This window comes from Paractinoplanes rhizophilus (genome assembly GCF_042664765.1).
Classification (GTDB): domain Bacteria; phylum Actinomycetota; class Actinomycetes; order Mycobacteriales; family Micromonosporaceae; genus Actinoplanes; species Actinoplanes rhizophilus.
In genome coordinates this window covers 1-49,582 of the sequence record NZ_JBHTBJ010000050.1, presented here as the reverse complement: position 1 = coordinate 49,582, position 49,582 = coordinate 1, and the positions used below count along the sequence as shown (strand labels likewise).

Here is a 49,582-nt window from a genome sequence, read left to right as displayed (position 1 = left end):
AGGCGAACACGATCGGCGTCGCGAAGAACAGCAGCATGATCGTGCCGTGCATGGTGAACAGCTGGTTGTACTGCTCCGGCGACAGGAACTGCATGCCCGGCCGGGCCAGCTCGGCCCGCATCAGCAGGGCCATCAGGCCGCCCAGCATGAAGAACACGAAGGCGGTGATCATGTACATGATCCCGATCTGCTTCGCGTCCGTCGTGCGCAGGATCCGGGCCAGTGCCGAACCCTTGACCTGCCGCCGGACCGGGTAGGGCCGGGTCACGATCGGCTTGGGCGCAACGGTCGTCACGAATAGCCTCCGTCGTCTCGTTCGTCCCGCTCAGCACGTCCCCAGGTGGAAAGGCGTACCTCGGTGGGCAGAATAGTCCCCCACCTGCCCCAGCCACGTCGGGGGTGTCTCCGACGTGATCGAGTCAGACGGGCGGCACGAGTGGACGGTAGTGCTCGGCGAAGATCCGCAGGCCGCGCCGGCGGAGCATCGGGTCGCGCAGGGCCGGCGGCACGTCGCGGGTGCGGTCACGCTCACGGGTACGGTCGCGGACCACGACGCACCGGGGACGACGACGGATCTCGTACGCCCGCAGCGCCGCCGCCACGTCCTCACCGGAACGTTTCAGTTCCTCGCCGAGCACGACCGCGTCCTCGAAAGACATCGCCGCACCCTGGGCCAATGTGGGCGCCGTGGCGTGCGCGGCGTCGCCGACCAGCAGCACCGGGCCGCGGGACCACCGCTCCAGCACCACCTCGTCGGTGCGGGCGACCGAGACGTTTTCCATGGCCGCGAGGATCGCCGGCACCGGACCACCGAACGAGCCGAAGACATTGCGCAGGTGGGCGCGCGGATCGGACGGGTTGGGCGAGTCGGGCGCGGTCTCGTCGATGTAGCAGTAGAGCCGCCGCCCGCCCATCGGCATGGCCGTGAAGGAGGACCGGCGGCCCAGCAGCGCCGTCCAGTCGCTGAGCGGCGGCCCGCCGCTGACCACCGAGCGGTAGACGATCTGCCCGGTCGGGACGGCGGGGCCACCGAGGCCGGCCTTGGCCCGGATCGTGGACCGGCGGCCGTCGGCGCCGATGACCAGGTCGTACTCGGCGACGCTGCCGTCACCGAACTCGACCTTGGCGGTGGAGTCGAAGATCTCGAGCTCGCGGACCGACGTGTCGTAGCGCACCTCGCCGCCGACGCTGGTCAGCAGCACCTGCTGGAGGTCGGCCCGGGACAGGGCGCGCGACTCGCCGACGCCGGCCCACAGGCCCGCGACATCCATCTCGAACAGCGCGCGGCCGCGGGCGTCGAGGAAGACCTGCCGGAAGATGAGGTCGCCGAGCGGGCGCAGCGGCGCGTCGAGGCCGAGATGGCGCAGCGCGCGGGAGGCGTTTCCCGGGAGGTAGATGCCGGCGGCGGGCAACATCGTGGCCGGAAGCTCCTCGACCACGTCCGGCCGGTGCCCGGCGAGCCGCAGCGCCCGGGCGGCGGACAATCCGGCAATTCCGGCGCCCACCACGAGGATGCGCAAGGTCATCGCGGCACTGCCTCCCGATGGTCGGACACGCGTCGGAGCCAGAACACTACCCCGAGCCACCGGGCGGGGAAACCCTCGATCATCCCGACGTCCGAATTGTTCAAGACAGCGCCGGGGCGCACCCGTAGCGTCGGCGGCATGGCACCGACACTCAACGGAATCGGCCTCGCGGTGGCCGACATGGCAACCTCCCTCACCTTCTATCGCCGGCTCGGCCTGGAGTTTCCGGCCGGGGCCGAGAACGAGCCGCACGCCGAGGCGGAACTGCCCGGCGGGATCCGGCTGATGCTGGACACGCACGCGTCGCTCGCCTCGTTCGATCCCACCCACACGCCGGGCGGACCGGTGAAGGACGGCGCGAGTCTCGCCTTTCTCTGCGCCGACGCGCCCGAGGTGGACAGTCAGCACGCCGACCTGGTCGCGGCCGGGCACCACAGCGTCAAGGAGCCGTGGGACGCGCCGTGGGGCCAGCGATACGCGATCCTCCGTGACCCGGACGGATATCAGGTCGAGCTGTTCGCCTGGCTCAAGAACTGATCAAGAGCCGCTCAAGAGCCGACCAGCGCACTGAGCGGAACCCCGGCCATGGCACGCACCTCCCGGGCGAGGTGCGCCTGGTCGGCGTAGCCGGCCGAGGCCGACACCGCGGCGAACGGCGACCCGCGCCGGGCCAGCGCCACCGCCCGCTGCATGCGGAAGATGCGCTCCAGCGTCTTGGGGCCGTACCCGAACGCGGCGTTGCTGCGCCGCTGCAGCTGGCGGGAGCTCAGCCCGCAGCGCGAGGCGATCACGGAGACCGGATCGCCGGCCCGGGCGGCGGCGGCCAGCGCCAGCATCGACCGGTCGGGAGTGACCCACCGCCGGGCGGCCTCGGCGGTGAGCGCGGCGAGCGGATCGTCGGCCGCGGACAGCCGCCGCACCACGGACCCCGGCCAGAGCGCGTCGAGCGGCACCTGCTGGTCGACCAGCTCGGACGCGGGCAGGCCCAGCACGCCCGGCCCGGTGCCCGACCCGAAGCGCAACGCGAACAGCCGGCTGCCCGGCGCCGGTCGCCCGATCTGGGCGGTGGTGTCGGGCCCGGCCACGAAGAGCCGGCCGTCGTGCCAGATGATGTCGAGGCAGCCGTCGGGAAGGATGCGTTTCGGCGGCGCGCCGGGCTCGGTCACGCTCCACCAGGCCACCACGTGGGGCAGCGATGACGCCCGTTCCGAGTACATAGGAACACCCTGGCACGGGGGTACGACAAGAATGGGGGGATGACCGACCGGCTCGGCGAGTACCGCCGCAAAAGGGACGCGAAGAAGACACCCGAGCCGATCCCGGGGAAACATCCGGATGAAACCGGAAAAAACCGGTTCGTCATTCAGCAGCATCACGCCCGCGCGCTGCACTGGGACGTGCGGCTCGAGCGCGACGGCGTGCTGGTGAGCTTCGCCGTCCCGCGTGGCCTGCCCCGCGACCGCGTCAAGAACCACCTGGCCAAGCACACCGAGGACCACCCGCTGGAGTACCTCGACTTCCACGGCGAGATCCCGGCCGGCGAGTACGGCGGCGGCCAGATGAAGATCTTCGACCGCGGCACGTACGAGACCCGCAAGTGGCGCGACGACGAGATCGAGGTCGTCTTCCACGGCGAGCGCGCGATCGGCCGGTACATCTTCTTCCAGACCGGCGGCGCCGACTGGATGGTCCGCCGGATGGACCCGCCCGAGCCCGGCTGGGAGCCCATGCCCGACGAGGTGCAGCCGATGCTGGCGACCAAGGGGACGGTCCCGGCCGGAGAGGACGCGCAATGGGCGTACGAGATGAATTGGGGTGGATTGCGGGCCGTCGCATTCGTCGACGGCGGGCGCGTGCGCCTGCGGGGCGAGGACGACATCACCGCGTGGTTTCCCGAGATCAGGGCGCTCGGACCGGCCCTCGCCCCGATCGAGGCCGTGCTGGACGGCGAGCTCGTGGCCTTCGAGGGACCGCGGCCGGAGACCCGGCTGGGCAAGAAACCCGGCAGCAAGCGGGCCAACGTCCACTACCTGGTGTACGACCTGCTGTGGCTGGAGGGGCACGGGACCACCGACAACATCGGGTACGCGCAGCGCCGCGAGCTGCTGGAGGGCCTGTCGATCGCCGGCGAGCACTGGCAGACGCCGCCGTATTTCCCGGGCACCGGAGAGATCGCGCTGGAGACGGCCCGTTCCCAGGGCCTCGGCGGGCTGGTGGCCAAGCGGCTCGACTCGCCCTACCTCCCGGGTCGTCGCAGCAAGCTCTGGCGGGAGATTCCGGCGAGCTGAGCGGACCCGCCGGATCTGCCGCAGCCGTCTAGAAGAGCACCACCGACCTGAGCACGCCGCCGGTGTGCATCTTGGCGAACGCCTCCTCGACCTGGTCCAGCGCGATCTCCTCGGAGACGAACGCGTCCAGGTCGAGGCGGCCCTGCTGGTACAGCGCGGTCAGCATCGGGAAGTCCCGGGTCGGCAGGCAGTCGCCGTACCAGCTGGATTTGAGCGCGCCCCCGCGCCCGAACACGTCGAGCAGCGGCAGCTCGATCGTCATCTCGGGCGTCGGAACGCCGACCAGCACCAGCGTTCCGGCAAGATCACGAGCATAAAAGCCTTGCTTGTACGTCTCGGGGCGGCCGACCGCCTCGATGACGACGTCCGCACCGAACCCACCAGTCAAGTCCTGAATTTTCGCGACAACGTCGTCGTTCCGGGCGTTCACCGTATGGGTGGCGCCGAAGCCCCGCGCCCACTCGAGCTTCTGCTCGTCGGTGTCGACCGCGATGATCGTCGTGGCGCCGGCCAGCGCGGCGCCGGCGATCGCGCCGTCGCCCACCCCGCCGCAGCCGATCACGGCCACCGAGTCACCGCGGGTCACGCCACCGGTGTTGATCGCCGCGCCGATCCCGGCCATCACGCCGCATCCGAGCAGCCCGACGGCGGCGGCGCGGGCGGACGGGTCGACCTTCGTGCACTGCCCCGACGCGACCAAAGTCTTCTCGACGAAGGCCCCGATGCCCAGCGCGGGCGACAAGACAGTGCCGTCGGCGAGGGTCATCTTCTGTGTCGCGTTGTGGGTGGCGAAGCAGTACCACGGCTTGCCCCGCAGGCAGGCCCGGCAGTTTCCGCACACCGCCCGCCAGTTGAGCACCACGAAATCCCCGGGCGCCACGTCGGTGACCCCGTCGCCGACCGACTCGACCACGCCCGCGGCCTCGTGGCCGAGCAGGAACGGGAAGTCGTCGTTGATGCCACCCTCGCGATAGTGCAGATCGGTGTGGCACACCCCGCACGCCTTGATCGCGACAACCGCCTCGCCCGGCCCCGGATCGGGGACGACGATCGTCGTCGTCTCCACCGGCGCGCCCTTGGCCCGGGCGATCACGCCCCGCACCTGCTGACCCATCCGCGCAGCTCCTCCGTGAGTCGGATCACACGGATGCCAGCCTATGCGGTCGGCCCGCCGAATCGCGCCAAGCCGGCAGCTACTGCTGGGGCCGGACCTCTACTGCTGGGGCCGGACCTCGACCGGGCTTTCCAGGAGGGCGTCGGCCAGCTTGACCATCTGCTTCACCTGGGCCGGCGTGAGCCGGTCGAAGATCAGTTGCTGGACCGCCTCGGCGTGGCCCGGGGCGGAGTCGACCACCTTGGCGAAGCCGGTGTCGGTGAGAACGGCGATCTGCACCCGCCCGTCGGCGGGGTCGCGCTCGCGCCGCACCCAGCCCTGCGCCTCGAGCCGGGCCACCACGTGCGACAGCCGGGAGAGGGAGGCGGAGACGAGCTTGGCGAGCCGGCTCATCGACAGCCGCCGGTCGGGGCGCTCGGAGAGGGTGAACAGCACGATGTAGCCCATGTGCGTGAGGCCGGAATCGCGCTGCAGCTGGGCCTCGAGGGCCGCCGGGACCCTGACCAGCACCTCGACGAAGCGGCGCCACGCCTGCTGCTGCTCGTCGGTCAGCCACCGGGGGTCGTCCATGGTGGAAGGTTAGTGCTTCGGCGGGCAAAGTATCTCATTGGGGCAACGGGACGATGACCAAACGGGCACGCCGATCGATGGGGTGGCGCGCCCCGAGTAGTGTGCCGCCCGGGGTTACGCCCCGCACGGCGCCGGGACCGGCTGGCTGGGGGGCCTCGGCCGGTCCCGGCGACGTGTCACGGCTTCGGCCGCTCCCGCAGGACGCGGTGCCGGCATGGGCGGAGGCGCCAATGCCGGCGGCGTGTCACGGCTTCGCCGCGGACGCCGGCGGCTCGTCCTTGCCGGCCTCCTCGAGCCGGTCGGCCTCTTCCTTCGTCTTGTGCACCGCGCCGTCCGCGTGCTCGGGCGGGCCGTACACGGTGTAGAGGACCAGCGGGTTGGGGCCGGCGTTGACGAAGTTGTGCTTGTGGCCGGCCGGCACGACGACCAGGTCGCCCGGGGAGACGTTGCGCTGCTGACCCGAGACCGTGGCCTTGCCGACGCCGCTGACGAACGTGAGGATCTGGTCCACCTCGTGGACCTCCTCGCCGATCTCGCCGCCCGGCGGGATCGTCATCACGACGAGCTGGGTGTGCTTGCCGGTCCAGAGGACCCGGCGGAAGTCGGGGTTCTTCTCCGCGACAGTGGCGATCGTGAAGTGCTCCATGCGCCGTCGAATACCCAGGTCAGGGATTGGGCAACCGTCCGGCCGGCAAGGGCGCGGGCTTGCCGATGAGATAGCCCTGCACGTAGTCGACGCCCAGCTCACGGAGCAACCGCAGGGTGGGCTCGTCCTGCACGAACTCGGCCACGGTGTGGATCCCGTACGCCTGGCAGACCTGCACCAGGGCCCGCACCAGCACCTGGTCCTGCGGGTTGTCGACCAGGTCGACCACGTACTCCCCGTCGATCTTGACCAGGTCGATCGGGAAGATCCGCAGGTAGCGGAACGACGCGTAACCCGACCCGAAGTCGTCGAGGGCCAGCTCGCAACCCAGGTCGCGCACCCGGTCGGCGAAGTGGCGGGCCTCGCTCAGGTTGCCGATCAGCGCGGTCTCGGTGATCTCGAAGGTGAGCTGGGCCGGGTTGACGTCATACCGGGCGATCAGCCGCTCCACCTCGGCGGTCAGCCGCGGGTCGCCGACCGATCGGCCGGAGAGGTTGATCTGCAGGCACCGGCCGGGCTCGTCGGCGGCGAGCTGCATGGCCCGCTCCACCACCCACAGGTCGATGTCGTAGACGGCGTCGAGCCGCTCGGCGGTGTCCAGCACCTGGCTCGGCGACTGCGGGCCCTCGGACTCGTCGAGCACCCGCAGCAGCAGCTCGTGCCGGGTGACGGCGTTGCTCTGCAGGTCGAGGATCGGCTGGGCGTACAGGGTGAACCGGTCGGTGCCGAGCGCGTCGGCGACCCGCGTGCGGTAGGAGCCGCGCCGGTCGCGGCGCGGCACCGGGTGCGCGACCACGGTGAGCGGGCGGTCGGCGTCGCGGGAGTCGCGCCAGGCGTGCTCGGCGTCGATCAGCACCTCGTGGCTGCCGGCCTCGGCGTCCGGCGTGAACCGCACGAGCCCGCCCCAGGCGTTCGCCCGCAGCCAGGTGTCGGGCAGCACGAAGGTCTGCGACCGCAGCGCGTCGACCAGCACCTCGGCCTCGCGCCGGGCCATCGGCCAGGAGGTGCCCGGCAGCAGCAGGCCGATCTCGCTGGGGCCGACCCGGCCGAGCAGCGCGCCCTCCTGCACCACGCCCTCGAGCACCCGGGCGGCCCGGTGCAGCAGATCGGCGCCCAGCTCGGGCCGCAGCCCGTCCTCCCCCCGCGAAGGACGCAGCCCGTCCTCCCCCCGCGAAGGACGCAGCCCGTCCTCGGCCCGCGCCGGCTGCACTCGGATGATCAGGATGGCGCCGCCGCCCCGGCGCTGGGCCCGGTCGATCTCGTCCACGAACCGGGCCCGGGTCAGCAGCCCGGTGGCCGGGTCGGGGTCCACCAGGGACGCCTGGACGGTCTCGCCGCGCCGGGCAAGCCGGGCCAGCTCGCGCCGCTCACGCTCGCGGGCCGAGACGTCGGTGACCGTGCCGCGGAGGCCCCGGACCGTGCCGTCCGGGCCGGTCATCGGCTCCAGCCGGCAGTCCACGTCGAACCATCCGCCGTCGGCGCGCATCAGCCGCACGGTGGTGCGCACCGGCACCCGGGACGTCCACGCCTGGGTGAGCGCGCCGAGCGCCTTCGCGTGGTCGTCGCGGTGCACGTATCGGGTGAGAACCTTGCGGCTCATCTCGTCCTGCGTGGGCTGCCGGCCGAGCATGGCGAGCAGGGCCGGCGACCACACGATGTGGTCACCCGAGGCGGTGTAGGAGAACCACGCGGTCCCGGCCCGGTCATCGGCGGGCGGGCGCGGCGAAGGCGGGACCGACCGCATCGCCATGCGTCGTTCACCTCCCCCCTCAGCCCGACCTATTACCACCCGTCACATGCCGCAGATAACAGGCCCCAGGTGCGTCAATGTTTGGCCAGGCCCTGGTACAAAGCCCTCAACTGCTGGTCTTAGCCCGATCAGAGGTGGGATTCAACCGATCGTATGACCGCTGCGCTGCGTAGTTCCGGCCCCGACCGGCGGCCGACACCATGACGGACAGTCACTGCTCGTACTGGCTACGGAACCATGTGCGACTCCTACCCCGCCGCGGCGGCGACCATGCACGCACAGCTTCATCAAGCTCGCGGCGCGTGACGAAGATCCGGAAACGCCGGATATGGTGGCGATTGGACCCGACCGCGGAGCGAGGACGAGGCATGGGGATCATCCGGGACATGCAGCGGGCGCACGCCACGCACGTGGCCGCCGACCAGCGGGCGAACACGGCGGCCGCGCAGCAGCGCGATCTGATCCGGCGCAACGCCGATCACGCGATCGCGGCCGCGCAGCAGGCGGCGTCCGACACCGAGCGGCAGCGCGAACGCCGCCGGCTGTATGTGGAGGCGCGCACCGCCGACGCGGCCGCGGCCAATGCCGAGGTGCGCGCGCGGCTCAGCGCCCTGGACGCGCTGCTGCTCTCCACCCTGGACGTCGACGATCACATCGACCTCGACCAGTTCAAGAAGCCGCTGACCGTGCCGCCGTTCGACCCGGGCCCGCTGGGCCGGCCGCTGTCCGAGCCGAGTTGGCAGAGCTACGTGCCGCCGCGGCCGCGCGGGGTGGGCAAGCTGCTCGGCGGCCCGCTGCACCAGCAGCAGACGACCAACGCCCGGCGCGCCTACGAGCAGGCGCGAGCCCGGTGGGTGGAGGCCGAGGAGGGGCGCAAACGGCAATTGCGGGCGCGCAAGCGGGCGTACGACGAAAGCAAGCGCAAGCACGAGGCCAAGCTGACGGCCTACAACGCGGAGGTGGACCGCTTCGCGGCGGCGGTGGCCGACGCCGACCCGTCCGCAGTGGTCGAATACTTCGCGATGGTGCTGGGCAACTCGGTCTACCCGGACGACTTCCCCCAGCACTTCCGCCTGGCGTACCTGCCGAAGCAGAGGCACCTGCTGATCGAGTACCACCTGCCCCCGATCGAGGTGGTGCCGGTCGTCAAGGAGTACCGCTACGACCGGCTCCGCGACGACCTGACCGCGATCCCCCGCGACGAGGGCGAGATCCGCCGCCGCTACGTGGACATCATCGCCCGGGTCACGCTGCGCACCATCCACGAGATCATCGAGGCGGACCGCGGCGGCCTCGTGCGGCAGGCGTCGTTCAACGGCATCGTCGACGCGATCGACCGGCGGACCGGCCGGTTCGTGCGCCCCTGCCTGGTGTCGGTGCGCACCGACCGGGACACCTTCGCCGCGATCAAGCTGCGCCGGGTCGACCCGGTCGCGTGCCTGCGGCACCTGGAGGGCGCGCTCTCGGCCGCGCCCGACGAGCTGACCGGCGTCACCCCGAAGATCGACTTCGAGCGGGACGCCGACCGCGATTTCACCGAGGAGTTCAACGTGCTCGCCGACATCGACGAGCGCCCCAACCTGGTCACGCTCACCGACGCGGCGTGGGAGAAGCAGCTGGCCGACCTGTTCGGCGTGATGGGCCTCGAGATGGGCCGGGCCGAGCGGGCGGGCGACGGCTCCCGCTGGCTGGCCACCGACCCGCGCCCGATCTTCGGCGGCCGGGTCGTGGTGCACGCGGGCCGCGGCGCCCCGGCCGGCGCGCCCGCCGTGCACGCCCTCGCGGGCGCGGTGGCGGCGGCGGGCGCGACCAAGGGCATCCTGATCGCGCTGGGCGGCATCGAGCCGGACGCGTACGAGGCGCTGGCCGGCCGGCCGCTCGAGCTGATCGACGGCCCGGCGCTGGTGACGCTGCTCGCCGGCCATTGTGGCGTCAAGGCGCGGATCGAGCTGACCCCGCAGCCGTAGGGCCCGGCTCAATCCACCACTGAGAACAGGCCGGGCACGAGCTTCGCCAGGACCGCGCGATCGCCCGGCCGGTCCGGCTCGTACTCGGTGATCCCGATCCCCGCGACCGGGAAGCGCGCGCTCAGCTCCCGCACGGCCGCGGTCAGCTGGGCCGGCGTGAGACCCTCCGGCTCGGGCGCACCCACCGACGCGAACGCCTCGGGATCGAGCACGTCCAGGTCGATGTGGAGATAGACGGCCCGCGCGCCGAGCCCCTCGACCACGGCGGCCAGCGACTCGATGGCGGCCGGCTCGACGTGCGCGATCCCGGCCTCGGCCGCGTATTCCTTCTCGGCCGGGTCGAACGCTCGCACGCCGGCCAGCACCACCTGGGACGGGCGAAGCGTCCGCGCCGGCGCCAGCTCGGGGTATCCGGTCCCGAGCAGGGTGCGCAGCACCATCCCGTGAAACGCGCCGGACGGCGACGACTCCGGCGTGTTGAGATCGCCGTGGGCGTCGAACCACACCACCACGAGCCCGTCGCCGTGCGCGGCCAGCGCCGCCTCGATCGGAGCGACCTCGACCCCGCAGTCCCCGCCCACGATCACCTCGGGCGCGTCGGCGAGGGCGGCGCGCGTCGCCGCGAGGTGCCTGGCCAGCACCGCCACCGACGGCGATTCGTCGGTGACGCCCACCCGGATCCGCTTGTCCGCCGGAACGAGCGAGGCGAGCGCGGCGGCCCCGGCGGTGAGGCGACGAGCGGTGGGCGAGCCCGATCCCTGCCACTGCCCGATCTCCAGCACCGTCCGCCGCGGCGCCGGCGTGATCTGCAGCTCCTCGATCCGCTGCCACACCGGCCACATCGCGACCTCGGGCTCCCGGGCGAAAATGCTTCCCCGGATTCGCACGAAGACGCAGTTGCCCACCCGCTCGAGCACGGCCTGCCGGCGCATGTCGCTTTCCCACTGCTCCGGCCCGTGGTAGGTGTCGCCGTCGCATTCGATCGCGAGCCGCCGCCCGTCCGGCGCGTTCAGCACGAAATCGATCCGGTAGGCGCCGATCCGGAACTGCGGGATCGGCCGGAACCCGCGCGCGGTCAGGCGCTTGAACACGTCCCGCTCGAAATCGCTTTCGCACAGCGCAAGATCGGCGGGGCTGTCCCGATCAACGGCATTGTTCGCGTACGTCAACAGCAGAGCCCTCGCGTCGTCGGCGAGAAGCGAGCCGGCCCGCACGGAATGGAAGATCCAGAGCTGGTCGCGGGCCCGGGACGCGGCCACGTTGACGCGCCGGTGATATTCGCGCTTGGTGAACGCCGCGACCCGGGGATCGTTGTCCGACACCACCATGGACACCAGCACGACATCGCGCTCGTCGCCCTGGAACGTGTACGCGTCGCCCACCCGCAGCCGCCGCGCCTGGATCTCGTCCTCGCCGATCTCGCCGCGCAACAACTGCAGCAGATAACCGGCCTGCCCGCTCGTGCTGAGCAGCGAGACCACGCCGAGCGTCTTGCCGTCGTACCGCGGATCCCGCACGATCGCGCCGACCTGCCGGACCAGCGCCTCGGCCTCGGCGATGTTGACGTCGCCGAAACCGGCCAGCGGCTGCCGGACGCCGTCGGGCAGGAACACGGTGCGCAACGGCGAGAGCGCCGGGCGGTCGGCCCGCAGCGGCATGATCTTGCCGTCGTAGTAGTGCCGGGACGAGAACTCGATGATCTGCGGCACGCAGCGGAAGTGCTCGGTGAGCAGGATCCGCTCGGGCGAGCGCCGCACCGCGTGGTCGTAGAGCGACGACTCCGGGTCGAAGTGCTCGGCCGAGGGCACGTCGCCGAGGTGGCTGTGGATCAGCCCAGCCACCGAGCCCACGAAGCCCAGCTGCGGCCCGATCTGCTGGTCGTCGCCGACCACCACGGCCCGCTCGGCGAGCGACAGCACCGGCAGCGCGAAGAGATCGGCCTGCGACGCCTCGTCCACGATCACCACGTCGAAGTGCGCGCCGCCGGCGAACTGCTCGATCGCCCGGTCGACCGACATGACCCAGACCGGCACCGCCTCGACCGCCGACTCCATGTGCCGCTGTGCGTGCGCCTGCCACGCCGCCGCCGAGCGTCCGGTGCCTTTGCCGATCTTGCGAAGGGCGGTGGTCCAGTCGGCCAGCGCGGCCTTGCGCCGGTCGTCGAGGCTGCGCGCGACCTCGAGCCAGGCGCTCGCCACCACCAGATCCGCGGTCCGGCGGCGGATCTTCTCGCGCGCGTTCTCGACCCGCTTGGCCAGCACCGCCGGGTCGACGCTGCCGATCACCTCGTCGAACCAGGTCTGCGCGCGGCGCCAGGCCCACGCGTCGAGGCAGGCGGTGCCGGAGACCGCGGGCACCTCCCCCGCCTCGATCATCGCGGCCCACTCCGGTGCCTCCTCGGCCAGGCGATTGCGCAGGTCGACGTACCTCTCGACGGCCGGACGCAGCGCTCGCAGACGACGGACCTCGGCCACCGCGGGGTCCCAGCCCTCGAGGGTGGACCAGGCCGCGCCGAGCGAGGGCCACGGCCGCAGCCGCTCGGCGATCTCGTGCTCCGCCGCCCGCAGCGCATCCCGCTCGGCCACCGCCGGGGCCTCGGCCAGCAGGGCCTCGACCTCGGCCAGGGCGGCCGGATCAAGATCAAGATCATGCTGGGGTACGAGCGCGGCGAGGCGCTCGGCGAGCGCCGGCCAATGGCGTACGTCCCAATCGAGAGACTGACCCGCGTCGGACAGCAACGTGCCCGCCCAGATCTCCGGATCGCCGGCCGGGGTCTCGATCGCCAGGCGATCGATCCACTCCTGCCAGTGACCGCCCAGCCGCCCCCGGGCCTGAACCCGGCGCACCCAGGCCACCACGACGTCGATGTCGTCGGTGGTGCGCAGCGGCTCGCCGTCGACCCGCACCTCGTCGGCCAGCTTGACCAGCCCGGCCTGCAGCAGCCGGCTCAGCCCGCGGCCGGAGGCGAACCGCTGATGGATCTCGGCGAGCTGGGCGAGCAGGCGTTTCGGCTCTTTCGCGTACGCCTCCGGCACGGTCACCCGATGGCCGGCCAGCTGCCGGGTCAGCGCGGCCAGCTCGGCCAGCAGCGCCTCGGTCGCCGCCACGTGATCGGCCCAGACGGCCCGCCAGTGCGGGTCGGCGAGCAGCCGGCCGAGCCGGTCGGTCCACGATCCTTCCCGGCGGCGCAACCAGGTCAGTGCGTCCCGCAGGTCCTTGCACACCGCGGCCAGGTCGGCACGGCGTACCGCATCGAGGTCAAGGCCTTGGGCCGCCAAGCGGGACACCTGCTCCTGGAGCTTGGACCGCTCGGTCCGGGTCTTAGCCGCCTCGGCGGCGTCCGGGAGATCGTCGGTGTCGGGGAGTCGGCGCAGCGCCGCGGCCCGGTCGCCGGGCGCGAGGCTGTGCGCGGACGCGAGCAGCGTGCCGAACTCCTCGGCGGTCAGCGGCGGCGCCGACGACACCGGATCCGGGATGCCGCTCTGCGCGGCGGCGCGTTCCCGCAGCCAGGCGCCCACCTCGACGGGCGTTTGCGGCACCCCGTCGATGGAATAGGTGACCGCCTCGCTCTCGGCGATCGCCCGCAGCCCGCCCAGGGCCGTCGCCAACTCGCGCTCGGCGTCCTCGAGCAGGCCGGTCAGCCGCTCCACCCGGCGGGCCTCGGCGTCCTGGTCGAGCGTGGCCGCCCGATCGGCGAGCTCGCGGGCGGCCAGCTGAAGCTGCACCAGCTGGTCGGTGGTGCGGCCCAGGACCGCGAGGCACAGCGCGCGGATCCCCTCGGGCAGGCCGTCCCGCAGCACCCGCAGCGGATCTTCCTTCTGCGCGACCACCAGGACCCGTTTGCCGTTCGCCATGAGGTGGCAGATCAGGTTGCGGATCGTGTGGGTCTTGCCGGTGCCCGGCGGCCCCTGAACGGCCACGTTGCGGTGCTGCGCGAGCCGACGCGCGATCGACTCCTGCGCCTCGTTGGTCGGCAACGGCATGAGCAGGCGATCGCCGACCCGCCGCCAGTCCTCGGGGCGGTCGTCGGGCATGCGCAGCTTCGACGGCTCGTGAGCGACGATCGCCGCCAGGGCGCCGACGCCGGCGGTGTCGCCGCTGAGCAGGCGGTCGCGCAGGTTTTCCAGGAAGCCGCGGAGAAGGCGCTGCTTGGGCCGGACAAAGAGCACGCCGACATCGGCGATGTGCGGCTGGACCGTCTCGATGGTGCCGTCGTTGATCACCCGGTCGTAGCCGAGGCGGGCCATCGCGCGCTCGAACAGCTCGCGGCGCTCGAGGTCGTTGCCCAGGTCCACCTCGAGGGTGCCGGCCGGGCCGGCCAGGGCGAGCAGCTGCGCGAGGTATCGCTCGTCCAGGCCGGTCAGGGCGTCGGTCTGGAGTCGGCTGGGCCCGGCCGGGGACACGGTGACCAGGGAACTGTCCGGCTCGTACTCGATCAGCACCGGCGTGGCGACCAGCGGATAGCGGACCCGCTCACCGTTGATGGTGGTGTGGAGCAGGCCGTGGCCCCAGACGAGCTCGGTGGTGGCGGCGGCCATGTCGATCTGGTGCATGAGGTCGAAGAGCCGGCGGTGCAGCACGCGGGTCTTCTCGGCCTCGGCGGTAGCGTGCGCCCAGGGCCGCCAGACCCGGTCGCGCCAGTCCTCGAATTCATCGCGCGGCGTTTGTGCCGCGGTTGGGTTTTCTCCACTCGGGGTGCCGGGCGCTTGCGCTGCGGCCTGCCCGTCCCGGGCCGGCGTTTGTGCTGCCGGCTCGTCTCGGCCCGCGGTGTCGGGGGTGGGCTCGGTGGCCGCGGTGATGTCGCCGCGCAGGCGGCGGCGCAGCGCGGCCGGGACGGCAACCGGCGGCGGCAGATCGGGCAGGCCGACCCGCAGCCACGAGGTGCCGTCGGCGGCCGGCCCGATCTGGCACGCCGGATGATCGGGCAGGGCGTCGAGCCGGTAGGCGTCGGCCGGGATGGCGCGCGCGGGCCGCTCCATCTGGGCGCGGACGGCGAGCAGATAGTCGGCGACCGCGACGGCCCGATCCCGGATCGTCGTGGGCGATTCCCGCTGCTCGGACATCCTCCCGATTCTAGGCCGCGCTGTCCTCCCCCGCCGTCGGCGCGACCGGGGGCGGTGCGCCCGGGCCGTAACCTGAAGGCCCACCCCGATAGCGTGTCGACGCTGATCTTGGACGAGAGCGGGCTGACGTTGACCGAGAACCCCGGCACCTCCGACGACGACCGCCGCCCACCGACCGGCGAGCACCCGGACCCGGCCGGCACACCCTCCGGCCCGTACGCCCAGCCGTCCGATCCGTGGGCCCAGCCCCCCGCCGACCCGCCGGCCCAGTCGCCGGCCGGGCCTTCCGCTCCACCGCCGGGCGATCCCTTTGCCCAGCCGCCCGCCTATCCCTTCGCCCAGCCGTCGCCCGGCCCGTCCACGCCGCCGCCCGCGGGCCCTGCCACTCAGCCGCCCGCCGCTGGTGGTGCTCCGCCGTCGCCGTTCGGGCCCTCGCAGCCGTTGCCTGGATATGGCGCACCGCCGCCCGCCGGGCCTCCCTCCTACGGACCGCCCTCCTACGGCTCACCTGCAGACGGACCGCCTACATACGGACCGCCCGGATACGGGCCGCCCGGATACGGGCCGCCCAGTCACGGTCCTCAGCCTGGATACGGCCCGCCCGGTTACCCCGGCCCGGCCTACGGTCAACCCGGCCCGTCCTACGGCGTCCCGGCCACGCTGCCGCCCGAGTACTACGCCGGCCCCGACGACGCCCTGGTCAGCCCCGACTTCGCCGGTTGGTGGGCGCGCAGCTTCCGGCTGCTCCGCCTGGCCTGGCGCCCGATCCTCCTCATCCAGCTGATCGCCGTGCTGCCCACCGCGGTGCTGCTGTCCTGGGTGAACATCGCCAGCGGCGACCAGATCCGCCGCGCCGGCACTTCCACCCTCACCCTGGACGAGCTCGTCGACCTGATCGTGCCGTTCCTGGCGTTCATCGTGGTCGTCGGCCTGCTCAGCGTCACCGTCAGCCTGGCCACCCAGCGCGTCCTCGTACAGACGGCGACCGCCCGCCCGGCCTCGATCGGCGCCGCCCTCCTGGACGGCCTGCGCCGCACGCCGGCGCTGATCGGCTGGGGCATCCTGGCCGGCCTGATGATCTTGGTCGGGCTGGTCTTCTGCATCCTGCCCGGGATCTATCTCCTGGCCGTCTTCTCGATCCTGCCCGTGGTGGTGCTGCTCGAGCGCGGCAACGCCATCGGCCGCGTGTTCCAGCTGTTCCACGCCAACTTCGGCGCCGCCCTGGGCCGGATCGCCGTGTTCCTCGGGCTGAACGTCGCCTTCTTCCTGGTCGAGAGCGTCTTCACGAACGCCCTGTTCCCCGGCGCGGCGTCCGGCGACATCTCCACCGCCGCCGCCATCGCCTCCGAGCTGTTCTCGGCCGTCTTCTCGGTGGCAAGCGCGGTGGTCCTGGCGCCGATGCTGCTCACCGCCTACGCCGACATGCGCGCCCGCCACGAGCCCTTCTCCACCGCCTACCTCGCCCCGGCAGAGTAGGGCAACCTCCTACGTCGCCCACCGAGCAGCTCGCACTCCCCGCTCTCCCGCTGAGCAGGCCCACGGTCAGGACGCCACCGCCAGAACGGCCCCGACTTCGCCCTCCGCGACGACGTGCCCGCCGACCGCGACTTCCCGCCGGGCTGCATCCCCCTCGGGCGCAATTTCGCTGCGGGCCGCGACTTCGCCGTTGGCCGTGACTTCGCCGCGGGCCGCGACTTCGCCGTGCGCCGCGGCCTCTTCATAGGCCGCGACTCTCCTATGAGCCGCGGCACGCGGACCCCGATGATCGGCGAGCCATTTCTCGATGTCGCCGATCGACCAGATCTTGCCCTGGGCCAGAGTGGCGACGGGTTCCGGAAAATCGGACCGGGCGGCGAGCTGATAGAGCCGCTGCCGGCTCACGCCGAGCAGGAGACGAACCTCATGGGCGCCCGCGAGGCGCATTGCCTTCCATTCCATGCACACGACAATAGGCATACGACTACCGCCGCACACGGTTCGCAACGTGCCAATCGCCGCGAGTCTCAGACGACGATCGCCCGCCCGACGCCGCGGCCGGTCACCCACGTATCACGCCGTCACTCCGTACGGCGCCCGAGCGCCCGCCACACCTCCGCGAGGTTCTGGAAGGTGCTTCCCTCGGGCAACCGGTCGAGATCGGCCAGGATGTCGTCAGGCGCCTGCAGATCCTCCGCGCTGCGCCGCAGAGCGTCCCGGTCGCCGGGCAGCGCGGACAGTCCGACATATCGTCCGAACCGGCTGAACCGCTCGGACTCGGCGACGTCGAGCGCCTCGGTCGTCACCGGCTGATCTTCTCCGGAGGGCTCGGCCGTGCGCCATTCCTCGGCGCGACCGCCCGGGTTGCCCCGGACCTCGCCGCGAACCTCGTCGGCCATCCGGTCGTCGACGCGGGCCCCGTGCTTGCTGCTACCTCGTTCCATCACCGTTGGCTTCCCCCGCAGCGTGTGATCAAACGCGCCGCCGCACGGACCGGGCCCGTCGCGCCGCGGCGAGCGGCGGGACGGGCCCGGGGTGAGCGGTGCGGGACGGCCGCGGTCAGGGCCGAGTTGCTGGCTCAAGAGACGATTGCTGAGGTCAGGGTTCAGGGGAACTGCATGCGGCGGGGGCGAGGGATCACCGGTGGTGGCAGTGGCAGGTCGTCGAGGTGGCTCCAGCTGAGGTGCCCGTTGTCGGTGGATTTGATCTCGCCGAGGCATGCCCGCAGCAGTCCCAGGTGCGCGTCCCCCGCGTACCCGGCGATGACGACCTCGGGCTTCGGCTCGATCTTGGCGATCGCCGCACAGATCTTGGCGACCTCGCGCTCGTCGACGGCGTCCAGCGGGAGCGGCGCCTCGGCCTGCGACCGCCGCCAGGGCGGTCCGAAGCGGCGCAGCAGCTCCCGGGCGAGCCGGCCGAACGAGCGCCCGACCTCGATGTCACGCATCGATGTCTGCGCGGATTGTCCGTAGCACCACGGCACGACCACGTGCCCGTTGATCACGACAAGCTGGTAGACGGACTTGGGAACACTGATGATCTCGGCGCCGGGGAGCGTGCCGAGGAAAAGCACGAGCTCCTCGTACGGAAGCGGCCATCGCGGATTCGCGAGCACTCGTTCCTGGGTCTGCGTCATAGCGGGGTGGGCGTTGACCTCACGGTCGATCGCGGTGCTCAACGCCTCCGGAACCCGGGTCCACAGTTCGCCGGCAACCTTGTCGCCGAACTGCTCGACCACCCACTCGCTCGGACCGACCAGAACGTCTGGGCGCATGCTTTACCACCACCGTCCGTGTCGCGGGCGTTACTGCTGGCTTAGAAGAGTTCCACTTCCGGTGATCGACTGGAAGGGTCCCGTTCCCACATCGCAGAAACGCTCATGAATGAAATGCCGCGAGATGATCAAAACTGAGCCACGACGACGGAGCAGCAGGTCGAGACGCTGCGAAACATGCAACTTGCACGGCGAACCGCACGTGCAAGTTGCATGTCAGCCTCGCTTTCCAACCCGCCCCCACAGTGAATCACTGCGATATTTCAACGCGGTGACCACCACGCAAACGTCAACACACCGTGACGGCATGCGCCCCCACCAGCACTTGCGAATCAATCGATACCGCGCACCGCCCGAGCGGAGATCCACATAGGCCGGACCGCACCGAACCAGTTCCGCATTCCCCGCGTGCCCACCATCAAGCCGGCACCAAGCCAACTGTCGGATACCCGTCACAACCGGTGCGACCCGGGTGCCCTCACGGCTTTTGCCACTTAGGCCGGTTTCCCCGCATCCCCCCGAACCCCCAAAAACCGCCGCGCTCACATCCCGCCAGACGCCAAGATCCCCATCCAAATGGTGAGAACCTCGCCCTACGACAAATGTCCCCGACGATCGACTCGGCGCACCTGCTCCGGAGTCAGCGTCACCATCGCGACCGTGGCCCCGTCGCGGTCCACGAACTCCACCTCGTATGCGAGACGTGGGCGGTGAAAGACGTGGACGACCGTTCCCTCGGCGCCCGCCTTCAGCTCCTGATCCGGCAGGTCGATCACGAGCGCGACGACGTCCAACTCCTGCACCACACCTACCCCTTGGGGAACGAGATCGTGACAAGACGAGGAGTTGTCTCCCCGGCATCGACGATCCAAGCCGTGCGGACCACCATCGAGCCACTCGGTCCGGTCAACGGCACATCCACATTCCACCGTTGACCGTACTCGTCGGCCCGGCCGGCGATCGGGACTCCCGCGCGGACACCGTCCCGGATCTGTTGTTCCACCGACGCCGCGTCCTCCGGCCCGAGGCCGGTGGTCGAGTTGATCACTCGATACTTGTTCCTACCCACCGGATGCTCGGGATTCATCGCATATCCCGTGATCTTTCCCGGATCGATTTCCGGTTCCTGGAAGCTCGGCGGTTCCGGCACGCCGGATCGCGCGCCCCCTGGAGACCCGCCTCCGTCCTCGGGCGGACGACCTCCCTCGCCCCCACCCGCAGCGCGCCGTTCCACGAACCATTTCTTGAGCGCCTCAACCGCACGCCCCAGCAGATCCCCCCGCGCGACCAGGTTGCGAATGCTGGCGATCAGATCCCGCAGCCACCCCGCAATCTTCGCCGCCCATGACGCGCACAGAGTCGTCGCCTGCTCAACCACCCACGGCCCGGCCCCGCCCAGCGACGCGATCAGCTCGACGGCGTAGGTGATCAGCCTCGACACCACCGTCGCAACCGCGTCGCGGACCATCAGGCGGACGGTTCCGATGAGCATGCCGGCTCCGTCGGTCATCGCGGCCATCGTGTCCGCGGCCTGGGAGAGCGCTCGCAGCGACCGTTCCCGCTCGCTCACCCACCCGCGATACGCGTCGCCGGCCGAGCCGGTCCACTCCGTCGTGTCCCAGCGGACCGCCCGGGCGAGGGCGTCGGCGTCGGCGGTCAGAGCCGCGGCGACGTTTCGCCAGGTCTGGGCGTGCGCGGCGATCTGCGCCGGGTCGCCGGCCAGCCAGTCGAGCGCCTCGGAGAGCGGCTTGACGTGTTCGATCAACCAGGCGACGCCGTACTGCAGCAGCGCTCCCACCGGATCCGACACGAGCGCCAGCCCGTCCAGGCCCGCGCCCGCCATGCCGAGCCCGCCCGACACCCAGTCGCCGTTGCTGACCCCGGTGGCGATCTGCTCGATGTCCTCGGCGATCCAGACCCCGGCCCACGGGCGCGGCGAATCGGCGGCGGCCGGCGCCACCAGCGGATTCGCCGTGCGGGTCACTCGCGCGAGCGGATCGCGGCGAACACCTCGGCCCGTCGCTGATCGGTCGCCTCATAGCTCTGCGCCGTCGTGCGCAGCCGCACCGACGTCTCGCGCAACGAATCGGCCGCCGACTCGATGCCGCCGACCAGAACATCCTGCAGCGCACCGAGCATCGCGGGGACCATCAAACACAATTTTCCGTACGCCTCGGGGCCCGGCCGGACCGCACGACCGGCCTGGGCGGCGGTCGTGACCTGGTCGCCGATCGCCGAGACGGTCGCGGCATGCGTGATCAGGTCGGGATGGCGCACCGACACCTGCTCGAACATGGGAGACCCGCTTTCATCCACAGTAATCGTCCGGGCACTCACAGTAGTTCTGCATGGCAAGCCCAGAGCCGCCGAAAATTGTCGGCGGGCCGCGCTACGGTGCCCGGGTGATTGCGAATCCCCCGCTCAGCCCGGCCGCCGAGGCGGCGCGCGTCGTCGACGCCGTGCTGCGTGACCTGCGCTTCGGCGACCATCGCGGAGTCGTGGTCGACTCACCGCCGGGCGCCGGCAAGTCCACGCTGGTGGTGCGGGCGGCCGGCGAGCTGGCCGCGGCGGGGCAGCCTCTGATGATCGTCGCGCAGACCAACGAGCAGGTCGACGATCTCATCGAGCGACTCGGAGCGCGGTCACCGCAGATCATGGTGGGCCGGCTGTCGGCCGTGGATTATCAACCCACCGATCGCGTACGGGATCATCCGGCCTGCCGCGTCGGGGCCAAGGTGGCCGATCTCGGTTCGCCCGCGGTGACCATCGGCACGGCCGCGAAATGGGCGACCGTCACCGAGGGCACGTGGCCCTGGGCGATCGTCGACGAGGCGTACCAGATGCGCTCCGACGCCCTGCTCCGCGTCGCGCCGCGGTTCGAGCGGGCGCTGTTCGTGGGCGACCCGGGCCAGCTCGACCCGTTCTCGACCGTCGAGGTCGACCGCTGGATCGGCCTGTCGTGGGATCCGATGCAGAGCGCGGTCGCGGTGCTGCTGCGGCACAATCCCGACCTGCCCGTGCATCGCCTGCCGGTGTCCTGGCGCCTGCCGCACTCCGCGGCCCCGGTGGTGGCCGAGGCCTTCTACCCGTTCACCGGCTTCCGATCCGGCACCGAATCAGGCGAGAGAGCCCTTGCATTCGGCACGCCGTTGGCAGATCCGCTGGACGAGGTGCTGGACGCGGCCGCAACTACCGGGTGGGGGCTGCACGAGCTTCCGCCGCAGTTCACCATCCGCACCGACGCCGAGGCTGCGGCCGCCTGCGCGAAGCTGGCCGAGCGGGCGCTCGCCCGAGAGGGGCTGACCTCGTCCGAGTCGGGCGAGCAACCGCTGACGCCCGCGCGCATCGCGATCGGCGCCGCCCACCGCGACCAGGTGGCGGCGATCCGGGCCCTGCTTCCGCCCGAGGCGGCCGGCGTCACGGTCGACACCGCCAATCGGCTGCAGGGCCGGGAGTATGACCTGACCATCGTGCTGCACCCGCTCTCCGGCCGGCGTGACGCGACGGCGTTCCATCTGGAGTCCGGCCGGCTCTGCGTGCTGATCTCGCGCCACCGGCACGCCTGCGTGGTGGTGGCGCGGGCCGGCATCGCCGAGTTGCTCGACGCGCATCCCTCGACCGAGCCGGTGCACCTCAACGTGCCGGTGAAGTTCCCGGACGGCTGGGCGGCAAATCAGGCAATACTTGCACATTTAAGTCGATGAGTGTCGCTTATCCGACACGAGCCGCTACCGTAAGTGAATGGCGGTCTTCACGACGGCGGGCTCCATCCGGGACAACGTCTACCGTCCCATCCTGCGCCCGCGCCGCGGCGAGCTCACGGCGCTCAGCCACCTCGCGCCGGCGGACACGGCCCGGGTCACGCCGATCCTCGAGCTCGAACCGGGCCCGAGCATCGCCCCGCTGATCCGGCGGCTGCCGCCGCGCACCGCGGCCATCGCGATCGACTTCGGCGGTCTGCCCGACCCGGCCGACCGGCTGGAGCTGCCGTCGCTCGACCTGGCCGAGGAGCTGGCCGACCTGGGCGTGGCCATGTTGCCGGTGCTCCGGGCGTACGAAAATGGTCGTCGCCTGGCCGCCCACGGCCTGGCCGCCCGGATGCACCTGCGCCGTGCGGTGCTGCGGCTTCAGCCGCATGTCGACGCCGGGAATCCGGCGGAGGCGGACGCGGTCACCCGGCGGCTGCTGGCCGGTGCCGGGCTGGAGGTCGAGGAGGTCGATCTGCTGATCGACCTGGCCGAGACCGCTTGCGTGGCACACGCCGACGCGGTCGAGGAGCAATGCCGACGAGTGCTGCGCTGGGCAAACGGGATGCCGTGGCGCTCGGTGAGCGTGGCCTCCGGCGCGATGCCGGCCAACCTCGACGATCTGCCCACCGACCAGCCGGTCACGGTGGGCCGCCTCGACGCGCGGGTGTGGGCGCGGCTGGGCGAGCCCGGCGTCGGCTACTCGGACTACGGCGTGACCTCCCCGGTGCGGCGGCACGGCGTGCAGCGGCACCGGCAGCTGCCGACGCTGCGATACACCGCCGAGCACAACTGGTGGATCTACCGCTGGGCGCGGCGCGGCGGGCGCAGCGACGACCGGTGCCACGACCTGTGCCGCACGCTGGTGCGCTCGCCGCACTGGCCGGCCGCCGGCGCGCGCTTCTCGTGGGGCGACGCCGAGATCGCCCGGCGGTCCCGGACGGCGCGCGGGGCGGGGAGCTCGGCGAGCTGGATCTCGTGGAGCACTTCGCACCATATCGCCCATGTCCTGGAATCTCTGGCGGGCACCTGAACTGTCGTACGCTTGTTCTAATGTTGCTGACAGCCGCGTTGGCCTACGCCCGGCATGGAATCCCGGTCCTGCCGGTGCACACGCCTGACCCGCGCGGCGGCTGTTCCTGCGACAGAGGAGTCCGATGCGACCGACCTGGCAAGCATCCCCGGCTGCGACACGGCCTGACCGAGGCGACCACCGACCCCCGACTGATCGACATGTGGTGGTCCCGCTGGCCGGAGGCGAATGTCGGGCTTCGCACCGGCATAGCGATGGATGTGGCCGACATCGACTCGGCCGAGGGCTGGCACGGCCTGACCCACCTGCTCGGTGGCGAGCTGCCGCCCGGCCCCCGGGTGCGCACGGGCAGCGGCGGCTGGCATCTCTGGTTCCGCCCGACGGGTTTCGGCAACCGCGTGGGCCTGCTCCCCGGCCTGGATTGGCGCGGCGCGGGTGGCTACGTGGTGGCCCCGCCGTCCCGCCACGTGCGCGGCGACTATCGATGGGTGCGCCGTCCGGGTGACGCCCTGCCGGCCGGGCCGCCCGCCCTGCGCGAGCTGATCGAGGGTCCGGTGGTGCCGCCCGTCCAGCGGGCGATCCGCCACCCCGATCGGTACGCGAGGGCCGCCCTGGTCGCCGAGTCCGATCGGGTGGCATCCGCGCCGGTGGGCACGCGCAACGACACGCTCAACCGGGCCGCGTTCGCGCTCGGCCGGCTCGTCGGCGGCGGTCTGCTCGACGCCGGCGAGGTCACCCGCGAGCTCGACGCGGCAGCACGACTGGCCGGCCTGGGCCGTGCCGAGGTGCGCCGCACGATCCGCTCCGGGCTCGCGGCGGGTCGACGGTCACCGATTGATCCCGAAGCAGATCGACGCGTGGCGTGATCCGTGTTTTGCCCCAATGATGGGGGCATGACCGATCAACGAGGGCTGAAGCCGTACGACGTGGACGTCACCGTGGACGCGGGCCGGGACGAGGTGTGGGAGGCCGTCACCCAGCCCGCCGTGCTGCATCAGTGGTTCGGTTGGGACTACGACGGTCTGGACGCCGAGATCAAGCAGATCTTCGTCGACGAGGCGACCCTGCTGGCCCCGGAGCGCATGGGCTGGGCCGACGGCTCCTACTTGGAGGTGAGCGGCGACGACGGCCGGGCGCAGGTGCGCGTGGCCCGCGAGGGCACGGGTTCCTCGGGCCCGGAACGCTACGACGCGATCGAGGAGGGTTGGCGCGCGTTCCTGCTTCAGCTGCGCTATCTGCTGACCGTGCGCCCGGCGGGCCATCGCCGGACGCTGTACCTGACCGGCGAGACGACCGGGTGGCAGGCCCTGTCGCTGGCCGAGGGCGACTGGGAGCGGTTCGGCCCCCGGGTGGCGTCGACCGTGAACAGCGACGGCGACCTGGTCGTGGTGGCCGGGCGCGTCCCCCTGGACGACCGCGACGCGGCGCGCATGGAGGTGACGGTGTCCACGTTCGGCCTGGACGACGCGGAGTTCGAGGCCCGCCGGGAGGAGTGGCGGAAACGCTGGGCTCCGCTGGCCGCGAACGCCGAGATGACAACGGCCGCCGACCCGTCACCCGACAACTAGGACACGGACACCGCGGACACGGAGCAGCACGCCGCAGGCACGGCCGGCACGAGGCGAGTGAGGTGCGGCGTGGTGAGGGTGGTCACGCAAGGGCGCTGGCCGGTCCGGGCGGATGATGGCGTCCGGCTGCTGGCCGGAACGGGCCGTCGCGGACGTGGCGTCGGCGGGACGTGGTCGGGACCGGGGTCTGACCAGGGGCTGAGCCGCGGCGGAACGTCGGCGAGAGTGACGCGCGGCGGCTCTGGGCGCGCCCTGCGTGCGGGGTGCGCGGGCTGGTCGCGCGGGCGGGATGGGATGAACGGAGGGTCGATCGCGCTATGCGGGGCCGGTAGCCTGTCAGCTCTGAGCGGCCGGGGGGCGACGTGCTGCGGGGAGACTTGGTCGAGGCAACGGGAGGCGTTCTCGTTGATCCGGAGCGCCTGCGGGCGGTTCGGCGGCTTGGGCTGGGTGCCCGGGGGGACGCGGCGTTCGATCGGATCGCGGTGCTGGTCGAGCGGCTGGTCGACGTTCCGGTGGCGCTGGTGACCGTGCTCGAGGACGATCGGCAATACCTGCCGGGCCAGGTGGGGCTGCCCGAGCCGCTGGCCGAGGCGCGGGAGATGCCGTTGCGTCACTCGCTCAGCCGGCACGTGGTCGAGGCGGGACAGCTGCTCGTGGTGCCGGACACGCAGGCGGATCCGCTGATGCGCGATCACCCGGCGGTGCATGAGCTGGGGGCGCGGGCGTTCGCGGGCGTGCCGCTGACCGACTCCGACGGGCACGTGCTCGGGACGCTCTCGGTGATGGATCGGGAGCCGCGCGCCTGGACGCACAGCGAGATCGCCGTCCTGGTCGAGCTCGGCGAGGTCTGCTCGTCCGAGCTGCGGTTGCGGATCGCGCGGGAGATCGCGGACGAGGCCCGCCGCCGCGCCGAGTCGGCGCACGACCAGCTCAGCCTGCTCGGGGAGGTCACCGAGACGCTGTCGGCGACGATGGACATCGACGAGGCGCTGGGGCGGCTCGGGCGGATGGCGGCCGGACGCCTCGCCGACTGGTGCGTGGTCGCGCTGGCCGAGCCGTCCGGCACCGTGCGCCACGTGTCGGCGGCACACCACGACCCGGCGTACGCGAAAGAGGCCGAACGTCTCGCCCAGCTGGCCGCCGCCGCGCCCCGGGAGATGAAGTCCTTGGTCGCGGCCATGCAGCGCGCGGCGCTGCCGATCCGGGCCGACAGCGCCGACCCCGCATCGCTGCGGGCGCGCATCAGCCCGGGCGAGATCGTCGAGATCGCCGAGCGGATCGGGCTGGGCGCCTACCTGATCGCGCCGATCACCGCGCCCGTGGGCCGGCGCATCGTCGGGGTGGTCATGCTGGTCAACGGGCCGGCGCGGGGAGCGTTCGGGGAGGCCGAGGAGCAGACCGCGGTGGAGATCGGGCGGCGGGCGGGGCTCGCCGTGGACAACAGCCGGCTGTACGGCCGGCAGCGGCACGTCGCCGAGGTGCTGCAGCACAGCATGTTGCCGCGGCTCCCGGAGATCCCGGGCGTCGAGTTGCACGCCCGCTACCTGCCGGCCCAGGTCGGCACGGCGGTCGGCGGGGACTGGTACGACGCCTTCGTGCAGCCCGACGGCAGCGTCATGCTCGCGGTCGGCGACGTCTCGGGGCACGACATCGAGGCGGCGGCCACCATGGGCCAGGTCCGCAACCTGGTGCGCGGCGACGCGTACGGCCGCGACGACGAGCCGGGCCCGCTGCTGGCCCAGCTCGACCGCGCCCTGCACGGCCTCGGCATGCCGGCCGCGGCGACCGCGGTCCTGGCCCGGCTGCGGCGCGACGACGACGGGTACGAGGTGACCTTCTCCAACGCCGGGCATCCCCCGCCGGTGCTGCTGCGCCCGGACGGCGACGTCGAGGTCTGGTGGGAGACGCCGGAGCCGCTGCTCGGCCTGGTCCCCCGCGACGAGCGCAGCACCCACCGCCGCCGGGTCCAGCCCGGGTCGACGCTCCTGCTCTACACCGACGGGCTGGTCGAGCACCCGGCCCAGCTGATCGACGACGGGGTCGGGCGCGTCCTGCGGGAGCTCCAGGGCAGCGGGGCCGTCCCGATCGAGGAGCTGTGCACCCGGCTGCTCGACACGGCCACCCGCCGCGACGACGACATCGCGCTACTGGCGATCCGCCTGCGGTGAACGGGCTCCCGCCCGAGAAAGAAGCGGCAACGAGCCGCCTACTCCGCTGAGGGCTCCGGCGAGGGCGGGCCGCCGTGGGTCCAGGGCGTCTCGGAGGGATCGGGAAAGGACGCGCCCGGCCGGTACGCCTCGCTCAACGTCGTCAGCAGCAGCCTCTCGCCGACCGCCGGCACGCTGCCGGGCTCGGCCACCAGCTTGCGCCCCATCCCGCCGGAGAGCTCCAGCAGTACGTCGTACCCGGTGGCGGTCCGCGTGACCGAGATGACCTTGGCCTTCTGGGCCGGCCGCGCCGGAGACGTCAGCGTCGCGCCCGCCTCGACCCGGACCGTCTCGGTGGTGGCGACCATGATGCGGGGACGAAGGACGGATCGTTTGCCCGAGTCGTCGACGCGGTCCGGGTTGGCCAGCGTCACCACCCCGCCGAAGGCCACCCCGGCCAGCCGGTACTCCGCCATCACCAGCGGATCGTCGAAGGCGCGCTGCACCGCGTACCGGGCCGCCGCGTTCTCCAGGCGCTGCAGGCGGGCGGCCGCGGCCACCGCGCCGTCGCGCCGGGGCTGCGGTGCGCCGTCCTCCAGCAAGTGCCGCACGTAGGCCGAGTAGGTATCGCGGTCGCTGTCCCAGCGGGAGGCGACCCGATCGCCGGGCGGCAGGGCGCGCAGCAGATCGAGCGAGCGCCACATCCGCTCCCACGTCGGCAGCAGCAGGTCGTGCAGCACCGATGGCAGTGCCGGGTCGGACTGTGCGATCAGCGGCGCCAGCACGTGGTTGTCGAAGTGGGGGTCGGTCGCCGGCCCGGCCACCGGGCCTCGCTCGGCCTCCCGGGCCGCGGTGGCGCCCGACTCGATCCAGGCCAGCAGCGATCCCAGGTGGTTGTCCTCGGCGCCGCTCTGCCCGGTCGCCCAGTGCAGACCCAGCGCCTGCACCGCGGTGAGCAGCAGCGCCGAGCCGGGCATCTCGGCCGCGCCGGCCAGGAAGGTGAGCCACCGCCCGAGCAGCGGCACCGACGGCGGCACCGGGTGATCGCCGTCCACCCGGCGGAAGCGGGTCGACCGCCCGAACAGCCGCAGGAAGTCGGCGCCGCCGGTGTTCGGCACCCAGACCTGCGGGGCGTCGACGAAGCGGTGCCGCACGTCGCGGCCCCGGTCGACCGCCACCGCCTCGGACTCGCCGGCGAAGGACGTCAGGTACGGGACCAGGTGGGCGGCCAGCGAGGCGGCGAAGGCGAACCGCTCGTCCCGGTTGCGGGGCTGCGAGACGACCAGCAGTCGCGGCGCGCCGGGCGTGGTGCCGAGCATGGCGGCGAGCGGCGCGTTGGCCTCGCCGGCCATGGCCAGCGGGATCAGCACGAACGGCCGGTCATGGACGTGCAGGTGGCGCACCGTGGCGATCGGTTGCGCCCGCCCGGCGGCGAAGGCCTGCGCCCGGGCGAGAGCGACCACCGTACTCAAGAAAGGGCCTCATCCCGCAGCCGGGCCGCCTGCCGCAACAACGCGGCCGCCTCGGCCTGCCCCGGCCCGGCCGCCGCCCCGCCGGCCAGCGCGAGCACCTCGGAGATCTCCTCGACCCCGCCGAGCGCCTCGCGGACCGACCGCCCCAGCGCCGCGGTCGATCCCGAGGCCTCGTCCCGGCAAAACACCGACATTTCACAGAGGGAGAGGCACTCGGGCACGTATCGCGCCGAAACCGCGGAGAGCGACGCGGTCAACGACTCGACCGGCAACGCCACGTCGAAAGAGACGGTCGACGGCAGCGACGCCACCAACTCGGAGACCGACGACAATCTCGACAACTGTCGCCGTAAAGTCGCGAGCTGCTTGCGCACATCCAGGACCGCCGCGACCGGCCGCAGCGAGAAATCCACCGGGCAAACCAGCACGACCTCGTGGCTGACCCGATCCTCGCCCAGCAATTCGCGCAGCGCCAGAACGTACACCGCCGCCTGCACCGCGGCGGCCGAGACCGCCGCCGCGTCGGCCTGCCCGTCGACAATCGCGAACGATTTGATCTCGACGACCCGCAGCCTCCCCTCGCTCGGGAAGGCGATCAGATCGGGCTCGAGAAAAACCGTCTGCCCGGCCACCGAAAGCGTCAGCAGCGGATGGTCGATCAGCGCCGAACGCTCGGTGGCCAGCAGCTCACGGGTCCGGTCATGGCGGGCCTGCAGCGTGTTGTCGTCATCGGCGCCGAGGTCGTGACAGCCCACCACGCCCACGTCGAGAACCGACCGCAACAACGCGCAGTCATCCGCCTTCAGCATCGCCTCGAAGGCATTGCCGCGCGCCAGGGCGAATCGCGACTGCCCGAAATTGCCGGGAAAACCGATCCGTTCGGCGAGCCGCACCTTGTCCACTCCGGCGGCGTCCAGCACCGACCGCCGCGCGCATCCCGGATTTCCGGTGAGCGCCGCGATGGTCCGCGCGTTGTGCCGTTTGGCCGGCGCCGATCCGCGCAGCCGATCCAGGGTGCTCACCCTTTTCCCCGCTGCTGATTTCCGCGCTGCTGGGGAACCACCGGCACGCCGTACAGTTGTTGCTTTTCCGGCAGCCGCGCCGCCCGCGCGAGCAGTTCCGCCCGCGCCGGCTCCTCCGCCGCGACCTTGGCGACCAGGCCGGGGTCGGTCAGCGCGGCACGCGCGGCGTCCGCAAGATCAAAAGCTTCCACCCCATGGGGTACGCGTTCGGCGAGCTCACGAAGCAGCCGCCGAGCGGACCGGCCCGGCGAGATCGCCGCGAACTCCGCCACCCGCACGATCATGGCGAGCTCGTCGGCACGTCGCCCCGCAGGAGTGACTATTCGCCGGGAAAGCGGCCATTCCGCAAGCGCGAGCAGCCCCGGTGCCGCGCTCAGATCCGCCCGCAGCGCCGCGCACAACCCCGGCACCTTCCCCCGGACGAGCGCCGGCACCGACAAGTCGCCGTCGAACAGAGCCTGGTGCACGTCCACCACGAGCCGGGCGCTCGCCGGCGCGCCGAGCAGCAGCAGCGCGTGTCGTGCCTGCTCGCCGGTGGTCGGTAGGGTGCTCAGATGATTCACCGGGCCGCATCTCGTCGGGGATCTTCAGCGGATCGACTCTAGATCTTCATACACCGACGCGGCAATGTGGGGACGAGTCAGTACCTTTCACCCACCATGGCGATTAATGTTCGCATATCGGACGGCCGCCGCGTTCCGCGCTACGTTCGTTCGTATGCCGAAGGCCATCTGGAACGACGAAGTTATCGCCGAGAGCGACGACACCGTGATTGTCGAGGGCAACTACTACTTCCCCCGCGCCAGTCTGCGCGAGGAGGTGCTGGTGCCCTCCGACACCCACACCGTCTGCCCGTGGAAGGGCAAGGCGTCCTACTACACGCTGTCATCCCACGGACAGACCGCTCCGGACGCGGTCTGGTATTACCCCGAGCCCAAGCCGGATGCCAAGGCCGTCCGCGACCGGGTCGCCTTCCGCAAAGAGGTTCACGTAGAGGCCTGATCAACCCGCGAGGCCCGCTCACGCGATGCGTGGGTGGGCCTCCTCGATCGCCGAGACCTCCAGGTAATCCAGCATGTCCCGCTGCTCCGCCGGATCGAGCGCGCCGAACGCCTCGTAGGCCGAGGCGCGAGCGTGCGCAGTCTCGGCCGCCAGCAGCGCGATGATCGCCGACCAGGCCAGCGAGACCCGGTCGAACAGCCGCGCCCGCCGCAGCGAGCTCAGCCGGCTCAGCATCGCCACCTTGGTCGCCGCGTCGTCGTCGTGCGGGATCCGGTCGGACAGCTCGAAGAGCGCCTTGCCCCGGTACGGGTGCTCGGACTCGACCATGCGCGCCAGCTCCGCGTTGCTCATCCGGTCGACCGCGGGGGCCGGTCCACGCCGCGGCAGCTGGGGAACGTCACCGGGCACGGCTGTCCCTTCCACTCTCGTATCCATTGCCGGGCGACTGCTGCGGCAGGGTGGGCACATTCTCAAAGGTCGGAAAGGGCATCACGGGCATGGCCGGACCCGCCCCGACCGGACCCGCGCCCGCCGGCCCCGTCTCGGTCGCCTCCGCGGAAGCGGCCACGGCCTGCCCGGCCGCCCCGTCGTCACCGGTCGCGGACGCGGTGAACGCCGCGCGCCGATCCGCCAGATTTCCACCCGGCACAGTTTTGTCCTCCGTTGCCGACTTTCATGCTGTTGGCGTCCTATGAGATCACGGGCGCGCAACGACGGCGTGGCGTACCCGCCGCTCCGCCCGGCCCCCACCCACCCCGGCGGCCACCGTAGCCTTGCCGCAATACATTGATTGTTACCGCCGAGTCGGAGAGGGGGTGTCGTGGACCGGACGACCGCGAGCGACGTCGTGGAGTGGCAGTCACCGATGGTCGACGTGTCCGGCCTGTCCCTCGAGGAACTGGCCGCGCTCGACGGCGACACCGCCCTGGCCCACTGCCTGCGCCGCCTGCACGCCGAGCTCGACGACCCCGGCGAGCCCACGGCCGGCTTCAACTCGGCCCTCTGAGACGGGGCGCCGGGCCCGTGCGCACCTTCCGCCTGACCGACGAGGCCTTCGCCGCGCTGGCGGCCGGCCGCCCGAACCCGGCCACCGTCGAGGATCTGCGCCGCTCCCAGGTGAGCCGCCATCTCCTGCTCCTCGCCGATGGCCGCAAGAACTTCAAGATCAAGACCCCCATCTGGTACGCCGAGCGGCGCGCCGAAGCGCTGGCCGATCCCCTGGCCGATCCTCTCCTCGCCCTGCACACGACGGCCACCCTCGCCGCCCTGCGCACCGGCGGCGACCTCCCGCCGGATCCGGTCGCCTCGCCGCGCCACCTGGTCGCCACCCACGACGGCCTGAGCGTGCGCGCCCGCCTCGAGGACACCGACCCGCTGCGCGCCCGCCTCGGGCTGACACCGTCCCGACGCCTGACCCACGCCGAGGCCGCCCATTGGCAGCGGCTCTTCTCGGCCGCCTGGCGGATCCTGGTCACCCGGCACCGGCCGGCCGCCGAGATCGTGGCGGCCGTCCTGCGGGTGATCGTCCCGATCGAGCCCGACCCGGGCGCGGCCGGCCTGAGCGCCACCTCGGCCGAGGCGTTCGGCGCCGTCGCCCTCTCGCCGCCGGCCGACGCGATGTCCTTCGCGGTGGGCCTGATCCACGAGACCCAGCACAGCCTGCTGAACGCCACCCGCACCCTCTTCGACCTGGTCGACGCGGGCGCGCCGCACACCTATTCGCCCTGGCGGGAAGATCCGCGCCCGCCCTCCGGCTTGCTGCACGGCGCCTACGCCTACCTGTCGGTGGCCCGCTTCTGGCGGGCCGAGGCCGGCCCGCTGGCCCGGTTCGAGTTCGCCCGCTGGCGAGCCGCCGTGGCCGGCGCCGCCGACGCACTGCTCGCCGACGGCGTCCTGACCGCGGCCGGCGCCCGTTTCGTCCGGGCGATGCGCGACGAGGCCGGCCGCTGGCTGAGCGAGCCGGTCGACGATCGGATCGAGCGGCTGGCCCGCGGGGCCAACCTCGAGCACCGGGTGCGGTGGCGGTTGCGGAATCTGAGCGTGGACGTGAGCGGGCTGGTCGCCGATTGGGAAGCGGGCCGGCCGGCGCGCCTCCCGGAGCCGGCGCTGCGCGGCGGCGCCGGGCGGGCCCTGGAACGCAGCGCGCGGCTCGATCTGGTGCACCGGGCGCTGCGAGAGCGTGACCAAAGTCTTCAGCCCGCAGGTCGCCAACGGCCCGGGGACGACGCCTACCTTCGCGGCGCGGCGGGGGCCGCTCTCGACGCGTACCTGAAAGGTCTGGAAAAGCCGGACCCCGGCGGAGCGGAAGCGGAGCTCTGGGCCGGAGTGGCTCTTGTCGGCCCGTGGAAATGCATGCGGCAGCGACCCGAGGTCCTGCGCGACTTGCACGGATATTTCCGGACAGTTCCGCTGCGGCTCCTCGCGGAGTGGCTGGACGAAAGCCTCATGTCGCCGCCGGCCTGACCGATGGAAGGCGCGGAGGTGGCTGATGAGCTCCAGCAAGGCCCTGGATCGGGTGCGTCGCATCATCGACGCGGCCATGGTCTTCGCGTCCTTCCTGGTGCCGGCCTGGCCGCTGGTGTTCGCGCGGCTGCACGCCGACCACCGCGGCCCGCTCGCCTGGCTGCTGCCGGTGGGCGTCCTGGCCGCGGTCAGCGTCGTGATCGCCAGGCTGGCCGACCGGTGGCCGCTCGCGCGGTACGCCCTGGTCAGCGCGGCCATCGTGGTGGCGGCCCTGATCAACGCGAGCGATCGGAACACCCTCACCTGGCTGATCATCGCGGTCGCCGGAACCGTCCTCGTGCGGCAGCTCCTGGGCGCCCGCACCAACCAGGGACTGATGCGCGACCTCACCCGCCAGCGGGCCCAGCTCGCCCGGCAGGCGTTCCGCGACCCGCTCACCGGCCTCGGCAACCGGGCCCTGTTCATGGACCACGCCCGGGACGCGCTCGCCGACGCCGACGACACCATGACCGCGGTGATCATGCTGGACCTGGACGGGTTCAAGGGCATCAACGACACGTACGGCCACGCGGCCGGCGACCAGCTGCTGCGGGTCGTCGCCGAGCGGCTCAACGCGAGCGTGCGCACCAACGACACCGTCTCCCGCCTCGGCGGCGACGAGTTCGTGGTGCTGCTGCCGCGGCTCACCGACGACCAGATCGCCGACACCGTCGCCGAGCGGATCCTGCATGATCTGCTCCAGCCGCTCGAAGCCGGCGACGTCGTGCTGACCATCCGGGCAAGCGCGGGCATCGCGTTCACCCGCGGCGCCGGGAGCGACGTCGACGCGCTCCTGCGCGAGGCGGACGCCGCCCTCTACCAGGCCAAGGACGACGGCAAGGGCGTCGCCCGGCGGTTCGACCCGGCCCGCTTCGCCCAGGCCGAGCAGCGCCGGCACGACGAGGACGACCTGCGCCGGGCGGTCGCCGAGCAGCAGTTCGAGGTCCACTACCAGCCGATCGTCGATCTGGACGGCGAGCAGACCGTCGGCGTCGAGGCGCTGGTGCGCTGGCGGCACCCGGCGCGCGGACTGCTCCCACCGGCCGCGTTCCTGGATCTCGCCGAGGACATTGGCCTGATGCCCGAGCTGGGCATCTGGGTGCTGGAGCGGGCGTGCGAACAGGCCGTCGAGTGGCAGCGTGACCACGCCGGCTTCGAGCTGAACGTCAACCTGTCCGCCTCCCAGCTGGGCAGCCCGCACCTGATCGACGACATCCGCGCGGTGCTGGCGCGGACCGGCATCCCGCCGCGCCTGCTGGTGCTGGAGCTGACCGAGTCGGTCGCCCTGACCGACCTGGCCGAGTCGGCCCGGGTGCTCGGCTCGCTCAAGACGCTGGGCGTGCGGATCGCGCTGGACGACTTCGGCACCGGCTTCTCGTCGCTGAGCCACCTCGGCGCGCTGCCGGTGGACGTGGTGAAGATCGACCGGTCGTTCGTGCAGGCCATGCCGGAGTCCGCGACAGGCGCGTCGGTGGCCGAGGCGGTGCTGCAGATCGCCCGCACGTTCGGGCTGTCGCCGGTCGCCGAGGGCGTCGAGGACGCGAGCCAGGCGGAGCGGCTGCGCGGCCTGGAGTGCGCGCACGCCCAGGGCTACCACTTCGCCAAGCCGATGCCGGCGCCCGAGGTGACCGCCCTGCTGGGCGATCAGAGCGGCGGCAAGTCGACCTCGGTCTCGAGCCGCTCCCCCGCGGCCACCCGGGCCAGCAGCGGATGGCCCTCGCCGTAGGCCTTGGCGAGCGCCGCCGTCACCTGTAGCCGGGCCTCCTCGTCGCCGCCGTCGAGCACGGCGTTCCACGCGCAGGCCAGCGTGTCGGGGTGCTCGGCCCCGCGCAGCAGGTGCGACCGCTGCCAGGTGTCGGCGGCGATCTGCTGGGCCTCCTGTCGCTCGCCCAGCCCGAACAGGTCGGTGGCGTAGCCGTTCGCGCAGGCCAGCGTGAACGGATGATCGGCGCCGACGCTGCGCCGCAGGCCGTGCAGGGCCTCCTGGTCGATCCGGCGGGCCTCGACGTGGCCCCCGCCGGCGCGCACCACGCCGGCCAGCGCCGCCGAGGCGGACAGCGTGAACGGGTGGTCGTCGCCGAGCAGCGAGTGGTATCGCACCACCGCGCGCTCCAGCAGGTCTTGCGCATGGCCGAGGTCGCCGGCCGCGGTCGCCGCGTGCGCCAGCGTGACGATCGCGGCGAGCGTCTCGACGTGCAGGTCGCCGAAGCGCCGCCGGCACAGCTCGACGGTGGTCTCGGCGGTCTCCCGCGCGTCGGGCAGGCAGCGGCGCCGGGCGGCCATCGCCGCGACCCGGGCGGCCCACAGCGCGAACGGGTGGTCGTCGGGGATCGCGCCGGCCCGGATGGCGGCCAGCACATCGGTCGCGCCCGCGTAGTCGCCCAGCCCGAACAGGTCGAAGGCGAGCCCGGCCCGGGACGAGATGATCTCGGGATGCCCCTCGGCCAGCGTGGCCTGCCGCTGCCGCAGCACCTGCTCGTCGAGCGCGCGGGCGCCCCGGAAGTCGCCCAGCAGGCGCAGGTCGGCGGCGAGGTTGTTGGCGCAGCGCAGCGCGGTCGGGAAGCCGTCGCCGAGCACCCGCCTGTATCGCAGCATGTTGTCGTTGTCGAGCTGGCGGGCCTGCCCGAAGTGGCCGCGGATGCGCAGGTCGGCGCCGACGCTGTTGGCCGTGGCCAGGGTGGTCTCGTCGTCGCCGCCGAGCGCGGCCCGCTGCGAGCGCAGGGTCTGCTCGTTGAGCACCCGGGCCTCGGCGGTGCGGCCGAGCGCGCGCAGGGCGTTGGCCAGGTGGAACGACGCGAGCAGGGTCTGCTCGTCGTGCTCCCCGAGGCTGTCGCGCCAGCGGGCCACGGCCGCGGCGGCCAGGTCGCGGCTGGAGTCGTAGTCGCCGGCCGCGTAGTGGAACCGCACGCAGTTGATCACCAGCTGGCGGATCTCCTCGGACTCCGCGCCGAGCACGTCGGAGTGGACCAGATGCGGGGTGAGCTCGGCATACCGCGGCCGGCCGACCGGGTCGTCGGGGTCGCCCGGGTCGGCGGCGGCGAGCATGGCCCGGACGGTGGCCTGCAGCGCGGCGTGCCGCTCGGAGCTCAGACTCTGGCCGAGCAGGCTGCGCGACAGGGGATGCACCAGCAGGTGCTCGCCGGGTGGGTCGAGCTCGGCGAGACCGTAGCGGCCGATGAGGCGCAGCGCGGCTTTCAGCCGGCGTTCGATGCGTACGGCCGGGGCCAGCTCGGCCGGGAGCGGCAGCATCCGCGCGCCCCACAGCAGCCGCCAGGACACCGGTGCGCTGCCCAGGAACGCGCCCAGCTCGAGCAGCTGATAGGCGGCCGGCGAGTCGGCCCGCAGCGCGTCGGCCGCCAGCTCCCACGCCACCCGGATCGGGTTGGGGTACGTCAGCTCGGCGTTCCGCGCGTCGAACCGCTCGACGTACTCCCGCACGCTCCAGCCGGTCATGCTGCGCGTCGACGCCGCCAGGTCGAGCGCCATCGGCACGTCCTCGAGCCGCTCGGCCAGCCGCTCGGCGTCGGCCGGGCCGACCTCGGGCCCGCGGCGGCGCAACAGGTCGACGCTGTCGGCCCGCTCGAACGCGCCCACCGGCAGCGACTGCGCCACCTCGGCCGGCCAGCGCGGGTTGCGGCTGGTGATCAGCACGTGGCCCGCGCCGCTCGGCAGGTACGACTTGATCTCCTCGGACCGGTTGGCGTCCTCGAACACCACCAGCCAGTTCCGGTACGGCTCGCCCCGGCTCAGCGCGTCGCGCACCGCGGCCAGCGTGCGGTTGATGTCGCCGGCCTCGGGCAGCGCCAGCTCCTGCGCGAGGCCGATCAGCGCCTGCCGCGCGCCGGCCGACTGCTCGGACGGGATCCACCACACCAGGTCGTACATCTCGGCGTAGCGGTAGACATACTCGACGGCCAGCTGGGTGCGTCCGGTACCGCCCAGCGGATGCTCCTCGCCGGGCAGCAACACCACCGGCCCCGCGGTCAGCAGGCCGTGCAGACGGGAGAGGAGATCCTCGCGACCCACGAAACCGGGGTTACGTGGCGGGAGGCCGCCCAGGATCGGCATGCCGATTACCGTACGTGGAAACGTGACCACAGCGAAAGAAGGACGGCTCTGTTGCCTGATGAGATCGTGACCAGTATCGACACGGACCGTCACGCCACCACGGTCGCCCTGCGCGGCGAGGTCGACGTCCTCACCGTCGGCCAGGTGCGCGTCGCGCTCGAGGAAGCCCTGGCCGCGGGCTCCCGCGAGATCGTGGTCGACCTGCGCGAACTGGCCTTCATCGACTCCACCGGCCTGGGCGCGCTGATCTTCGGCTTCCAGCGCGCCCGGGACGCGGGGATCCGCTATCGCTTGGCCGGGCCGTCCAAGTCGGTCCATCAGATTCTCGCCCTCAGCGGGCTGCTGGAGGTCGTCGAGGTCACGCCCTGAGGCTTTCGGGGTACGGCTGGGCGGCTAGGCCTTGGCGGTGGCGAGCCCGATTCCGGGGGCGATCGGCTTCAGGTGCTTGCCGGCGAAGAGCATCAGGCTCAGCAGGCTCGCCAGGATCGCCAGCGCCCCGGCGCCGTACCAGGCGGCGTCGTAGGTGCCGAGCTGGTCGCGCAGGAAGCCGGCCGAGCTGGCCGCGATCGCCGCGCCGAACTGGTGCGAGGCGAACACCCAGCCGAACACCACCGGACCGCTGGCGCCGAAGTACTCCCGGCACAGCGTCACGGTCGGCGGGACGGTGGCCACCCAGTCGAGGCCGTAGAAGAGGATGAACACCACCATGCTCGGATGGGCGCCGGCGGCGAACAGCGACGGCAGCACCAGCAGGGACAGGCCGCGGCCGAAGTAGTAGACGCCGAGCAGCACGCGGGAGTCGACGCGGTCGGTCAGCCAGCCCGAGATGATCGTGCCGGCGATGTCGAACAGGCCGACCAGCGCGAGCAGGCTCGCGGCCGCGGTCTCGGCCATGCCGTGATCGTGGGCGGCCGGGATGAAGTGGGTGCCGACGAGGCCGTTGGTGGTGGCGCCGCAGATCGCGAAGCCGCCGGCCAGCAGCCAGAACGGGCGGGTGCGGGCGGCCTGGCCCAGCGCGCGCAGGGCGGTGCGGGCGGCGCCGGCGGGGGCGATCGGCTGCGGCCGCTGATACTCGCCGCCGAGCGGGCCCAGGCCGAGCGAGGACGGGTGGTCGCGCAGCTTCCACCCGACCAGGGGTACGACCAGCAGCGCGACGCCGGCCACGGTCAGGGCCGCGACGCGCCAGCCCCGGTGCTCGGTGAGCGAGGCCAGGACCGGCAGGAAGACCAGGTTGCCGGCCGCGCCGCCGGCGGTGAGCACGCCGGTGACCAGGCCGCGGTGCTTGACGAACCAGCGGTTGGCGATGACCGCCACGAAACCGAGCGCCATCGAACCGGTGCCGAGCCCGACCAGCACGCCCCAGCAGAGGATGAGCTGCCAGCTCTGCCGCATGAACACGGTCAGTCCCGAGCCGGCCGCGACCAGCAGCAGCGCGCCCATCACCACGCGCCGGATGCCGAAGCGCTCCATCAGGGCCGCGGCGAACGGGGCGGTCAGGCCGTAGAGCAGCAGGTTGACCGAGACGGCGGCGGAGATGGTGCCGAGCGGCCAGCCGAACTCGTCGTGCAGCGGACGGAGCATGACCGAGGGTGTCGCCCGGAAGCCGGCGGCGCCCACCAGCGCGATAAAGGCAATAAAGGCAACAAACCACGCAGGATGAATTCTGTACGTCTTCGGCACGCGACCAATGATCGGCGGCCGTGCCCGATCCCACGAGTGGCCCGAAGGCCATCATGCGCAAGAATTGGGCCATGCCTCAGCACGTGATCGCCATCCTCGCCCTCGAGCACGTCGTCCCGTTCGACCTCGGCACCGCGACCCAGATCTTCCGGGCCGCCCGGGACGCCCGGGAGCAGCGCCTTTACGACGTACGTGTGTGCGGTCCGGGCCCGATCCGCAGCCACGCCGGCTTCACGGTCGTGCCCGACCACGACCTGGCCGAGCTGGCCATCGCCGACACGATCGTGGTGCCGGGCGTGGACGGCGGCAGCACGGTGACCGACGGCACCCTCCGGGCGGACGTCAAGGCGGCCCTGCTGGCGGCGGCCGAGCGCGGCGCCCGGATCGTGTCGATCTGCACCGGCGCGTCGGTGCTGGCCGCGGCGGGCCTGCTCGACGGGCGCCCGGCCGCGACCCACTGGGCCTGGGCCGATTGCATCCCGGCGCTGTACCCGCAGGTCAAGTGGAACCTCGACGTGCTGTTCGTGGACGACGGCGACATCCTCACCTCGGCCGGCGTCGGCGCCGGCATCGACCTCTGCCTGCACGTCGTGCGCGGCGACCACGGCGCCGAGGTGGCCAACCGGGCCGCCCGCCGGTGCGTGGTGCCGCCGTTCCGGGAGGGCGGGCAGGCGCAGTACATCGAGCGCCCGGTGCCGCACAGCGCGGGCGCGGGCACCGAGCCGACCCGGGCGTGGGCGCTCGACCGGCTGGCCGAGCCGGTCTCGCTGGAGGACATGGCGGCGCACGCCCGGATGAGCGTGCGCACGTTCACCCGGCGCTTCCGGGAGGAGACCGGGATGAGCCCGCGGCAGTGGCTGCTGCGCCAGCGGGTCACCCACGCTCAACTCCTGCTGGAGTCGACCGATCTGGGAGTCGACACGGTGGCGCGTCGCTCGGGCCTGGGCAGCGCGACGGCGTTGCGGCAGCATCTCCAGGCCACGATCGGGGTGGCGCCGAGCGCGTACCGGAAGACGTTCCGGCAACCGCTGCGAACTGGGTCATAGCTCCTCAGCTCGGCGGACATTTGTCCGATCGTCTGGGTCATGGACCAGACCTTCCGCCCGCTGCTCGACGCGCTCAAGCAGATCGGCGTCGATGCGCGCGCCGTGGACGCGGCGGCGGACGAGGCCCAGCGCAGCGGCCGATCGGTGCGCGCCGTCCTGATCAACGACAACGTCGTCACCGAGGAGCAGCTGACCACCGCGGCCGCCAAGGCCTTCGGCATCAACACGCTCGACCTGGCCGGCTTCACCCCCGACCCGCAGGCGCTCAAGCGCATCCCGCTGCCGGTGGTGCTGCGCCACCGCGTGCTCGGCCTGTCGATGGCCGACGGCGAGCTCACCGTCGGCGTGACCGACCCGGGCGACGTGGTGGCGCTCGACGACGTCCGCGCGGCCACCGGCATGACCGTGCGCCCGGTGGTGGTGGCCCGGTCCGAGGTCCGCCGGATCATCGAGAAGCTTCAGCGCGAGTCGAGCGACCTGGGCGAGCTGGCCGAGGGCGAGCAGGACGACCAGGGCGGGATGGCGGCCCAGGCCACCAGCGTCGACGACGCGCCGATCGTGCGCTACGTCAACAACCTGATCGAGCAGGCGGTCCAGAACCGCGCCTCCGACCTGCACCTCGAGCCGACCGAGGACGACATGCGGGTCCGCTACCGGATCGACGGCGTGCTGCACGAGGTCGACGTGGTGCCGCGCGGCGTGATGGCGGCCCTCACCTCGCGCATCAAGATCATGTCTGGCGTCGACATCACCGAGAAGCGGGTGCCGCAGAACGGCCGCATCACCGCGCTCATCCGCGACCGCACGGTCGACCTGCGTACCGCCACGCTGCCGACGGTGTGGGGCGAGAAGATCGTGCTGCGGGTGCTCGACACCGGCGGCATCGACCTCGACATGAACAAGCTGGGCTTCACCCAGCACAACCTCGACCGCTTCGCGGAATCGTTCAGCAAGCCGCACGGGATGGTCCTGGTCACCGGCCCCACCGGCTCCGGAAAATCCACCACCCTGTACGCGACGCTGGGCCGGATCAGCAAGCCGGAGATCAACGTGATCACCGTCGAGGACCCGGTCGAGTACCGCCTGCGCGGGGTCAACCAGGTGCAGGTGAACGCGAAGGCCGGCCTGACCTTCGCGGCGGTGCTGCCGGCCATCCTGCGGTCCGACCCCGACGTCGTGCTGATCGGTGAGATCCGGGACTCGAACACCGCGCAGATCGCGGTGGAGGCGTCGCTCACCGGCCACCTCGTGCTCTCCACGCTGCACACCAACGACGCGCCCGGCGCGGTCACCCGGCTCACCGAGATGGGCATCGAGCCGTTCCTGGTCGGGTCGTCGCTGGACTGCGTGCTCGCCCAGCGGCTCTCCCGGCGCCTGTGCGACTGGTGCAAGGAGGCGTACCAGCCGACCGAGGAGGAGCTGGTCGGCGCCCGCTGGCCGTTCGAGGACCTGGCCGTGCCGCAGGCGCTGTACCGGCCGGTGGGCTGCCGGAACTGCGCGAACACCGGGTACCGCGGCCGGCTCGCGATCCACGAGGTGATGCCGATCTCGCCGGAGATCGAGTCGCTGACCATCCGGCGGGCCTCCGCGAACGAGATCCGCGAGGTGGCTCTCGACCAGGGCATGTACGAGCTGCGGGCGGACGGGCTGGCCAAGGCGGCGGGCGGGCTCACGTCCGTACGCGAGGTCTCCCGCGTCGCGGTCTAAGAAAATCCCGAAATCGTCCGATAGGGGAGCTGATGTACACGACCGACCAGCAGGTGCCGCACCAGACGAACCCGGTCGAGCCGCCCGCGTCCGCGCCGGGCGACCTCGCCGTGCTCAACCAGATGCTCGTGACGCTCGTCGAGTCGGGCGGCTCCGACCTGCACCTGACCGTCGGCATCCCGCCGATGATCCGGGTGAACGGCTCCCTGCGGCCGCTGCCCGGTTACGGCAACCTCAACTCGGCCGACACCGCGCTGCTGGCCCGCGCGGCGATCTCGCCGGAGCAGTGGCAGACCTACCAGGACCGGCAGGAGCTGGACTTCGCGCACAGCATCGTGGGCGTCTCCCGCTTCCGCGGCAACCTCTACGTCCAGCGCAACTCGTGCGGCGCGGTCTTCCGGGCCATCCCCCACAAGATCAAGCCGCTGGACGAGCTGGGCATGCCGGCCTCGGTGTCTCGTTTCGCCCACCTGCCCCGCGGCCTCGTGCTGGTCACCGGCCCGACCGGCTCCGGCAAGACCACCACGCTGGCCTCGATCCTCGACCTCGCCAACCGCAGCCGCGCCTCGCACATCATCACCATCGAGGACCCGATCGAGTTCCTCCACCCGCACAAGCGGAGCGTGGTCAACCAGCGCGAGGTCGGCTCGGACACCGAGGACTTCGCCAGCGCACTCAAGCACGCGCTGCGGCAGGACCCGGACATCATCCTGGTCGGCGAGCTGCGCGACCTGGAGACGACGGCGACCGCGCTGACCGCGGCCGAGACCGGTCACCTGGTGCTGGCCACCCTGCACACGCAGAGCGCCACCCAGACCATCGACCGCGTCATCGACATCTTCCCACCGCACCAGCAGCTCCAGATCCGCGCACAGCTGGCCGCCTCGCTGCAGGGCGTGGTGACGCAGGCGCTGGCGCCGACCGCGGACGGCAAGGGCCGGACGGTGGTCGCCGAGATCCTGACCGCCACCCCGGCCATCCGCAGCCTCATCCGCGAGGGCAAGTCGCACCAGATCCCCTCGTTCATGCAGGCCGGCGGCTCCGAGGGCATGCTCGCCTTCGACCAGGACCTGGCCGAGAAGGTCCGGGAGGGCAGGGTCGCCCTGCAGGTCGCCCTCGAGCTCTGCCACTCGCAGGAGGAACTCAAGAGATTGATGGGCCGGATGTGACGCCATGCCCCTGACCAAGACGTTCCACTACAGCAGCATCGACGCCACCGGACGCAAGTCCAAGGGCACGGTGGAGGCGCCCAACGAGGCGGCCGCCACCCAGATGCTGCGGCAGCGCGGCGAGGTGCCGCTCCAGGTGAGCGGCGCCGGCCATGGTCTCAACCAGGAGTTGAAGATCCCGGGCCTGGGCGGCCGCACGAAGATGAAGGACCTCGCGATCTTCGCCCGGCAGTTCGCCACGATGACGTCCTCGGGGATGTCGTTGCTGCGGTCGCTGGCGATCCTCGAGGAACAGACCTCGGCGGCGTCGCTCAAGGCGGCGATCGGCGAGACGCGTACGGATGTGGCCGGCGGTGTCTCGCTCTCGGCCGCGATGGCCAAGCACGACAAGGTCTTCCCGCGCCTGATGATCGCCATGATCCGGGCCGGCGAGACCGGCGGCATGATCGACCGGGCGCTCGAGCAGATCGCGGCCAGCCTGGAGAAGGACACCGCGCTGCGCAGCAAGATCAAGAGCGCGCTGACCTATCCGGCGATCGTGCTCGCCTTCACGTTCGTGCTGATCGCGGCCGTGCTGATCTTCATCGTCCCGATCTTCGAGTCGATGTTCAAGAACCTCGGCGGCCAGCTGCCGGCGATCACCCAGTTCCTGGTCGACGCCAGCCACAACATGTGGTGGATCGGCCCGCTGCTCGTGATCCTGCTGGTCGGCGGCTCGATCGGCTACAAGCGGCAGATGCGGGCGAGCCCCGAGTTCCGGCTCGCGGTGGACAAGCTGAAGGTCCGCATGCCGGTCTTCGGCTCGCTCTTCCAGAAGCTCGCGATGGCCCGGTTCTCCCGCAATCTCGGCCTGCTGCTCAACGTCGGCGTGCCGGTGATGCAGGCGCTCGCCGTGGTCGGCGAGACCACCGGCAACGAGGTCATCAACATCGCGATGAAGGACGTCCAGGGCGCCGTACGCGACGGGCAGCCGATGTCGTCCGCCATGCGGCACCACAAGATCTTCCCCGAGATGGTCACCCAAATGATCGAAGTCGGCGAAGAAAGCGGTCAGATCAGTCAGATGCTCGACAAAGTTGCCGATTTCTACGACAGGGAAGTCGACAGCGCCGCCGAATCCCTGACCGCGTCCATCGAACCGATCATGGTCCTCGTCATGGGTGCCGTGGTCGGCGGAATGGTGATCTGTCTGTACCTCCCGATGTTCACGATCTACCAGAACATCCAGAGCAACTGAACCTCAAGTACGGCCGGGAACAGCCGATGTGAGGTCGTCCCGGCAAGACCCCAGCAACACCCCTTCCCCGCTCCACCCCCAAAGCCTCGGAGGCACCCCCAATGCACGACACCATCAACCGGCTTCGCGCCAAGAAGGGCGACGAGGGCTTCACCCTCATCGAGCTCCTCGTCGTGGTCGTCATCATCGGCGTCCTGGTCGCGATCGCCGTCCCGGTCTACCTGAACTACCGCAAGGGCGCGGCTGACAAGTCCGCCCAGAGCGACGTGCGCGGCGCGGTCAGCGCGATCGAGCAGTACTACACGGACAACAGCAACACCTACCCGGACCCCACCACGGAAATTAAGAGCACGGACCACAGCTTCAACCTGAAGGACGGCTCCGACGGCCAGGTCGAGGACGGCGGCTGGGTCACCCTGTCGGACAAGTCGAAGATGACCTACGTGCCGAGCGGCGACTCGCTGTCCTACACGGTCTGCGCCACCAACTCCGGTGGCAGCGGCAAGGTCTACGTCTACAACAGCGCGGATGGTGGCTCCGTCACGGCAGTGCCCGATGCCAGCATGGACACCTGCGACTGAGGATCGGTTGAAGCATGACCCGGACGGCGCTACGGCGCCGTCCGGGACAATCCACCATCAGCCCGAGGAGGTCGAAATGCCGCAGCAGTTCCTGCTCAGCGTCGCCGGCCTGCTCGGGCTCGCGGTCGGTTCGTTCCTGAACGTCGTGATCCACCGGCTGCCGCGCAACGAGTCGCTCTCGCGGCCGGGCTCGCACTGCCCGCACTGCGGCAACTCGATCCGCCACCGGCACAACATCCCGGTGCTCGGCTGGCTGATGCTGCGCGGCAAGTGCGCCGACTGCGCGGCGCCGATCAGCGTGCGGTACCCCCTGGTCGAGGCCGGCACCGGCGCGCTGTTCGTCGCCGTCGCCGCGAAGTTCGGCTGGTCCTGGGAGCTGCCCGCCTACCTCTATCTGGCCGCCATCGCGATCGCGCTGGCCGCCATCGACATCGACCTCAAGCGCCTGCCCGACAAGATCGTCGTCCCCTCGTACGCGGTCGCGCCGCTGCTGCTGATCCCCGCGGTGATCGCCGAGCACAGCTGGGGCGCTGTCCTGCGCGGCCTGGCCGCGGCCGCGCTGCTCTACGCCGGCTACTGGGTCCTCGCCGTGCTGCCGAAGGGCATGGGCTGGGGCGACGTGAAGCTCGCCCCGCTGCTCGGCTTCTACCTCGGCTGGCTCGGCTGGGGCTCGGTGGTCGTCGGCGCGTTCGCCGGCTTCCTGCTGGGCGGCGTGGCCGGCGCGCTGCTGCTGGCCGCGCGCGCGGCCACCCGTAAGAGCCGCATCCCGTTCGGCCCGTACATGCTGGCCGGCGCCTTCCTCGCGGTCTTCGCGGCGGCGCCGATCGTCAGCTGGTACACGGGCCTGATCACACCCACCGCCTGAACGAAGGGACTCGCAGATGGCCGGGGTCATCCCGATCGGGCTCGACATCGGCTCGTCCTCGATCCGTGCCGTCGAGGTCCGTCGCAGCAAGGACGGGTACGCCCTCAACAACTTCGGTCAGATCCCGCTGCCGCCGGGCACGGTGACGGGCGGGGTCGTCCAGGACCCGGTGGCGATCACCGGCTTGCTCAAGCAGCTCTGGGCTGGGTGCAAGTTCGGCACCAAGCGGGTCAGCATCGGCGTCACCCACCCGCAACTGGTGGTGCGCGAGATGTCGGTCGCCAACCTGCCGGCCAAGGAGCTGAAGCAGGCGCTGCCGTTCCAGGTCAAGGACGCGCTGCCGCTCGCGGTCGAGAAGGCCGTGCTCGACTTCTATCCCCTGGAGGAGCCGGGCAGCAACCCGACGGTACGCGGGCTGCTGATCGCCATGCCGAAGGCGGCCGTGCTCACCGCGGTCGAGGCCGCGCAGAAGGCCGGCCTGCACGTGGTCGGGGTCGACCTCGCCTCGTTCGCCCTGCTGCGCTCCGCCTCCCGGCTGGATGCCCAGGTCGAGGCCATCGTCGACATCGGCTCGGACGTCACCAGCGTGGTCGTGCACGCCGACGGCGAGCCGCTCATCGTCCGGACCGTGCCGCGCGGCGGCACCGAGATCACCACCTCGATCGCCACCCGGCTGGGCGTGCCGCCGCCGGAGGCCGAGGCGATCAAATGCCACTACGGCCTGCACGGCGACGGCAACCCGGTCACCGTCGATGCGGCCGCCGAGGCGGTCCGCCCGCTCGCCAGCGAGCTGCGCAGCTCGTTCACCTATCTCGCCTCCGGCGAGCGGCAGAAGCAGGTCACCCGGCTGGCGCTCTGCGGCGGCAGCGCGCTGATGCCCGGGCTGGCCGAGCACCTGCAGCAGCAGCTGGGTATCACCGTGATGTACGCCGACAGCGCCAGCCGGCTGCGCGACACCCGCAAGGGCCGCGAGCGCGGGTTCGACAGTTTCGTGCCGTCGGCCGCCGTGTCGATCGGCCTGACCCTGGGAGCGGCAGCCTGATGAGCGACATCAGCACCACGGCCCTCATGCCGCTCGACCCGGCCAGCTCCCCCGAGCACATCAACCGGATCCTGCCGATCCGGGCCAACCTGCTGCCCATGGAGATCATGGCCGGCCGCAACGCCCGCCGTACCCGGATCGTGCTGGCCGCCGCGGTCGCCGTGGTCGCGGTGCTGGTCGGCGGGTGGTATTGGCAGGCCGACAAGCAGCGCGACCTGGTCGCCGACGACCTCGCCTCGGTCACCGGACAGGTCGACACGATCCGCAAGGAGACCCGCGCGCAGCAGTACAAGACGGTCACCGACGCGATCGAGACCCGCGACCAGATCACCGCCGACCTCAAGATCGTGCTCGCCCACGATCTGCCCTGGCAGACGCTGCTGGACTCGCTGCGCACCACCGCGACCGCGCGGAAGGTCACCCTCACCGCCATCGCGGGATCGCTGAACGACGAGACCGCCGGCTCGGCCGCCGCGAGCTCCGGCACGTCCGGCACGCTGACGATCTCCGGGAAGGCGAAGGACAAGCCCACGATCGCCGGCTTCGTCGACGCGGTCGCGAAGGTGGACGGGCTGACCGATGTCTATCTCACCTCGGCCGCCGAGACCGAGCCGGCCACCTGGACGTACACGCTCACCGCGAGCATCGAGACCAGCTTCCTGTGCGGCCGGTACAGCCCCAAGCCGTGCGGAGGCAAATGATGGGTATCCGACGCACCGACCGCCTCTGGATGCTCGGCGGCCTGGCCGGGATCATCGTGATCGTGGTGGCCGCGTACCTCCTGGCGATCAAGCCCATCGACGCCGACCGCGCGGACAAGCAGGGGCAGGTCGAGGACCAGGAGCTGGCCCTGGTCACGCTCAAGCACGACCTCGCCGACCTGAAGACCAAGGCCAAGGATCTCCCGACGTACACCGCGCAGCTCGACGCCAAGAAAGCCGCGATGCCCGAGTCGTACGACGTGCCGAACTACCTCCGCGCCCTGCAGACCTCGGGCACCGCGGTGAGCGTCACGGTCAGCGGCGTCAGCGTCGGCGCCCCGGCGAAGTCGACCGGCGCGGCCGACGTCGTCTCGGTGCCGATCACGCTCACCGCCACCGGCACGCCGGCCAATCTCAGCCGGTTCCTCAACCGCCTGCAGAACGTGCAGAGCCGCGCCGTCCTGATCAGCTCGGTCAACCTCGGCGTCGGCAGCAACCCCGGCGAGATGGCGGCCACGCTGGCGCTCGCCGCCTTCTGCCGCAAGAGCGCCACGTGCGTGGCGACCACTTCCTGACCCGCTGTCGGCGCCGGCCAGCCTGCCGGCGCCATCCCTCGCGGCCGGGTGCCATCCGCGGCCGGCGCCATCCCCGCGGCCCGCGCCTTCCGTCAGCCGACGCGCCAGACGATGGTGTCGCCGGTCAGGGTGGGGCAGACCAGGTAGCCGGCGGCCTGCTGGCAGCGGAACGAGGCCACGTGCGTCATCGAGCCCGCCGTGCGCAGGTCGCCGGTCGCCGCGTCGGGCACCGACACCCAGGTGCGGATGCCCTCGGTGCGCAGGATCAGCCGGCCGAGCTGGCGACTGTGCCCGAGCGGGTGCAACACCCGGCCGGTGCCGGCGTCGATCAGCGCCGCCTCGGCGTCCTCCTGGTTGTCGTACGCGAACAGCCGGCCGGCGTCGTACCGATAGGCGATCCCCCACGACGGCTGCTCCCACCGCACCCCGCCGCCGGCCGGATCCACCGCCGTCACCCAGCGGGTGTCGGCCACGCAGAGCACCGTCCCGCAGTCCGACACGGTGCCGACCGGGCCACCTTCGGTCCGCCAGAGCGGGGTCAGCGAGTGCACCGAGTACGCGGTCAGCGACACCTTCCCCCGCACCCGCCGGGACAGGTAGAGCCGGTCGCCGACCACGCTGACCGACGCGGCGTTGGCCGGCACCGAGTGGTCGCCGCCCTGCTCGTAGATCAGGCCGAGGTCGCCGCGGGCGAGCACGCTGCCGTCCGCGTACGAGAGGACGACCACGTCGCCGTCGTTGCCCACCGCGACGATCCACGGCGAGCCGCCCTGGTAGAGCTCGTCCGGGCCGAGGAAGCCGGCCGGGTCGACCTCGCGGGTCCAGACCACGCGGCCGGTGCGGGCGTCGGTCAGGCGCAGCGAGCTGCGGCCGTTCCACCCCGACTGGGTGAGCACGCCGCCCGGGGTGGCGGTGAGCACGGACGTGTCGGGGGATTCCTGGGACCACAGTTGGCGGCCCGTGGTGGCGTCCAGGGCGGTCAGCCATTGCTGCTCGCTGCCGGACAGGACGAGCACGGTGCGGTCGGCGCCGTCGGTCCACAGGGTCTGCACGGCCCGGTCGAACGGCCGCGTCCAGCGGGTGCGGCCGGCGGGCAGGTCGTAACGGCGTACGAAAGTGGGGGTCGACAGAAACAGCGACCCGGCACCCAGCTGGAGCGACGTGACCGGCTCGGACACCGACAGGACGGGCGTCAGCCCCGGCGGCGGCACGACCGAGCCGCCGAGCGTGAGCAGCGCGATGACCAGCACCGCGAGCAGCCGGACCGGACGCGATCGCTCGACCGCCCGGATCTCCGCGCCGGCGGGCGGCGGGCGGTCGAGATCGATCAGCGGGACCTCGGCGACCATGCGTTCAGCATGCACGGCGAGTGCCCGCGTCGGCATCCGGTAACCGTGAGTACGCTGCCGGTATGTCTTATGCGGTCCCACCGACCCGCACCGCGGCCGTGGTCCGGCAGCTGCGCAACGAGATAGTGACCGGCGAGCTGCCCCCGGGCACGCTGATCAAGGACGCCGAGCTGGCGTCGCGACTCGGCGTCAGCATCACCCCGGTGCGCGAGGCCATCGCCCAGCTCTCCGTCGAGGGCCTGATCGACATCGCGCCCAACCGCACCCGCCACGTCACCCGGGTGACGCAGAAGAACGCGCTCGAGCTGATCGACGTGATGAGCGTGCTGGCCTGCGCCGGTTTCGAGTGGGGCGTGGACAACCTCACCGAGACCCACATCGACCTGCTGCGCCAGCGCCAGAAGGAGTTCGTCGAGGCGCTGCGCGCCGGCAACGTGCTCGCGGCCGGCGCGGCCGGCGCCGACTTCAGCACCATCGTGATCCTGGCCAGCGGCAACCGCGAGCTGCAGTCCATGGTGGATCTCGTGGTCGCGCGCACCATGCGGATCCTCGCGATGACCGCCGAGAGCGGCCTGTGGCACATCTGGATCGAGGGCCACGACGCGATCATCGACCTCCTCGAGGCCGGCGACACCCAGGGCGCGCTGGCGCGGTATCGGCAGATCTACGTCGACTACCGCGACCGGGTCGAGCGAGAGCTCTTCGACGACCTCTAGAGACCTCTAGAGACCATCCGGGGTCGAGGTCCGACGCGCCCGCCCGGCCCTCTGTGGACAGCGACGAATTCTTGTCGTACCCACCTGCTCTACTCGGCCCCACCCAAGTGCGGGGGCGGGGGATGGACTGTGGGCGCCGCGACTCGTGATCAAAAATGGGGGTTGCGGTGATCGCCGGCG

45 protein-coding genes are annotated in these 49,582 nt (G+C 71.8%); 24 read left to right on the top strand and 21 right to left on the bottom strand.

Translation table 11 applies throughout. From position 1 onward, the window contains the following. Together ACFQS1_RS36170 and ACFQS1_RS36165 are read right to left on the bottom strand one after the other, a co-directional pair. Window positions 1-295: cbb3-type cytochrome c oxidase subunit I (locus ACFQS1_RS36170; protein ID WP_378976751.1), on the bottom strand; the 295-nt coding region annotated here is incomplete at its 3' end. Window positions 296-419: 124 nt separating this feature from the next. Then, a complete protein-coding gene (locus ACFQS1_RS36165; RefSeq protein WP_378976749.1) occupies window positions 420-1,526 on the bottom strand; it encodes an FAD-dependent monooxygenase in 1,107 nt (368 codons plus the stop codon). A 138-nt stretch (window positions 1,527-1,664) separates the two neighbouring features. Here ACFQS1_RS36165 and ACFQS1_RS36160 point away from each other — a divergent pair, with 138 nt between their 5' ends. Then, entirely contained in the window at window positions 1,665-2,063 is a 399-nt protein-coding gene (locus tag ACFQS1_RS36160; RefSeq protein WP_378976747.1) for a VOC family protein, read from the top strand. A gap of 11 nt (window positions 2,064-2,074) precedes the next feature. Here ACFQS1_RS36160 and ACFQS1_RS36155 read toward each other — a convergent pair whose 3' ends face one another. Continuing rightward, window positions 2,075-2,743 (bottom strand): helix-turn-helix domain-containing protein, encoded by a 669-nt coding sequence (locus ACFQS1_RS36155; protein WP_378976745.1) that lies wholly within the window; start codon window positions 2,741-2,743, stop codon window positions 2,075-2,077. Window positions 2,744-2,782: 39 nt separating this feature from the next. On the opposite strand from ACFQS1_RS36155, the gene ACFQS1_RS36150 reads away from it, so the two are divergent. After that, window positions 2,783-3,814 carry a DNA polymerase ligase N-terminal domain-containing protein gene (locus ACFQS1_RS36150; RefSeq protein ID WP_378976743.1) on the top strand — a complete coding sequence of 344 codons (1,032 nt, stop codon included), beginning with the start codon at window positions 2,783-2,785 and terminating at the stop codon, window positions 3,812-3,814. 28 nt (window positions 3,815-3,842) lie between these two features. Here the strand turns inward: ACFQS1_RS36150 and ACFQS1_RS36145 are convergent, their stop codons facing one another. The 4 genes from ACFQS1_RS36145 to ACFQS1_RS36130 all read right to left on the bottom strand — a co-directional run bounded on the left by ACFQS1_RS36145 (window position 3,843) and on the right by ACFQS1_RS36130 (window position 7,894). Further along, window positions 3,843-4,928, bottom strand: coding sequence for an S-(hydroxymethyl)mycothiol dehydrogenase (locus ACFQS1_RS36145; RefSeq protein WP_378976741.1), 1,086 nt, complete (start codon window positions 4,926-4,928; stop codon window positions 3,843-3,845). A gap of 99 nt (window positions 4,929-5,027) precedes the next feature. Further along, entirely contained in the window at window positions 5,028-5,498 is a 471-nt protein-coding gene (locus ACFQS1_RS36140) for a MarR family winged helix-turn-helix transcriptional regulator (protein WP_378976739.1), read from the bottom strand. 244 nt (window positions 5,499-5,742) lie between these two features. Then, on the bottom strand, window positions 5,743-6,144 hold the full coding sequence (locus ACFQS1_RS36135; RefSeq protein ID WP_378976737.1) for a cupin domain-containing protein: 402 nt from the start codon (window positions 6,142-6,144) through the stop codon (window positions 5,743-5,745). Between the two features lie 19 nt (window positions 6,145-6,163). After that, entirely contained in the window at window positions 6,164-7,894 is a 1,731-nt protein-coding gene (locus tag ACFQS1_RS36130; RefSeq protein WP_378976735.1) for a bifunctional diguanylate cyclase/phosphodiesterase, read from the bottom strand. 368 nt (window positions 7,895-8,262) lie between these two features. On the opposite strand from ACFQS1_RS36130, the gene ACFQS1_RS36125 reads away from it, so the two are divergent. Next, the gene (locus ACFQS1_RS36125; RefSeq protein WP_378976733.1) at window positions 8,263-9,861 is read left to right on the top strand and encodes a restriction endonuclease; all 1,599 of its coding nucleotides are present in this window, start codon (window positions 8,263-8,265) and stop codon (window positions 9,859-9,861) included. A gap of 8 nt (window positions 9,862-9,869) precedes the next feature. Here ACFQS1_RS36125 and ACFQS1_RS36120 read toward each other — a convergent pair whose 3' ends face one another. Next, entirely contained in the window at window positions 9,870-14,924 is a 5,055-nt protein-coding gene (locus ACFQS1_RS36120; protein WP_378976731.1) for an arginase family protein, read from the bottom strand. Window positions 14,925-15,017: 93 nt separating this feature from the next. On the opposite strand from ACFQS1_RS36120, the gene ACFQS1_RS36115 reads away from it, so the two are divergent. Next, complete coding sequence (locus ACFQS1_RS36115; RefSeq protein ID WP_378976729.1) at window positions 15,018-16,400, top strand: hypothetical protein; 1,383 nt, start codon at window positions 15,018-15,020, stop codon at window positions 16,398-16,400. Window positions 16,401-16,466: 66 nt separating this feature from the next. On the opposite strand, the gene ACFQS1_RS36110 is transcribed toward ACFQS1_RS36115, so the two are convergent. The 6 genes from ACFQS1_RS36110 to ACFQS1_RS36085 all read right to left on the bottom strand — a co-directional run bounded on the left by ACFQS1_RS36110 (window position 16,467) and on the right by ACFQS1_RS36085 (window position 20,469). Beyond that, window positions 16,467-16,862: a helix-turn-helix transcriptional regulator gene (locus ACFQS1_RS36110; protein WP_378976727.1), complete on the bottom strand. Its 396-nt coding sequence runs from the start codon at window positions 16,860-16,862 to the stop codon at window positions 16,467-16,469. 119 nt (window positions 16,863-16,981) lie between these two features. Further along, a complete protein-coding gene (locus ACFQS1_RS36105; protein ID WP_378976725.1) occupies window positions 16,982-17,344 on the bottom strand; it encodes a DUF2795 domain-containing protein in 363 nt (120 codons plus the stop codon). A 161-nt stretch (window positions 17,345-17,505) separates the two neighbouring features. Then, the gene (locus ACFQS1_RS36100; protein WP_378976723.1) at window positions 17,506-18,174 is read right to left on the bottom strand and encodes a hypothetical protein; all 669 of its coding nucleotides are present in this window, start codon (window positions 18,172-18,174) and stop codon (window positions 17,506-17,508) included. Window positions 18,175-18,767: 593 nt separating this feature from the next. Next, window positions 18,768-18,980 (bottom strand): DUF4926 domain-containing protein, encoded by a 213-nt coding sequence (locus ACFQS1_RS36095; protein ID WP_378976721.1) that lies wholly within the window; start codon window positions 18,978-18,980, stop codon window positions 18,768-18,770. 2 nt (window positions 18,981-18,982) lie between these two features. Beyond that, window positions 18,983-20,158, bottom strand: coding sequence for a DUF6883 domain-containing protein (locus ACFQS1_RS36090; RefSeq protein WP_378976719.1), 1,176 nt, complete (start codon window positions 20,156-20,158; stop codon window positions 18,983-18,985). Beyond that, window positions 20,155-20,469 (bottom strand): type VII secretion target, encoded by a 315-nt coding sequence (locus ACFQS1_RS36085; protein WP_378976717.1) that lies wholly within the window; start codon window positions 20,467-20,469, stop codon window positions 20,155-20,157. Before ACFQS1_RS36085 ends, ACFQS1_RS36090 begins: the two co-directional genes overlap by 4 nt. A gap of 107 nt (window positions 20,470-20,576) precedes the next feature. Between ACFQS1_RS36085 and ACFQS1_RS36080 the strand changes: the two genes are divergently transcribed. The 5 genes from ACFQS1_RS36080 (at window position 20,577) to ACFQS1_RS36060 (ending at window position 26,689) form a co-directional block, all read left to right on the top strand. Next, window positions 20,577-21,878, top strand: coding sequence for an AAA family ATPase (locus tag ACFQS1_RS36080; RefSeq protein ID WP_378976715.1), 1,302 nt, complete (start codon window positions 20,577-20,579; stop codon window positions 21,876-21,878). Window positions 21,879-21,915: 37 nt separating this feature from the next. Continuing rightward, window positions 21,916-22,953: a beta family protein gene (locus ACFQS1_RS36075; protein WP_378976713.1), complete on the top strand. Its 1,038-nt coding sequence runs from the start codon at window positions 21,916-21,918 to the stop codon at window positions 22,951-22,953. Window positions 22,954-22,973: 20 nt separating this feature from the next. Then, window positions 22,974-23,819 carry a bifunctional DNA primase/polymerase gene (locus tag ACFQS1_RS36070; RefSeq protein ID WP_378976711.1) on the top strand — a complete coding sequence of 282 codons (846 nt, stop codon included), beginning with the start codon at window positions 22,974-22,976 and terminating at the stop codon, window positions 23,817-23,819. A 27-nt stretch (window positions 23,820-23,846) separates the two neighbouring features. Beyond that, the gene (locus ACFQS1_RS36065) at window positions 23,847-24,521 is read left to right on the top strand and encodes an SRPBCC family protein (RefSeq protein ID WP_378976709.1); all 675 of its coding nucleotides are present in this window, start codon (window positions 23,847-23,849) and stop codon (window positions 24,519-24,521) included. Window positions 24,522-24,883: 362 nt separating this feature from the next. Next, the gene (locus ACFQS1_RS36060) at window positions 24,884-26,689 is read left to right on the top strand and encodes a SpoIIE family protein phosphatase (protein ID WP_378976707.1); all 1,806 of its coding nucleotides are present in this window, start codon (window positions 24,884-24,886) and stop codon (window positions 26,687-26,689) included. Window positions 26,690-26,727: 38 nt separating this feature from the next. Here ACFQS1_RS36060 and ACFQS1_RS36055 read toward each other — a convergent pair whose 3' ends face one another. Genes ACFQS1_RS36055 through ACFQS1_RS36045 form a run of 3 tightly spaced genes read right to left on the bottom strand, consistent with a single transcriptional unit; the run spans window position 26,728 to window position 29,725 of the window. After that, on the bottom strand, window positions 26,728-28,140 hold the full coding sequence (locus tag ACFQS1_RS36055) for a hypothetical protein (RefSeq protein WP_378976705.1): 1,413 nt from the start codon (window positions 28,138-28,140) through the stop codon (window positions 26,728-26,730). Then, window positions 28,137-29,162 carry a hypothetical protein gene (locus ACFQS1_RS36050; RefSeq protein ID WP_378976703.1) on the bottom strand — a complete coding sequence of 342 codons (1,026 nt, stop codon included), beginning with the start codon at window positions 29,160-29,162 and terminating at the stop codon, window positions 28,137-28,139. The genes ACFQS1_RS36055 and ACFQS1_RS36050 overlap by 4 nt, the downstream gene beginning before the upstream one ends. Beyond that, window positions 29,159-29,725: a hypothetical protein gene (locus ACFQS1_RS36045; RefSeq protein WP_378976701.1), complete on the bottom strand. Its 567-nt coding sequence runs from the start codon at window positions 29,723-29,725 to the stop codon at window positions 29,159-29,161. Before ACFQS1_RS36045 ends, ACFQS1_RS36050 begins: the two co-directional genes overlap by 4 nt. A 154-nt stretch (window positions 29,726-29,879) precedes the next feature. Here ACFQS1_RS36045 and ACFQS1_RS36040 point away from each other — a divergent pair, with 154 nt between their 5' ends. Continuing rightward, entirely contained in the window at window positions 29,880-30,164 is a 285-nt protein-coding gene (locus ACFQS1_RS36040; protein WP_378976699.1) for a DUF427 domain-containing protein, read from the top strand. 18 nt (window positions 30,165-30,182) lie between these two features. On the opposite strand, the gene ACFQS1_RS36035 is transcribed toward ACFQS1_RS36040, so the two are convergent. After that, window positions 30,183-30,587: a hypothetical protein gene (locus ACFQS1_RS36035; RefSeq protein ID WP_378976697.1), complete on the bottom strand. Its 405-nt coding sequence runs from the start codon at window positions 30,585-30,587 to the stop codon at window positions 30,183-30,185. 397 nt (window positions 30,588-30,984) lie between these two features. Between ACFQS1_RS36035 and fxsA the strand changes: the two genes are divergently transcribed. The 3 genes from fxsA to ACFQS1_RS36020 are packed head-to-tail and all read left to right on the top strand — an operon-like array spanning window position 30,985 to window position 34,392. Beyond that, entirely contained in the window at window positions 30,985-31,170 is a 186-nt protein-coding gene (fxsA, locus tag ACFQS1_RS36030; RefSeq protein ID WP_378976695.1) for an FxSxx-COOH cyclophane-containing RiPP peptide, read from the top strand. Window positions 31,171-31,187: 17 nt separating this feature from the next. Next, on the top strand, window positions 31,188-32,627 hold the full coding sequence (locus ACFQS1_RS36025; protein WP_378976693.1) for an aKG-HExxH-type peptide beta-hydroxylase: 1,440 nt from the start codon (window positions 31,188-31,190) through the stop codon (window positions 32,625-32,627). A 25-nt stretch (window positions 32,628-32,652) separates the two neighbouring features. Then, complete coding sequence (locus ACFQS1_RS36020) at window positions 32,653-34,392, top strand: putative bifunctional diguanylate cyclase/phosphodiesterase (RefSeq protein WP_378976691.1); 1,740 nt, start codon at window positions 32,653-32,655, stop codon at window positions 34,390-34,392. Here the strand turns inward: ACFQS1_RS36020 and fxsT are convergent. Further along, window positions 34,311-36,734, bottom strand: coding sequence for an FxSxx-COOH system tetratricopeptide repeat protein (fxsT, locus tag ACFQS1_RS36015; protein WP_378976689.1), 2,424 nt, complete (start codon window positions 36,732-36,734; stop codon window positions 34,311-34,313). The two genes, ACFQS1_RS36020 and fxsT, sit on opposite strands and share 82 nt — an antisense overlap. Before the next feature lie 66 nt (window positions 36,735-36,800). On the opposite strand from fxsT, the gene ACFQS1_RS36010 reads away from it, so the two are divergent. Next, window positions 36,801-37,103 carry an STAS domain-containing protein gene (locus tag ACFQS1_RS36010; protein WP_378976687.1) on the top strand — a complete coding sequence of 101 codons (303 nt, stop codon included), beginning with the start codon at window positions 36,801-36,803 and terminating at the stop codon, window positions 37,101-37,103. Window positions 37,104-37,127: 24 nt separating this feature from the next. On the opposite strand, the gene ACFQS1_RS36005 is transcribed toward ACFQS1_RS36010, so the two are convergent. Next, window positions 37,128-38,315: an MFS transporter gene (locus tag ACFQS1_RS36005; protein ID WP_378976685.1), complete on the bottom strand. Its 1,188-nt coding sequence runs from the start codon at window positions 38,313-38,315 to the stop codon at window positions 37,128-37,130. A gap of 170 nt (window positions 38,316-38,485) precedes the next feature. On the opposite strand from ACFQS1_RS36005, the gene ACFQS1_RS36000 reads away from it, so the two are divergent. The 9 genes from ACFQS1_RS36000 to pilO all read left to right on the top strand — a co-directional run bounded on the left by ACFQS1_RS36000 (window position 38,486) and on the right by pilO (window position 47,337). Beyond that, on the top strand, window positions 38,486-39,460 hold the full coding sequence (locus ACFQS1_RS36000; RefSeq protein WP_378976683.1) for a GlxA family transcriptional regulator: 975 nt from the start codon (window positions 38,486-38,488) through the stop codon (window positions 39,458-39,460). 39 nt (window positions 39,461-39,499) lie between these two features. Next, entirely contained in the window at window positions 39,500-41,167 is a 1,668-nt protein-coding gene (locus tag ACFQS1_RS35995; RefSeq protein ID WP_378976681.1) for a GspE/PulE family protein, read from the top strand. A 32-nt stretch (window positions 41,168-41,199) separates the two neighbouring features. Beyond that, complete coding sequence (locus tag ACFQS1_RS35990) at window positions 41,200-42,336, top strand: type IV pilus twitching motility protein PilT (RefSeq protein WP_378976679.1); 1,137 nt, start codon at window positions 41,200-41,202, stop codon at window positions 42,334-42,336. A 4-nt stretch (window positions 42,337-42,340) separates the two neighbouring features. Next, complete coding sequence (locus ACFQS1_RS35985) at window positions 42,341-43,573, top strand: type II secretion system F family protein (protein WP_378976677.1); 1,233 nt, start codon at window positions 42,341-42,343, stop codon at window positions 43,571-43,573. 101 nt (window positions 43,574-43,674) lie between these two features. Continuing rightward, complete coding sequence (locus ACFQS1_RS35980) at window positions 43,675-44,154, top strand: prepilin-type N-terminal cleavage/methylation domain-containing protein (RefSeq protein WP_378976675.1); 480 nt, start codon at window positions 43,675-43,677, stop codon at window positions 44,152-44,154. A 76-nt stretch (window positions 44,155-44,230) separates the two neighbouring features. Then, window positions 44,231-45,019 (top strand): prepilin peptidase, encoded by a 789-nt coding sequence (locus tag ACFQS1_RS35975; RefSeq protein WP_378976673.1) that lies wholly within the window; start codon window positions 44,231-44,233, stop codon window positions 45,017-45,019. A 16-nt stretch (window positions 45,020-45,035) separates the two neighbouring features. Further along, the gene (gene pilM / locus ACFQS1_RS35970) at window positions 45,036-46,061 is read left to right on the top strand and encodes a type IV pilus assembly protein PilM (RefSeq protein WP_378976671.1); all 1,026 of its coding nucleotides are present in this window, start codon (window positions 45,036-45,038) and stop codon (window positions 46,059-46,061) included. Further along, on the top strand, window positions 46,061-46,762 hold the full coding sequence (locus ACFQS1_RS35965) for a PilN domain-containing protein (RefSeq protein WP_378976669.1): 702 nt from the start codon (window positions 46,061-46,063) through the stop codon (window positions 46,760-46,762). Before pilM ends, ACFQS1_RS35965 begins: the two co-directional genes overlap by 1 nt. Next, entirely contained in the window at window positions 46,759-47,337 is a 579-nt protein-coding gene (gene pilO, locus ACFQS1_RS35960) for a type 4a pilus biogenesis protein PilO (protein WP_378976667.1), read from the top strand. The genes ACFQS1_RS35965 and pilO overlap by 4 nt, the downstream gene beginning before the upstream one ends. A 92-nt stretch (window positions 47,338-47,429) precedes the next feature. Here the strand turns inward: pilO and ACFQS1_RS35955 are convergent, their stop codons facing one another. Next, complete coding sequence (locus ACFQS1_RS35955) at window positions 47,430-48,722, bottom strand: outer membrane protein assembly factor BamB family protein (protein WP_378976665.1); 1,293 nt, start codon at window positions 48,720-48,722, stop codon at window positions 47,430-47,432. A 26-nt stretch (window positions 48,723-48,748) separates the two neighbouring features. Between ACFQS1_RS35955 and ACFQS1_RS35950 the strand changes: the two genes are divergently transcribed. Beyond that, window positions 48,749-49,402 carry a GntR family transcriptional regulator gene (locus tag ACFQS1_RS35950; RefSeq protein WP_378976663.1) on the top strand — a complete coding sequence of 218 codons (654 nt, stop codon included), beginning with the start codon at window positions 48,749-48,751 and terminating at the stop codon, window positions 49,400-49,402. Window positions 49,403-49,582: the final 180 nt, after the last annotated feature.

Coding starts and splice junctions, on each gene's coding strand:
- ACFQS1_RS36160 (WP_378976747.1), top strand. CDS start 1,665: ATGGCACCGACACTCAACGGAATCGGCCTCGCGGTGGCCGACATGGCA.
- ACFQS1_RS36100 (WP_378976723.1), bottom strand. CDS start 18,174: ATGCGCCCAGACGTTCTGGTCGGTCCGAGCGAGTGGGTGGTCGAGCAG.
- ACFQS1_RS36120 (WP_378976731.1), bottom strand. CDS start 14,924: ATGTCCGAGCAGCGGGAATCGCCCACGACGATCCGGGATCGGGCCGTC.
- ACFQS1_RS35985 (WP_378976677.1), top strand. CDS start 42,341: ATGCCCCTGACCAAGACGTTCCACTACAGCAGCATCGACGCCACCGGA.
- fxsT (WP_378976689.1), bottom strand. CDS start 36,734: ATGCCGATCCTGGGCGGCCTCCCGCCACGTAACCCCGGTTTCGTGGGT.
- ACFQS1_RS36140 (WP_378976739.1), bottom strand. CDS start 5,498: ATGGACGACCCCCGGTGGCTGACCGACGAGCAGCAGCAGGCGTGGCGC.
- ACFQS1_RS36085 (WP_378976717.1), bottom strand. CDS start 20,469: ATGTTCGAGCAGGTGTCGGTGCGCCATCCCGACCTGATCACGCATGCC.
- ACFQS1_RS36165 (WP_378976749.1), bottom strand. CDS start 1,526: ATGACCTTGCGCATCCTCGTGGTGGGCGCCGGAATTGCCGGATTGTCC.
- ACFQS1_RS36150 (WP_378976743.1), top strand. CDS start 2,783: ATGACCGACCGGCTCGGCGAGTACCGCCGCAAAAGGGACGCGAAGAAG.
- ACFQS1_RS36155 (WP_378976745.1), bottom strand. CDS start 2,743: ATGTACTCGGAACGGGCGTCATCGCTGCCCCACGTGGTGGCCTGGTGG.
- ACFQS1_RS36000 (WP_378976683.1), top strand. CDS start 38,486: ATGCCTCAGCACGTGATCGCCATCCTCGCCCTCGAGCACGTCGTCCCG.
- ACFQS1_RS35990 (WP_378976679.1), top strand. CDS start 41,200: ATGTACACGACCGACCAGCAGGTGCCGCACCAGACGAACCCGGTCGAG.
- ACFQS1_RS35975 (WP_378976673.1), top strand. CDS start 44,231: ATGCCGCAGCAGTTCCTGCTCAGCGTCGCCGGCCTGCTCGGGCTCGCG.
- ACFQS1_RS35980 (WP_378976675.1), top strand. CDS start 43,675: ATGCACGACACCATCAACCGGCTTCGCGCCAAGAAGGGCGACGAGGGC.
- ACFQS1_RS35955 (WP_378976665.1), bottom strand. CDS start 48,722: ATGCCGACGCGGGCACTCGCCGTGCATGCTGAACGCATGGTCGCCGAG.
- ACFQS1_RS35995 (WP_378976681.1), top strand. CDS start 39,500: ATGGACCAGACCTTCCGCCCGCTGCTCGACGCGCTCAAGCAGATCGGC.
- ACFQS1_RS36105 (WP_378976725.1), bottom strand. CDS start 17,344: ATGGAACGAGGTAGCAGCAAGCACGGGGCCCGCGTCGACGACCGGATG.
- ACFQS1_RS36110 (WP_378976727.1), bottom strand. CDS start 16,862: ATGGAATGGAAGGCAATGCGCCTCGCGGGCGCCCATGAGGTTCGTCTC.
- ACFQS1_RS35965 (WP_378976669.1), top strand. CDS start 46,061: ATGAGCGACATCAGCACCACGGCCCTCATGCCGCTCGACCCGGCCAGC.
- pilO (WP_378976667.1), top strand. CDS start 46,759: ATGATGGGTATCCGACGCACCGACCGCCTCTGGATGCTCGGCGGCCTG.
- ACFQS1_RS36070 (WP_378976711.1), top strand. CDS start 22,974: ATGTTGCTGACAGCCGCGTTGGCCTACGCCCGGCATGGAATCCCGGTC.
- ACFQS1_RS36020 (WP_378976691.1), top strand. CDS start 32,653: ATGAGCTCCAGCAAGGCCCTGGATCGGGTGCGTCGCATCATCGACGCG.
- ACFQS1_RS36005 (WP_378976685.1), bottom strand. CDS start 38,315: ATGCTCCGTCCGCTGCACGACGAGTTCGGCTGGCCGCTCGGCACCATC.
- ACFQS1_RS36065 (WP_378976709.1), top strand. CDS start 23,847: ATGACCGATCAACGAGGGCTGAAGCCGTACGACGTGGACGTCACCGTG.
- ACFQS1_RS35950 (WP_378976663.1), top strand. CDS start 48,749: ATGTCTTATGCGGTCCCACCGACCCGCACCGCGGCCGTGGTCCGGCAG.
- pilM (WP_378976671.1), top strand. CDS start 45,036: ATGGCCGGGGTCATCCCGATCGGGCTCGACATCGGCTCGTCCTCGATC.
- ACFQS1_RS36040 (WP_378976699.1), top strand. CDS start 29,880: ATGCCGAAGGCCATCTGGAACGACGAAGTTATCGCCGAGAGCGACGAC.
- ACFQS1_RS36125 (WP_378976733.1), top strand. CDS start 8,263: ATGGGGATCATCCGGGACATGCAGCGGGCGCACGCCACGCACGTGGCC.
- ACFQS1_RS36130 (WP_378976735.1), bottom strand. CDS start 7,894: ATGGCGATGCGGTCGGTCCCGCCTTCGCCGCGCCCGCCCGCCGATGAC.
- ACFQS1_RS36145 (WP_378976741.1), bottom strand. CDS start 4,928: ATGGGTCAGCAGGTGCGGGGCGTGATCGCCCGGGCCAAGGGCGCGCCG.
- ACFQS1_RS36135 (WP_378976737.1), bottom strand. CDS start 6,144: ATGGAGCACTTCACGATCGCCACTGTCGCGGAGAAGAACCCCGACTTC.
- ACFQS1_RS36075 (WP_378976713.1), top strand. CDS start 21,916: ATGGCGGTCTTCACGACGGCGGGCTCCATCCGGGACAACGTCTACCGT.